47 protein-coding genes, 4 tRNA genes, 8 pseudogenes and 1 riboswitch are annotated in these 54524 nt (G+C 64.5%); of the genes and pseudogenes, 15 read left to right on the forward strand and 44 right to left on the reverse strand.

All coding sequences use genetic code 11. The annotated features are described in order from the left end of the window. The 6 genes and pseudogenes from BAY1663_RS25130 to btuB form a co-directional block, all read right to left on the reverse strand. Nucleotides 1-149, reverse strand: a pseudogene (locus BAY1663_RS25130) (cobalamin biosynthesis protein); the annotation flags it as partial. Next, complete coding sequence (gene bluB / locus BAY1663_RS08890) at nucleotides 146-796, reverse strand: 5,6-dimethylbenzimidazole synthase (RefSeq protein ID WP_037039666.1); 651 nt, start codon at nucleotides 794-796, stop codon at nucleotides 146-148. The pseudogene BAY1663_RS25130 and the gene bluB, both read right to left, overlap by 4 nt. Beyond that, nucleotides 793-2084, reverse strand: a pseudogene (locus BAY1663_RS08895) (cobyrinate a,c-diamide synthase). The gene bluB and the pseudogene BAY1663_RS08895 overlap by 4 nt, the downstream one beginning before the upstream one ends. A gap of 109 nt (nucleotides 2085-2193) precedes the next feature. After that, nucleotides 2194-2796, reverse strand: a complete 603-nt coding sequence (gene cobO, locus BAY1663_RS08900; protein ID WP_037039668.1) for a cob(I)yrinic acid a,c-diamide adenosyltransferase — start codon at nucleotides 2794-2796, stop codon at nucleotides 2194-2196. Further along, on the reverse strand, nucleotides 2796-3371 hold the full coding sequence (locus BAY1663_RS08905; RefSeq protein WP_037039670.1) for a hypothetical protein: 576 nt from the start codon (nucleotides 3369-3371) through the stop codon (nucleotides 2796-2798). The genes cobO and BAY1663_RS08905 overlap by 1 nt, the downstream gene beginning before the upstream one ends. A gap of 27 nt (nucleotides 3372-3398) precedes the next feature. After that, the gene (gene btuB / locus BAY1663_RS08910; RefSeq protein WP_037039673.1) at nucleotides 3399-5261 is read right to left on the reverse strand and encodes a TonB-dependent vitamin B12 receptor; all 1863 of its coding nucleotides are present in this window, start codon (nucleotides 5259-5261) and stop codon (nucleotides 3399-3401) included. Between the two features lie 116 nt (nucleotides 5262-5377). After that, a riboswitch (cobalamin riboswitch) is annotated at nucleotides 5378-5592 on the reverse strand. A gap of 150 nt (nucleotides 5593-5742) precedes the next feature. On the opposite strand from btuB, the pseudogene BAY1663_RS08915 reads away from it, so the two are divergent. Continuing rightward, nucleotides 5743-6548: pseudogene (locus BAY1663_RS08915) on the forward strand (metallophosphoesterase). Nucleotides 6549-6591: 43 nt separating this feature from the next. On the opposite strand, the gene nhaD reads toward BAY1663_RS08915, so the two are convergent. The 13 genes and pseudogenes from nhaD to ttcA all read right to left on the reverse strand — a co-directional run bounded on the left by nhaD (nucleotide 6592) and on the right by ttcA (nucleotide 17548). After that, complete coding sequence (nhaD, locus tag BAY1663_RS08920; RefSeq protein WP_037039675.1) at nucleotides 6592-7854, reverse strand: sodium:proton antiporter NhaD; 1263 nt, start codon at nucleotides 7852-7854, stop codon at nucleotides 6592-6594. Nucleotides 7855-8008: 154 nt separating this feature from the next. After that, entirely contained in the window at nucleotides 8009-8524 is a 516-nt protein-coding gene (locus BAY1663_RS08925; protein WP_037039676.1) for a C40 family peptidase, read from the reverse strand. A gap of 88 nt (nucleotides 8525-8612) precedes the next feature. Beyond that, a complete protein-coding gene (locus tag BAY1663_RS08930; RefSeq protein ID WP_037039678.1) occupies nucleotides 8613-9245 on the reverse strand; it encodes a C40 family peptidase in 633 nt (210 codons plus the stop codon). A 214-nt stretch (nucleotides 9246-9459) separates the two neighbouring features. Further along, complete coding sequence (locus tag BAY1663_RS08935; protein WP_037039680.1) at nucleotides 9460-9744, reverse strand: cyd operon YbgE family protein; 285 nt, start codon at nucleotides 9742-9744, stop codon at nucleotides 9460-9462. Beyond that, nucleotides 9734-9859 (reverse strand): cytochrome bd-I oxidase subunit CydX, encoded by a 126-nt coding sequence (cydX, locus tag BAY1663_RS23550; protein ID WP_037039682.1) that lies wholly within the window; start codon nucleotides 9857-9859, stop codon nucleotides 9734-9736. Before cydX ends, BAY1663_RS08935 begins: the two co-directional genes overlap by 11 nt. 47 nt (nucleotides 9860-9906) lie before the next feature. Next, the gene (gene cydB / locus BAY1663_RS08945) at nucleotides 9907-11049 is read right to left on the reverse strand and encodes a cytochrome d ubiquinol oxidase subunit II (protein ID WP_037039695.1); all 1143 of its coding nucleotides are present in this window, start codon (nucleotides 11047-11049) and stop codon (nucleotides 9907-9909) included. Between the two features lie 10 nt (nucleotides 11050-11059). After that, nucleotides 11060-12642: pseudogene (locus BAY1663_RS08950) on the reverse strand (cytochrome ubiquinol oxidase subunit I). Further along, entirely contained in the window at nucleotides 12639-12818 is a 180-nt protein-coding gene (cydP, locus tag BAY1663_RS08955; protein ID WP_037039697.1) for a cytochrome oxidase putative small subunit CydP, read from the reverse strand. Before cydP ends, BAY1663_RS08950 begins: the two are co-directional and overlap by 4 nt. Nucleotides 12819-13252: 434 nt before the next feature. Beyond that, nucleotides 13253-13807 (reverse strand): putative natural product biosynthesis protein, encoded by a 555-nt coding sequence (locus tag BAY1663_RS08960; protein ID WP_037039699.1) that lies wholly within the window; start codon nucleotides 13805-13807, stop codon nucleotides 13253-13255. Between the two features lie 107 nt (nucleotides 13808-13914). Beyond that, the gene (locus tag BAY1663_RS08965) at nucleotides 13915-14280 is read right to left on the reverse strand and encodes a DUF2946 domain-containing protein (RefSeq protein ID WP_037039701.1); all 366 of its coding nucleotides are present in this window, start codon (nucleotides 14278-14280) and stop codon (nucleotides 13915-13917) included. A gap of 58 nt (nucleotides 14281-14338) precedes the next feature. After that, nucleotides 14339-15010, reverse strand: a complete 672-nt coding sequence (locus tag BAY1663_RS08970; protein WP_037039704.1) for a DNA-3-methyladenine glycosylase I — start codon at nucleotides 15008-15010, stop codon at nucleotides 14339-14341. Between the two features lie 77 nt (nucleotides 15011-15087). Beyond that, nucleotides 15088-16181 (reverse strand): annotated as a pseudogene (locus tag BAY1663_RS08975) (3-deoxy-7-phosphoheptulonate synthase). A 542-nt stretch (nucleotides 16182-16723) separates the two neighbouring features. Then, entirely contained in the window at nucleotides 16724-17548 is an 825-nt protein-coding gene (ttcA, locus tag BAY1663_RS08980; RefSeq protein WP_037039706.1) for a tRNA 2-thiocytidine(32) synthetase TtcA, read from the reverse strand. A 168-nt stretch (nucleotides 17549-17716) separates the two neighbouring features. Between ttcA and BAY1663_RS08985 the strand changes: the two genes are divergently transcribed. From BAY1663_RS08985 to BAY1663_RS09000, 4 genes are all read left to right on the forward strand, one after another. Beyond that, nucleotides 17717-18313: a DNA-J related domain-containing protein gene (locus BAY1663_RS08985; protein WP_037039708.1), complete on the forward strand. Its 597-nt coding sequence runs from the start codon at nucleotides 17717-17719 to the stop codon at nucleotides 18311-18313. Between the two features lie 140 nt (nucleotides 18314-18453). Beyond that, entirely contained in the window at nucleotides 18454-19053 is a 600-nt protein-coding gene (locus tag BAY1663_RS08990) for a Yip1 family protein (RefSeq protein WP_037039710.1), read from the forward strand. A 170-nt stretch (nucleotides 19054-19223) separates the two neighbouring features. Next, the gene (locus BAY1663_RS08995) at nucleotides 19224-19895 is read left to right on the forward strand and encodes a Yip1 family protein (protein ID WP_037039713.1); all 672 of its coding nucleotides are present in this window, start codon (nucleotides 19224-19226) and stop codon (nucleotides 19893-19895) included. Nucleotides 19896-19937: 42 nt separating this feature from the next. Then, nucleotides 19938-20432 (forward strand): SprT family zinc-dependent metalloprotease, encoded by a 495-nt coding sequence (locus BAY1663_RS09000; protein ID WP_037039715.1) that lies wholly within the window; start codon nucleotides 19938-19940, stop codon nucleotides 20430-20432. A 180-nt stretch (nucleotides 20433-20612) separates the two neighbouring features. Here the strand turns inward: BAY1663_RS09000 and BAY1663_RS09005 are convergent, their stop codons facing one another. Then, complete coding sequence (locus BAY1663_RS09005) at nucleotides 20613-21800, reverse strand: MFS transporter (protein ID WP_037039717.1); 1188 nt, start codon at nucleotides 21798-21800, stop codon at nucleotides 20613-20615. A 268-nt stretch (nucleotides 21801-22068) separates the two neighbouring features. Between BAY1663_RS09005 and napE the strand changes: the two genes are divergently transcribed. The 8 genes and pseudogenes from napE to BAY1663_RS09045 all read left to right on the forward strand — a co-directional run bounded on the left by napE (nucleotide 22069) and on the right by BAY1663_RS09045 (nucleotide 28546). Beyond that, the gene (gene napE / locus BAY1663_RS09010; RefSeq protein WP_037039719.1) at nucleotides 22069-22248 is read left to right on the forward strand and encodes a periplasmic nitrate reductase, NapE protein; all 180 of its coding nucleotides are present in this window, start codon (nucleotides 22069-22071) and stop codon (nucleotides 22246-22248) included. A 60-nt stretch (nucleotides 22249-22308) separates the two neighbouring features. Next, nucleotides 22309-22563: a chaperone NapD gene (locus BAY1663_RS09015; RefSeq protein WP_037039722.1), complete on the forward strand. Its 255-nt coding sequence runs from the start codon at nucleotides 22309-22311 to the stop codon at nucleotides 22561-22563. After that, nucleotides 22563-25069 (forward strand): annotated as a pseudogene (gene napA / locus BAY1663_RS09020) (nitrate reductase catalytic subunit NapA). The gene BAY1663_RS09015 and the pseudogene napA overlap by 1 nt, the downstream one beginning before the upstream one ends. A gap of 11 nt (nucleotides 25070-25080) precedes the next feature. Beyond that, nucleotides 25081-25569, forward strand: coding sequence for a nitrate reductase cytochrome c-type subunit (locus tag BAY1663_RS09025; protein WP_037039725.1), 489 nt, complete (start codon nucleotides 25081-25083; stop codon nucleotides 25567-25569). A gap of 10 nt (nucleotides 25570-25579) precedes the next feature. After that, on the forward strand, nucleotides 25580-26176 hold the full coding sequence (locus BAY1663_RS09030) for a cytochrome c3 family protein (protein ID WP_037039729.1): 597 nt from the start codon (nucleotides 25580-25582) through the stop codon (nucleotides 26174-26176). A gap of 564 nt (nucleotides 26177-26740) precedes the next feature. Next, nucleotides 26741-27526, forward strand: a complete 786-nt coding sequence (locus BAY1663_RS09035) for a dienelactone hydrolase family protein (RefSeq protein WP_037039732.1) — start codon at nucleotides 26741-26743, stop codon at nucleotides 27524-27526. A gap of 187 nt (nucleotides 27527-27713) precedes the next feature. Beyond that, on the forward strand, nucleotides 27714-28151 hold the full coding sequence (locus BAY1663_RS09040; protein ID WP_037039734.1) for a hypothetical protein: 438 nt from the start codon (nucleotides 27714-27716) through the stop codon (nucleotides 28149-28151). Then, nucleotides 28148-28546 carry an META domain-containing protein gene (locus BAY1663_RS09045; RefSeq protein WP_037039736.1) on the forward strand — a complete coding sequence of 133 codons (399 nt, stop codon included), beginning with the start codon at nucleotides 28148-28150 and terminating at the stop codon, nucleotides 28544-28546. Before BAY1663_RS09040 ends, BAY1663_RS09045 begins: the two co-directional genes overlap by 4 nt. A 316-nt stretch (nucleotides 28547-28862) precedes the next feature. Here BAY1663_RS09045 and BAY1663_RS23560 read toward each other — a convergent pair whose 3' ends face one another. The 17 genes and pseudogenes from BAY1663_RS23560 to dinB all read right to left on the reverse strand — a co-directional run bounded on the left by BAY1663_RS23560 (nucleotide 28863) and on the right by dinB (nucleotide 47274). Beyond that, nucleotides 28863-32582, reverse strand: coding sequence for a DUF6701 domain-containing protein (locus tag BAY1663_RS23560; protein WP_128576183.1), 3720 nt, complete (start codon nucleotides 32580-32582; stop codon nucleotides 28863-28865). Next, nucleotides 32579-32986: a pilus assembly protein MshP gene (locus tag BAY1663_RS09050; RefSeq protein ID WP_256046150.1), complete on the reverse strand. Its 408-nt coding sequence runs from the start codon at nucleotides 32984-32986 to the stop codon at nucleotides 32579-32581. The genes BAY1663_RS23560 and BAY1663_RS09050 overlap by 4 nt, the downstream gene beginning before the upstream one ends. Before the next feature lie 124 nt (nucleotides 32987-33110). Further along, nucleotides 33111-33938 carry a PilW family protein gene (locus tag BAY1663_RS09055; RefSeq protein WP_037039738.1) on the reverse strand — a complete coding sequence of 276 codons (828 nt, stop codon included), beginning with the start codon at nucleotides 33936-33938 and terminating at the stop codon, nucleotides 33111-33113. Then, the gene (locus BAY1663_RS09060) at nucleotides 33938-34330 is read right to left on the reverse strand and encodes a prepilin-type N-terminal cleavage/methylation domain-containing protein (RefSeq protein ID WP_037039740.1); all 393 of its coding nucleotides are present in this window, start codon (nucleotides 34328-34330) and stop codon (nucleotides 33938-33940) included. Before BAY1663_RS09060 ends, BAY1663_RS09055 begins: the two co-directional genes overlap by 1 nt. A 166-nt stretch (nucleotides 34331-34496) precedes the next feature. Further along, nucleotides 34497-34952, reverse strand: coding sequence for a Tfp pilus assembly protein FimT/FimU (locus BAY1663_RS22965; RefSeq protein ID WP_051497103.1), 456 nt, complete (start codon nucleotides 34950-34952; stop codon nucleotides 34497-34499). Between the two features lie 162 nt (nucleotides 34953-35114). Then, nucleotides 35115-35564 carry a type II secretion system protein gene (locus tag BAY1663_RS23565; protein WP_102893998.1) on the reverse strand — a complete coding sequence of 150 codons (450 nt, stop codon included), beginning with the start codon at nucleotides 35562-35564 and terminating at the stop codon, nucleotides 35115-35117. Nucleotides 35565-35585: 21 nt separating this feature from the next. After that, the gene (locus BAY1663_RS09070) at nucleotides 35586-36110 is read right to left on the reverse strand and encodes a prepilin-type N-terminal cleavage/methylation domain-containing protein (protein WP_037039743.1); all 525 of its coding nucleotides are present in this window, start codon (nucleotides 36108-36110) and stop codon (nucleotides 35586-35588) included. Between the two features lie 44 nt (nucleotides 36111-36154). Further along, complete coding sequence (locus tag BAY1663_RS09075) at nucleotides 36155-37393, reverse strand: type II secretion system F family protein (RefSeq protein ID WP_037039746.1); 1239 nt, start codon at nucleotides 37391-37393, stop codon at nucleotides 36155-36157. Nucleotides 37394-37729: 336 nt separating this feature from the next. Then, a pseudogene (locus BAY1663_RS09080) lies at nucleotides 37730-39456 on the reverse strand (GspE/PulE family protein). Then, on the reverse strand, nucleotides 39453-40826 hold the full coding sequence (locus tag BAY1663_RS09085; protein ID WP_037039748.1) for a lipopolysaccharide assembly protein LapB: 1374 nt from the start codon (nucleotides 40824-40826) through the stop codon (nucleotides 39453-39455). The pseudogene BAY1663_RS09080 and the gene BAY1663_RS09085 overlap by 4 nt, the downstream one beginning before the upstream one ends. Then, entirely contained in the window at nucleotides 40823-41752 is a 930-nt protein-coding gene (locus tag BAY1663_RS09090; RefSeq protein ID WP_037039750.1) for an ExeA family protein, read from the reverse strand. Before BAY1663_RS09090 ends, BAY1663_RS09085 begins: the two co-directional genes overlap by 4 nt. 7 nt (nucleotides 41753-41759) lie before the next feature. Continuing rightward, complete coding sequence (gene mshL / locus BAY1663_RS09095) at nucleotides 41760-43361, reverse strand: pilus (MSHA type) biogenesis protein MshL (RefSeq protein ID WP_037039753.1); 1602 nt, start codon at nucleotides 43359-43361, stop codon at nucleotides 41760-41762. Next, nucleotides 43358-43684: a Type II secretory pathway component gene (locus BAY1663_RS09100; RefSeq protein WP_256046170.1), complete on the reverse strand. Its 327-nt coding sequence runs from the start codon at nucleotides 43682-43684 to the stop codon at nucleotides 43358-43360. Before BAY1663_RS09100 ends, mshL begins: the two co-directional genes overlap by 4 nt. Further along, nucleotides 43677-44342, reverse strand: coding sequence for an MSHA biogenesis protein MshJ (locus tag BAY1663_RS09105; protein ID WP_037039758.1), 666 nt, complete (start codon nucleotides 44340-44342; stop codon nucleotides 43677-43679). Before BAY1663_RS09105 ends, BAY1663_RS09100 begins: the two co-directional genes overlap by 8 nt. Next, the gene (locus tag BAY1663_RS09110; RefSeq protein ID WP_037039761.1) at nucleotides 44335-44940 is read right to left on the reverse strand and encodes a PilN domain-containing protein; all 606 of its coding nucleotides are present in this window, start codon (nucleotides 44938-44940) and stop codon (nucleotides 44335-44337) included. The genes BAY1663_RS09105 and BAY1663_RS09110 overlap by 8 nt, the downstream gene beginning before the upstream one ends. Then, nucleotides 44940-45818, reverse strand: a complete 879-nt coding sequence (locus BAY1663_RS09115) for an MSHA biogenesis protein MshI (RefSeq protein ID WP_256206634.1) — start codon at nucleotides 45816-45818, stop codon at nucleotides 44940-44942. The genes BAY1663_RS09110 and BAY1663_RS09115 overlap by 1 nt, the downstream gene beginning before the upstream one ends. A 406-nt stretch (nucleotides 45819-46224) precedes the next feature. Beyond that, a complete protein-coding gene (gene dinB, locus BAY1663_RS09120; protein WP_164838443.1) occupies nucleotides 46225-47274 on the reverse strand; it encodes a DNA polymerase IV in 1050 nt (349 codons plus the stop codon). 116 nt (nucleotides 47275-47390) lie between these two features. Between dinB and BAY1663_RS09125 the strand changes: the two genes are divergently transcribed. Then, the gene (locus BAY1663_RS09125; protein ID WP_037039766.1) at nucleotides 47391-47651 is read left to right on the forward strand and encodes a hypothetical protein; all 261 of its coding nucleotides are present in this window, start codon (nucleotides 47391-47393) and stop codon (nucleotides 47649-47651) included. Nucleotides 47652-47742: 91 nt separating this feature from the next. Here the strand turns inward: BAY1663_RS09125 and BAY1663_RS09130 are convergent, their stop codons facing one another. The 7 genes from BAY1663_RS09130 to uvrB all read right to left on the reverse strand — a co-directional run bounded on the left by BAY1663_RS09130 (nucleotide 47743) and on the right by uvrB (nucleotide 52980). After that, nucleotides 47743-48192, reverse strand: coding sequence for a thioesterase family protein (locus BAY1663_RS09130; protein ID WP_037039769.1), 450 nt, complete (start codon nucleotides 48190-48192; stop codon nucleotides 47743-47745). Between the two features lie 324 nt (nucleotides 48193-48516). Continuing rightward, nucleotides 48517-48592: transfer RNA gene (locus BAY1663_RS09135), tRNA-Glu, on the reverse strand. A gap of 45 nt (nucleotides 48593-48637) precedes the next feature. Further along, nucleotides 48638-48713 (reverse strand) — tRNA-Ala (locus BAY1663_RS09140). Nucleotides 48714-48762: 49 nt separating this feature from the next. Further along, nucleotides 48763-48838: transfer RNA gene (locus BAY1663_RS09145), tRNA-Glu, on the reverse strand. Between the two features lie 51 nt (nucleotides 48839-48889). Then, a tRNA-Ala gene (locus BAY1663_RS09150) sits at nucleotides 48890-48965 on the reverse strand. A gap of 215 nt (nucleotides 48966-49180) precedes the next feature. Beyond that, complete coding sequence (gene gltX, locus BAY1663_RS09155; protein ID WP_037039772.1) at nucleotides 49181-50680, reverse strand: glutamate--tRNA ligase; 1500 nt, start codon at nucleotides 50678-50680, stop codon at nucleotides 49181-49183. Nucleotides 50681-50964: 284 nt separating this feature from the next. Further along, the gene (uvrB, locus tag BAY1663_RS09160) at nucleotides 50965-52980 is read right to left on the reverse strand and encodes an excinuclease ABC subunit UvrB (RefSeq protein ID WP_037039774.1); all 2016 of its coding nucleotides are present in this window, start codon (nucleotides 52978-52980) and stop codon (nucleotides 50965-50967) included. Nucleotides 52981-53172: 192 nt separating this feature from the next. Here uvrB and BAY1663_RS09165 point away from each other — a divergent pair. Next, a pseudogene (locus tag BAY1663_RS09165) lies at nucleotides 53173-54367 on the forward strand (amino acid aminotransferase). The last annotated feature ends 157 nt before the right edge of the window (nucleotides 54368-54524 follow it).

A 54524-nucleotide genomic window follows, 5' to 3' on the forward strand; every position in this document is an offset into this window, starting at 1 on the left:
CTGCGCCAGCCGCGCGCGGCGGGTCCGTTGAAATGCCGCTCCAGGCGATCGGCCAGCCGCCCGAAGGCGACCAGCGGATGCGCACGCCTCGGCTCGCCGAGCAGAGCATCCAGGCCGACGCCGGCCAGACAGCTCAGCGCCAGGCTCATGGCCGCCGCCCCCACTGGTCTTCATACAGCAGCTCGGCCAGCGGCCGCCCGCGGGTCCAGCCTTCCAGTTCAAGCATCGGCGCCGGATAGAAGTCGTGCACCGGCCCGAGGCAGAGAATCGCCACCGGCTGGGCGCCAGCCGGCATGCCCAGCAGCGTGGCCAGCGCCTGCGGTTCGAACAGCGACACCCAGCCCATGCCCAGCCCTTCGGCGCGGGCGGCGAGCCAGAGGTTCTGGATGGCGCAGGCCAGCGACGCCAGGTCCATTTCCGGCAGGGTACGGCGGCCGAATACGTGCGCCTCTCGTCCCTCCATCAGCGCGGCGACCAGCAGTTCGGCACATTCGCCGATGCCCTCGACCTTGAGCCGCATGAATTCGGCGGAGCGCTCGCCCAGGGCCTCGGCGGTACGCCGACGCTCCTCCTCGACCAGCGCTCCGATGCGCGCGCGCAGGTCCCTGGCCGTGATGCGAATGAAGCGCCAGGGCTGCATCAGGCCGACGCTGGGCGCCTGGTGCGCGGCCGCCAGCAGCCGCGCCAGCAGCTCCGGCGCTACCTCGCCGCCGGCGAAGTGGCGCATGTCGCGACGCTCGCCGATGGCACGGTAGAGCGCCGCGCGCTCCTCGGGGGTGAAGGCGTGCGCGTTCATGGCCGTAGCAGCGCCGCGGCGGCCGCCGGATCGGACGGCAGGTAGAAATGAATATAGGAAGCCGTCATTCGCCCCTGCCGGTAGACCGCCTCGGCGGTGCGCTTGTAGTTCGGGCACTGCCCGCGCGCCAGCGGTTCGAGCGGCGACGCCAGCGATGAATGATGGAAGGTATGCCCACGCAGGCGCCCTTCCGGCAATGCCACCTCCTGCAGCGCCAGGGCGGTCAGGCGGCTCTGCATCCGCGCCTCGCCGGGCAGCAGGCCGAGCATCGCGCCATGCTCGCCCGCCTTATCGACGAGGCCGTCGAGCAGGTAGAGCATGCCACCGCATTCGGCGAGGATCGGCTTGCCGGCGGCGTGATGGGCACGGATCGCCTCGGCCATCGGGCGGTTCCGGCCCAATGCGCGCAGATGGAGTTCGGGATAGCCGCCGGGCAGGTAGAGGCTGTCCACGGCCGGCAAGCGGGCGAAACGCACTGGCGAGAAGAACAGCAGTTCGGCCCCCAGCGCCCGCAGCAGGTCGAGATTGGCCTGGTACAGGAAGGCGAAGGCGGCATCGCGCGCCACGCCGATGCGTACGCCCTGCAACAGCGGTTCGAGCACGCATGGCGCCGGCGCGGCGAAGCTCATCGCCGGCGGCAACGTCACATCGGCGCTGGTCGCCAGGGCATCGGCCGCGGCATCCAGGCGGGCGTCCAGGTCAGCCAGTTCCCCGGCCGGCACCAGCCCCAGGTGCCGGCTCGGCAGTTCGATCCCGGCGCTGTGCGGCAAGGCACCGTACCAGCGGATCGTCTCCGGCAGGCTGTCGCGCAGGATCTGCCCGTGCCGCTCGCTGCCGACCCGGTTGGCCAGCACTCCGGCGAACGGCAGGTCCGGCTGGAAGCTCGCCAGGCCGTGGGCCAGGGCGCCGAAGGTCTGCGCCATGGCCGCGCCGTCGATCACCGCCAGCACCGGCACGCCGAAGCGCCGCGCCAGCTCGGCCGCCGACGGCTGGCCGTCGAACAGCCCCATCACGCCTTCGATGAGGATCAGATCGCTTCGCCGGCGGCCTGCCAGAGCAATCGGCGCGACTCCGCCTCGCCGACCATCCACAGGTCGAGCTGGTAGACCGGCTGGCCGCTGGCGCGGGCGAGGATGGTCGGGTCGAGGAAGTCCGGGCCGCACTTGAATACCCGCACCCGCTTGCCCTGGCGCGCATGCAGCCGGGCCAGGGCGGCGGTGACGGTGGTCTTGCCCTGGCCCGAGGCCGGCGCGGCGATCAGCAATGCCGGGCAGCTTCGGCTATTCATCGCAGCCCCTCATCATCGTAGGGTGGATGACGCTCTACCCATCCACCGACAACTCCGGTGGTGGATGAAAAAGGCGTCATCCACCCTACGCACCCCGTGAGCACCGGCATCAGAATTCCACGCCCTTCTGCGCCTTCACGCCGGCCTTGAACGCGTGCTTGACCAGGCCCATCTCGGTGACGGTATCCGCCGCCTCGATCAGCCCGGGCGGTGCGCCGCGGCCGGTGACCACCACATGCTGCGGCAGCGGCCGCGCCTCGATATCGGCGAGCACCGGCTCCAGCTCCAGGTAGCCGTGCTTGAGGGCGATGTTCAGCTCGTCCAGCACCACCAGGCCGATGCTTTCATCGGACATCAGCTCCAGCGCCACCCCCCAGGCCGCGCGGGCCTTGGCGATGTCGCGCTGGCGGTCCTGGGTCTCCCAGGTGAAACCTTCGCCCATGACGTGGAAACGCACCTCCTCGGGGAAGCGCCGGAAGAATGCCTCCTCGCCGGTGCTGGCCGCTCCCTTGATGAACTGCACCACGCCGACCTTCATGCCGTGGCCCAGCGCGCGGGCGACCATGCCGAAGGCCGAGCTGCTCTTGCCCTTGCCGTTGCCGGTGTGCACCAGCAGCAGGCCGTATTCGTCCTGGGCCTCGGCGATCTTCGCGTCGACCACCGCTTTCTTGCGCTGCATGCGCACCTTGTGTCGTGCGTCGCGCGCGTCCATCAGTGCACCCGCCGCGCCTGGTCCAGGCGCAACGCCGAGACGATGCCGAGGTGCAGCACCAGCGCCGTGCCGACGTAGAACGCCAGGTTGCCCAGGTGGCGCGGCAGGTACTGGGCGATGCGCGGCAGGAAGCCGGCCAGGGTCGGCTCCGGATAGCGTCCGGAGAAGAAGTAGAACGCCCCGCCGGAGATCAGGTAGCCGACGAAGCCCGCCACCAGCAGCGTCGACGCGAGCACGGCCAGGCTGCGCAGATCGTCGCGCTGCCAACCGGCGAACAGCCGCCCGGCCAGCCACAGGCTGCCGTAGGCCGGCAGCAGCGCCCAGTAGGCCGGCGACAGGCACCAGTCGCTGATGCTGCCGCTGGCCAGGGAGCCGAAATCCAGCACCGAGGCCTCGGCGAACAACAGCGCGAACGCCCAGCGCGGACGCAGGTAGAAGCCGGCGAGGAAGAAGATCGACCAACTGGCGCTGGGCAGGTTCTCGACGCTGGCGAAGTGCTGGCCGCGGGTCATGGCCATCAGCAGGATCAGCGCGACGCCGATTGCCGACTGGGCGCGCATGGACAGGACGTGCATGGTGAAACTCCTCGGATGGGTTGCCGGTTACAGGGCCTGGTAGCGCACGGTGAAATACAGTGCGCGGCCAGGCTGTTCGTAGGTCTGGGTGGTTTCGTATTCGCGGTCGAACAGGTTCGCCAGCTTGGCCTGCAGGCGCCAGGCGTCGTCGAGGCGGTACTCGCCGCGCAGGTCCAGCAGGGCATAGCCGGGCATGCGGGTGTCGGGGGCATTGCTGGCCTTGTCGAAGCGCTCGCTCGCGGCGTACAACGAGGCGCCCAGGCCGACGGCGCCGAACTGGCGATCCAGGTCCAGGTTGAACTGGCGCTTGGCGCGGCGTTGCAGCAGGTGGCCGTGGTTGGCCTTGCTGCGGTCCTGCGGGTCCATGAAAGTCAAGTTGGCCGCCAGGTCCCAGCCGGCCAGCACGGTGGCGACGCGGGTCTCGATGCCGCGGATGCGCGCCACGTCGACGTTCTCCGGACGCATGGGGCTGCTGCCCGCCCAGACGATCAGGTCCTCGATCCGGTTCTCGTAGGCGTTGACGCTCCACTCGCCCCAGCCGTGGCTGCCGCGGATGCCCAGCTCGTAGCTTTCCGATTCCTCCGGTTTGACCTCCGGATTGCCGGCGGTATAGGCGCTGGCCGGGTAGTACAGGTCGTTGAAGGTCGGCGCGCGGTAGGCGGTGCCGTAGGCGGCGGTCAGCGTCAGCGCCTCGCTCAGCTCGAAGCTGTAGCCGAGGCTGCCGGTATCGTGCGAGCCGAAGAACTCGTCCTTGTCGCGGCGCAGGCCGGCCTGCACGCCGTGGCGGCCGAAGGCGGCCTGGTACTGGATGAAGTAGCCACGGTTGTAGCGGCTGTCCTCGACATAGCTGTCGCTGCTGTCGATGCGGTCCTGCTGGTAGTCCATGCCGAGCGTCAGCAGCTGCGCCTCGCCGACATGGAAGTCGTTCTGCCAGCTGGCGCTGTCGCGGCGGGTGTCGAAGCGCGAGTAGAAGCGGCCGTCCTGGAAGTTGTCGCCCAGGTCCTCGCTGTGCCCCGCCTGCAGGGTGACGTCCCAGGAAGCCAGCGGCGCGAAGCGCGCGCGACCGCTGAGCGCCTGCAGCGAGCCGTCGCTGTAGGCGTTGCGGCCGCTGGCGCCGCTGCTGGAGCGGCTGTCGAAGTCGCTGTGGTTCTCGCTCTGCAGCCAGCTGCCGTCGAGTTCCAGGCCGTTGTCGAAGCGATAGCCGGCGCGCAGCTGGGCCGACAGCTCGCGGTAACGGTCGGCGTCCGGCTCGAAGGCCCCGGGCGCACTGCTGCGGTAGGCACGGGCATTGATGCCGTCGGTGGACTCGCTGGCCACGCCGAGGTTGAACCAGCCGTTGCCCTGCCCGCCCGCCACGCCGGCCGAGCCGCTGTAGCTCGAGCGCGAGCCGGCGCCCGCCGAGAAATAGGGCTTGAAGCCGTCGCCGCCGCCGCGACGGGTGAAGATCTGGATCACCCCGCCCATGGCCTCCGAACCGTACAGGCTGGAACGCGGCCCGCGGACGACCTCGATACGCTCGATCTGCTCGACCGGGATGCTCTGCAGCGCGGCGCTGCCGGAGGTGGCCGAACCGACCCGGATGCCATCGATCAGCACCAGCACATGCTTGTCGCTGGTGCCGCGGATGGACACCGAGGTGCTCTTGCCGCGCCCGCCGTTGCTGGTGACGCTGACCCCGGCCAGGCGTTGCAGCAATTCCGGCACGCTGCCGGCCTGCTGGCGCTCGATGTCGTCACGAGTGATCAGGCTGCTGGAGGCGATGGATACCGGCGACGTGCCGGTACGGCTGGCGGTGATCAGCTGCTGGCCCAGCAGCAGGGCGCCCTCGTGGGCCAGGACACAGGAAGGCAGGCCCAGCAGCACTGCAGCCAGGGAAAGGGACTTGCGCATTGGTTCGAGATTCTCCGTCGTGCCCACCCGCACGACACAAGGTCGCTGAAGACAGACGGAAGAACCGGAAAGAGAGAGTACCCGCAAGGTACCCGCCCGCTCAGCGCCCGCCGCACTGTCAGTGAAATGCGACAGGCCGGTCTCCGGGCTTGCGAGCGGATGCCGCAGCATCCCGAAACCACGCCTTCCCATGCTTGAGCACAGTGGCCGTTGCGGTTTCTCGACTCGCCTACCGTTGCGGGGGCAGCGCCGGAATCGTCGTTGCGACTGGACCGGCTTCCCTGTTTCACCCTGGCATTGAGCCAGTGGCACCTGAGGCGACGCGGAGGTTAGTCCATGGCCGGGGCACGGTGCAACCGTGGGGTTGTCGCAGCGCTTGCGCGCCCTTGCCCGCCGGCTGCCCCAATCGCCCGGAACGGCGGACGCCGACAGGCTTCGAATGCAACAATGCCCCGATCAGCCAGGACGAACGTAGCCGCCCATGACCAGCATCCTGCAGATTTCCGACACCCATTTCGGCACCGAACAACCGCCCGTGGTCCAGGCGCTGGAGGCTCACGTGCGCGAGCACGGCGCCGATCTGCTGATCTTCTCCGGCGACATCACCCAGCGTGCCCGCCGTGGCCAGTTCGCCGCGGCGCGGGCGTTCGTCGAGCGCCTGCGCGGCCATGGCATCGGCGAAACCCTGGTGATTCCCGGCAACCACGACATCCCGCTATACAACCTCTTCGCCCGCTTCCTCACGCCCTACGGCAACTACCGTCGGCACTTCGGCGAGGAACTGGAGCCGGTCTTCGAGAATGAGCAGATGCTGGTGATCGGCCTCAACACGACCCACCCACGGCGCCACAAGGACGGCCGGGTGACGGCCGAACAGGTCGAGGCCGTGGCGCAGCGGCTGGCGCGCACGGACGGCGACAAGGTGCGCATCGTGGTCGCCCACCAGCCCTTCGGCGCCATGCTGCAGAGCGACCTGAGCAACCTGCAGCACGGCGCCGAAGCCGCCCTGCAGCGCTGGGCCGAACTCGGCCTGGACCTGGTGATGGGCGGGCACATCCACCTGCCTACGTACTGCCGCTGTCCGGGCAGTACCAGGGGCTGGCGCGCGAGATCTGGATGGTGCAGGCCGGCACCACGCTGTCCTCGCGGCTGCGGGGCACTTCGCCGAACTCCTTCAACCGGCTGAAACTCACGCCCGGCGCGCAGAAGAAGGTCTGTGTCGAGCGCTGGGACATGCTCGACGGCCATTTCGCGCTCGGTTCGCACTTCAACCTGGGCTGGCCGTGAACGGCCGCCCCACTCCCCGACTCGCCGGGAGCAGCCGGGCGCCTCAGGCCACGCCGGACATGAGCAAGCCGACCAGGTAGACGCCGGCGAAACCGATGTTGAAGGCCACGAACAGGTAGAGCGCATATTTGAGATAGCTGCCGAATGTCAGCCCCTGCACCTTGCTCATGGCGACGATCCCCGCCGCCGAGCCGATCACCAGCAGCGAGCCGCCCACGCCGACCGCGTAGGTCAGCACCATCCACTCGGCCACGCCCATCTGCAGGCCGGACTTGAGCAGCGCGGCGGTCAGCGGCACGTTGTCGATGGCCGCCGAAAGCACGCCCATCAGGTAGTTGGCCATGATCGGCGGCACCTGGTCGTAGATGCGCACCAGCCCGTCGAGCACGTGGATTTCCTTGAGCATGCCCACCAGCAGCAGGATGCCGAGGAAGAAGAACAGGGTCTCGAATTCCACCTGGCGAACGTACTCGAGGATCGGATCGGTGTCGTTGTCGTCGCTGAAGAAGCGCGCCACCAGGAACATGATCGACAGGCCGGCAAGAAAGGTCAGCACCGGCGGAATCTGGAAGAAGAAGTTGCCGGCGATGGTGAACAGAATGGTGCTGAGGAAGATCAGCGCGATCGCGACATCGACGCCGCGCACGTCCTTGCGATGGGCCTGCACCCGCACCTCGCCGCTCATGCCGATGGAGAGGATCGCCGCCAGCACCATGACGGCGAGGAAGGCAGGCAGCGCCAGGGCCAGCAGCTGCAGGATCTGCACCTTGCCGGCGAGGAAGATCATCAGCGTGGTGACGTCGCCGGTGATCAGTGCAACACCGCCGGAGTTCACCGCAAATACCACCAGGGTGGCGAACTTGATGGTCTTGGCGCGCTCCAGCTGCAGCGACAGGATCAGCGTGATCGATACCAGCGTCGCGGTGATGTTGTCCGCCAGCGAGGAGAACACGAAGCAGAACGCCGCGGTCAGGAACAGCAGCGCCCGCTCGCTGATCCGCTGCGGCAGCACCAGGTAGATCAGGTTCTCGATCATGCCTTTCTTGTTCAGATAGGCGACGAAGGTCATCGCGGCGACGAGGAAGATCCACAGCCCGGCGATCTCGGCGATGTTCTCGTTGAGGCTGGCGAGCACCAGGTCCCGCTCCTCGCCCACGGGCGAGAAGATGAACAGCAGCAGCCAGGCCAGCGTACCGAAGAACAAGGTCACCTTGGCCTTGTTGACGTGGGTTATTTCTTCAAGCACCACACCCAGTAGCGCAGCCACGGCGAGTGCAATGAGCACGAACGGAAGTATTTCAGGCATAAATCACCCAAAGCGAAGGTTAGGAAATCTGGCGTGTGCGCGGGACCGCGCACGTGAGGAAGTGAGGGCGCAGATCTTAACCAAAGCCTCAGGATTGAGGAATCGCGGCATGTCAAATTCATACCATTGCAGGATGTGTATACATCCGGAAGGCTCAGTTGCTGGCGACACGCGACTCGTCGAGCAGGCGCTTGGCGCCGAGGTAGTTCTTCTGCCAGTAGTTGTTCGCCAGGCTGTCCAGCCGCACGGTGCCGCCGCTCGACGGCGCATGGACGAAGCGCCCCTCGCCGACGTAGATCCCGGCATGGCTGACGCGGCGCCCGCCGCTGGTGGCGAAGAACAGCAGGTCACCGGCGCGCAGGGCTCCGCGGCCGACGTCGGTGCCGCGCATCCGGCTCATCTCGCTGGTGGTGCGCGGCAGGCTCATGCCAGCGGCACCGCGGTAGACGTAGCCGATCAGGCCACTGCAATCGAAGCCGCTGTCCGGCGTGTTCCCGCCGTAGCGATAGGGTGTGCCGACCAGGCCCAGGGCACTGAAGAGAACGTCTTCGGCCGCACCGGCAGCCGGCGGTTCGACCGGCGCGATGACCGGTGGTTGCGGTGCGGGGCCGGCGCAGGCGGTGAGCAGAGCGATCAGCAGGATGATCGAGAGACGAGCCGAAAAAGGCATGGCAGAGCGGTCCTGGCGGTCGAGCCATCACTCTGCCGGCAGGCGCGCGAAGACGCAAGCCCGCGGCGTCAGCGAATATGACCGGGAATCAGTGCTGCACCGAGCCCGACGCCAACTGCGGGGCCAGCGCCAGTACGCGCTTGGCTTCCAGGTAGCTGGCCCGCCAGTACTTGTCGTCCAGGCTGTCGACCCGCACTCCGCCGCTGCGGCTGCTGGAGGCGTGAATGAAGCGGTCGTCGCCGATATAGATGCCGGCATGGCTGACCCGGCCACGGCCGCGGTTGTTGAAGAACACCACATCCCCGGGCACGAGTTCGCCGCGCTCGATCACGGGCGCATCGAGGTTGATCAGCTCGCGGGTGGAGCGTGGCAGTTCGAGGCCCGCCTCCTTGCGGAACAGGAAGCCGACGAAGCCGCTGCAATCGAAACCGGTCTTCGTCGAATTGCCGCCATAGCGGTATGGCGTGCCGACCAGGGTGAAACCCCGCTCGAGAATGCTGTCGGCCAGGTGCGGCAACTGGTAGTCGTGCTCGTCGGTGAGCGCGTCCAGCGAGTCTTCGCTCGCCTTGCCGAGGGCAGCGAAATCGAATTCGGCCAGGGGATGATGCTGTGCCAGACGAGGCGATACGAACTGCCGTTCGGTCTGGACGGGCTGGCCGGCACAAGCGGTCAGCAGGGCAATCAGTGCGAGGGGCACGAGGGGTGCGAAGCGTTGGCGCATGGGCACGACCGTGTCGGTGATTTCAAAGTGCCGGCGACTATGCCTGCTCTCGCGCCGATGATCAAATTCAATCGGACGAAATGTGACGATTCGACTGCGGCAAAACGTCTGGCCCACCCACCTCAGCCCGGCGGCCCTTGCATGAGCCGTGGCACGCCGCCCCGGCGGCCTGCCCGGCAGGTCGTGGATTCGGCTGGCACAGCGGCAACGGCCGCTAGCGTTGCGCCTGCCACAGGATCAGATAGCCCAGTGCCGCCAGCGTCCAGCCCGGCAGCGGCCCGAGCAGCCAGCGCCAGAGCCAGAATTGCGGAACGAAGCCGAGGCCGTGCACGAAGCCCGCGGAGATGCCCCACATCACCAGCATCAGCAACGGATGGCTGTAGCCACCCTGGCTGTCGAGCATCGCCGCCGGATGAATCAGCAGCAGCAACGCCAGCGGCGCGACCAGCAGCAGCGACAGTGCGCGGCTGGCCGGCCGGTAGAGCCAGTCAGCGGCCATGCCGATCCCGGCCCGGCTCCGCATCCAGATCCTGCGTGGCTTCGAGCCACAGCGCGTTGATGATGCCGAAGCTGCAGGCGAGCAGCACACCGAGAATCCAGGTGAAGTACCACATAGTCGTTTCTCCTTGGCGAGGCGGGCCCGGACGGCCCGCCTGCGCGATCAGTACAGCCCGTGGGGGTTGGCCTCGATGCTCTTGTCGTTCAGCCGGCCCCACATGCGCACGTAGCTCCACAGCGTGTAGCAGAGGATCAGCGGCACGAAGATGCAGGCCACGACGAACATGATGCCCAGGGTCTTGCGGCTGGATACCGCATCCCACAGGGTCAGGCTCGATGCCGGGTCCAGGCTCGACGGGAAGACGAAGGGGAACAGCGCGAAGCCCGCGGTGCAGATGCTGCCGACGATCATCAGGCTGGTGCCGAGGAAGCTCGCGGCACCGCTGTTGCGGCTGGAGCCGAGCAGGGCCAGCAGCGCGCCGGCGATGGCGATGACCGGCGCAACCAGGGTGAGCGGATACAGGCGGTAGTTGGCCAGCCAGCCGGCATTGTCCTGCGCCACCTGCTTGTGCAGCAGCGGATTGAGCGCCGCCCCCGGGTCGGTGACCGACAGCTGGCTGAAGCCCTGGATACCCAGTACCAGCCACAGCCCGGCCGCCACGAAGCCCAGCAGGAACACCAGCGCGCACAACCGGGTCGCCTGCCGCGAGCGCTCGCCCAGCGCGCCGTCGGTGCGCATCATCAGCCAGGCACCACCATGGGCGCTGAGCATGCTCAGGCTGACGATGCCGCATAGCAGCGCGAAGGGGTTGAGCAGCGCGAAGAAGGAGCCGTGGTAGGTGGAGCGCATCAGCTCGTCGAGCTGGAACGGCAGGCCGAGGAACAGGTTGCCGAAGGCCACGCCGAACACCAGCGCCGGCACCGCGCCACCGACGAACAGCGCCCAGTCCCAGGCGTTGCGCCAGCGCGGGTCCGCCACCTTGCTGCGGTAGTCGAAGCCCACCGGGCGGCAGAACAGTGCGAACAGCACCAGCAGCATCGCCCAGTACAACCCGGAGAAGGCCACCGCGTAGACCATCGGCCAGGCAGCGAACAGCGCGCCACCGGCGGTGATGAACCATACCTGGTTGCCATCCCAGTGCGGCGCGATGGTGTTGATCGCCACCCGCCGCTCGTTGTCGGTCTTGCCGACGAAGGGCATCAGCGCCATGGCGCCCATGTCGAAGCCATCGGTCAGGGCGAAGCCGATCAGCAATACACCGATCAGCACCCACCAGATCAGCTTGAGTACCTCGTAATCGAACATGGTGATTTCCTCAGGCTTGCGACGGGGCATCGGCCACTGCGACCGCGCCCTGCTCGAAGTGATAACGACCGGTGTGCAGGCTGCTCGGGCCGAGCCGCGCGAAGCGGATCATCAGGAACATTTCCACCACCAGCAGCAGGCTGTAGAAGCCCACCAGGGCGATCAGCGATCCCCAGATATCACCCGCGGCGAGCGTCGAGGTGGACAGATGGGTCGGCAACACTTCGGCGATCGACCAGGCTGGCGGCCGTGCTCGGCGACGTACCAGCCGGTCTGCGCGGCGATCCACGGCAGCGGCAGGCTGAACAGCGCGAACTTCAGCAGCCAGGGCTTGTTCTCGGCATTGCGCTTGATCGAGGCCCAGCTCGCCAGGGCGAACAGCAGCAGCATGAGGAAGCCCGCGGCGACCATGGCGCGGAAGGTCCAGAACAGGCTGGGTACGTCGGGGATGGTATCCAGCGCAGCCTGCTTGATCTGCTCCTCGCTGGCGTCCAGCACATCCGCCGTGTACTTCTTGAGCAGCAGCCCGTAGCCCAGGTCCTGCTTGACCTCGTCGAAGGCAGCGATGGCCTCGGGCGACTTGTCGCCGGCGCGCAGCTGCTGCAACCGTTCGTAGGCGAGCATGCCGTTGCGGATGCGCAGCTCATGCTCGGCGACCAGCTGCTTGATGCCCTTGATCTCCTCGTCCACCGAGCGGGTGGCGATCAGCCCCAGCGCATAGGGGATCTTCACCTCGAAGTCGGTGCGCATCTGCTCCTGGTCGGGCAGGCCGAACAGCGTGAAGCCGGCCGGCGCCGGATGGGTCTCCCACTCGGCCTCGATGGCGGCGAGCTTGACCTTCTGCACCTCGCCGATCTCGTAACCGGACTCGTCGCCGAGGATGATCACCGAGAGCGTCGAGGCCAGGCCGAACACTGCGGCGATGGCGAACGAACGGCGGGCGAAGCCCAGATCGCGCTGCTTCAGCAGGTAGTAGCTGGAGATGGCCAGGACGAAGATCGCCCCGGTGACGTAGCCGGCCGACACGGTATGCACGAACTTCACCTGTGCCACCGGGTTGAACAGCAGCGCGGCGAAGTCGACCAGCTCCATGCGCATGGTTTCGAAGTTGAACTCCGAACCCACCGGGTGCTGCATCCAGCCGTTGGCGATGAGAATCCACAGCGCCGAGAGGTTCGAGCCCAGCGCCACCAGCCAGGTGATGGACAGGTGCTGCACCTTGCTCAAGCGATCCCAGCCGAAGAAGAACAGGCCGATGAAGGTGGACTCGAGGAAGAAGGCCATCAGCCCCTCGATAGCCAGCGGCGCCCCGAAGATGTCACCGACGTAGTGGCTGTAATAGGCCCAGTTGGTACCGAACTGGAACTCCATGGTCAGCCCGGTGGTGACGCCGAGGGCGAAGTTGATGCCGAACAGCTTGCCCCAGAATTGGGTCATGTCCTTGTAGACCTGCTTGCCGGTCATGACGTAGACCGACTCCATGATGGCAAGCAGGAAGGACAGCCCCAACGTCAGCGGCACGAACAGAAAGTGATACATCGCCGTCATGGCGAATTGCAGGCGTGATAGATCGACAACGCTTTCCGAGATCATCTCGGCCCTCCCTCGGGGATCGAACCCCGCGAATCAAGCAAATATCCGGCAACCCGCGCCGAACCGTTCTCGGGAATGCTGGGAGCATCGAACCAGATGTTTTTTATGATTATGAGGATCGCGACCTTGACCAGCAGTACCAGCACGACATCCCGTCTGAGCGACGACTTGAACATGCCTACCTCCTCTTGCTCGCCAGCCCGAGCGCTTCCCGCTCCGGCGGCATGCTGCGATTGAAGGCCCCCGTTGGGGCGGGGGCCGGAACCCGGGCATTGCGGCCCGGGCTCAATCGCTCCACCTCGAATCCACCCGTGGAAGCGCTGCTCGGATTCGAGGCCTGCAAAGTGTCCCGCCCGCCTCCAGCGGCGACAACTGCGACAGCCTGCCCCACCCCGCCTCCGCTGGCGCTTGCAGCCCTGTCGCTTCGCTTGAAGAGCATAGCGGCTGGCCGGGCCGCTGCTGCGAAACGCCGGCACGCCCCCTGCAGTCGGGCAGAACATCCCGCCTGGGCCTGTCCTGCTCCGGTTCCGGGCGAACGCGGCCATTGCTGCCGGCCTTGTGTCATGCTCCACCAAGGATGGCAGTACGACACTGTGGCGGGCTGTCGCACTCAGGGCACCCTGAGCCAGCGGCGAAAGCCGTTGCCAGCGGTGCTCGAAAGCGGGCTCCAGGCGAAATCCCAGGGCGCCGGCGGCAGCTCCTCGTCCTCGGCCGCGAACGGGCGCCCGCCCTGGCGTACCCGCGGCTTCCAGTCGAAGACGTGATCACCACCGCCCTGCCAGCCGAGCACGATGCCAAGCGCCGGGCTGTCGTCGCTGGCGACCCAGCGCGCCGCCGCGGCGATCATCATGGCTTCGATATGATCCGGCTCGACCCGCTCGCGGTAGCCCGAGACCAGTAACCAGCGACAGACGCTGAGGTGGAAGGTCCAGTCGAGCGCCAGTTGGCAGCCGTAGGCCCAGGTCATGAACTGGCGGAAGATCTTCAGGCCGTCCGGCGGGTCCAGCTTGAGCAACTGCGGGCAGACATCGAACAAGGCGTGCCAGTACGGCAGCAGCTTGGCATCCAGGTGCACGAAGCTGCGGGCGTTGCTGGGGTAATCCGGGAAGGGCAGCCGATAGCGGGTGCGGCTCTCGGCGCGGGTGAAGCGCTCCATCATGGTCATGCTTGAATCCCCTGTTTGAGCGTGCCGTCGGAAGGCTCCGACAGTTGCCGTCCAGCGCGCAGCTCAGGGCCGCGGCGCATGGACACCGTGGTCTGCGGTCAGGGGATTCAGGGTGCGCGCGGGTTCAGCGCCGGCCAGTGGTGGCGCGGACCGAGCCGCTCCGGTTGCCGCAGCCGCGGCGCGACCGTCGCCCCGCGACCCAGCCAGGCCAGGGCGAGCAGTACGACGATGCCGAGGAACACCGAGCTGCACAGCGGGCAGTCGAGCGCTTGCTCGGACAAGCCGTGAACGTCCGCGGGAAGTGTGCTAGCGCTGGAGGAGGAGTCGTCGCCGAGGCAGAAGGCGTCCTGCCCCATGGCCAAGCCGAAGCCCACGTGGGTGGCATGGTTCAGGCTGCAAACGAAGGCATTGATCAGGATGCAGGTGAGCAGCACCCATACGATCCGCGCACGTTTGTCTTTGACGATGGTCATGATTTGACTTTACACCGCAGGCGCAACGCCGGCGCTGCGCCAAACCGTCGCAGCAGCGTCAGTGGTTGACGGTGAAAGCCAGCATCGCCGAGAGCTGGCACAGCGGTCGGCCGCTTTCGGCCTGCCACTGGTTGAAGACGGTCTGCATCGCAGCCTGGTCGCGCTGGCTGCTGGGCGTCTTGTCGATGACTTCCTGCGCCTTCAGGGCGGCGACCACGTCGTTGCTGGGGACGAAGGTATCCTTGCCGGCCATGCGCAGCAGGCGCGGCGCCGACACCCCGCCGAGCTGGTTGCCGTGCTTGGCCAGGTAGCGCCACAAGCCGACGATGTCGCTGCTCGGCCAGTCGGCGAGCAGGTTGCCGAAACCGCCCTTCTCTCTCGCCACGTCGAGTACGAACTGGGCGTTGCGCGGCACGCTCTTGAGCTTGCCGAGGTGGCGGATCAGCTGTGTGTTGTGCATCAGCCGCTCGATGTGCTCGCCGCCCATGAGCACCACCTTCTGCGGGTCGAAGCCGAAGAAGGCCTGCTCGAAGGCCGGCCACTTGGCATCCACCAGGCTGTGCTTGAGCCCGGCGCGAAAGATGCGCAGGGCGATCAGCGACAAGTAGCGGTCATCGGGCATCGCCCGCAGCTGTTCGGCGCTGGACGGCTGCGGCAGGCGCGCCTCCAGCGCGGCCGCCGAGCCGAAGCGGTTGAGGCAGTACTCGTGCAGCCATTTGTAGTCACGCATGGTCGGTCCATCCGATCGGGAAGGCAGCGGCACAGGGTGCCGCCGAGCGGGCGGCCCCGCAAGCCCGTCCACTGCCTTCAGCCGCGCAGGCGCCGGGCAGCGTCGCGCAGCAGCTGCTCGGTGCTGCTCCAACCCAGGCAGCCATCGGTGATCGACACGCCGTAGCGCAGCTCGCCCCCCAGCGGCTGGCAGCCGTCGAACAGATGGCTCTCCAGCATCACGCCGCGCAGGCTGCTATCGCCGGCCAGGCGCTGTGCGAGCACGCTGCCGAGCACTTCCGGCTGGCGCAGCGGGTCCTTGCCGCTGTTGGCGTGGCTGCAATCGACCATGATCCGCGGGGCGATGCCCTGCTTCTCCAGCGCGGCGCGCGCGGCAGCGACGCTGGCGGCATCGTAGTTGGGCGCGCCATGCCGCCCCGCAGCACCAGGTGGGTATCCGGGTTGCCGTGGGTTTCCAGCAGGGCCGGATGGCCCAGCGCGTCCATGCCGAAATGCCGGTGCGGATGCGCCGCCGAGCGCATGGCGTCGCAGGCGATGCCCAGGCTGCCGTCGGTGCCGTTCTTGAAGCCCACCGGCAGGTCCAGCCCGCTGACCATCTCGCGGTGGATCTGCGACTCGCTGGTGCGTGCGCCGATGGCGGCCCAGCCGAGCAGGTCGTCGAAGTAGCCGGCGGCCAGCGGTTGCAACAGCTCGCTGGCGAGCGGCAGGCCGGTGGCGAGGATGTCCAGCATCAGCCGGCGCGACAGGCGCAGGCCTTCGGCCATGTCGCCGCTACCGTCCAGCTGCGGATCGTAGACCAGGCCCTTCCAGCCGACGGTGGTGCGCGGTTTCTCCACGTAGGCGCGCATCACCAGCAGCAGCTGGTCGTCGACTTCAGGCGCGAGATCGGCCAGACGCTCGGCGTATTCCAGCGCGGCGACCGGATCGTGCAGCGAACAGGGGCCGACGACCACCAGCAGGCGCGGATCGCGACCGTCGAGCACGGCGCGGATGGCATTGCGGTCGTTGTGGATGCGTTCGGCCAGCGCGGCGTCGAGCGGCAGGCGCTGGCGCAATACGGCGGGGCTGGGCAGCGGCTGGGCGGTGCGGCGGGCGGGAAGCGAATCGAGCGGAGCGGATTCGCTGATGGCGAGCTGGAGAGCGGTGTGCTGGGCGGTGGCGGATGCATTCATGATCTGGCGGTTCCTTCTGCCGGCGCGGGTAGTCCCGCGACGGCGCTAGTCGAGTGTTCGTTCGCGTGGTGTCAGGGCGGCGTCGAAGCGGCTAAATCGCCAGTCGTAGCGGTAATAACGGTCGGTGCGGTAAGTGCTCATGCGTATTCTCCTCGTTGCGTTCGGCCGCAGGCGGCCGGAAAAAACAAAACCCCCGGTCGGGTGGCCGACCGGGGGTTCGAAAACTGCTCTGGTGGCGACCCTGCTTGCTAGGGGCGCCTGTGGGGTATCAGGCGCGCCCGTGGCTAAACCAGTACCCGAAGTAATAACCGCCAGCCGCGACCACCCGGCCACGCAGCCGCGCGGCGCATGCGGCACCGGCGTGGGCGAGGGACAGGGAAGCGAGGCTGAGGGACATGCTGTTCTCCGAAAGATGTCCGAACCATACTCCAGCGCACCGCCGGGTTTCAACCGCAATATCCGGCGGAGTGGTGTCAGTTGGGTTGGGCACAGGTGTGACGTTGGGCTTCGGCGCTACGCGCCCCAACGGAGCGCCGCCCGCCCTACAGGCTCATCACGTCGACGAAGCGTGGCGTGGCGTCGGTGTCGATGCGCAGGCTCTTGAAGTCGAACAGGTTGCGGTCGGCCAGTTGCGACGGCACCACGTTCTGCAGCGCGCGGAACATGATCTCGGTACGCCCCGGCGACTTGCGCTCCCATTCCTGCAGCATTTCCTTGACCACCTGGCGCTGCAGGTTCTCCTGCGAGCCGCAGAGGTTGCAGGGGATGATCGGGAATTCCTTCATCTTCGCGTAGGCCTCGATGTCGGCCTCGCTGCAGTAGGCCAGCGGGCGGATCACCACGTTGCGGCCGTCGTCGGAGAGCAGCTTGGGCGGCATCGCCTTGAGCGTGCCGCCGTAGAACATGTTGAGGAAGAAGGTCTCGAGGATGTCGTCGCGATGGTGCCCGAGCGCCATCTTGGTCGCGCCGATCTCGTCGGCGAAGGTGTACAGCGTGCCACGGCGCAGGCGCGAGCACAGCGAACAGGTGGTCTTGCCTTCCGGGATCTTCTCCTTGACCACCGAATAGGTGTCCTTCTCGACGATGTGGTACTCGACGCCGATGGACTGCAGGTAGTCAGGCAGCACGTGCTCGGGGAAGCCCGGCTGCTTCTGGTCCATGTTCACCGCCACGATCTCGAACTGGATCGGCGCAACCTTCTGCAGGTACAGCAGCACGTCGAGCATGGTGTAGCTGTCCTTGCCGCCGGACAGGCAGACCATCACCTTGTCGCCATCCTCGATCATGTTGAAGTCGGTGACGGCCTCGCCGGCCAGGCGGCGCAGGCGCTTCTGCAGTTTGTTCTGGTTGACCGAAAGGGTACCCATGGCGAAAGTCCGGAAGTGATGCGAAAGCCGGGCATTTTACGCGCAAAGCGCGGCCGGCCCCAGCCCGTTCGCCGCCCGCGCGTGAATGTAAAAAAACGGGCTCAAGCGGACACTCTGTAATGTGATACGCAGCCGGGTCGCATGCTGGCGCTGTGGTAGGGTCTGGCGATGACCGAAGACCTCTCCCCGGCCCTGGATCTGCCCGAGCAGCTGCTGGCTCTGTTGCGCGAGCACCCCGCAGGCTGCAGCGAATATCAGCTGATCCAGCTACTCAAGGGACGCCACAGCACGCATATCCCGAACCTGCCGCTGACCGACAAGCTGGTGCTGTTCCGCACCCATTTCCTGGTGTTCAACGCGCTCTACCTGCTACGCGACCGCCTCTGGGAACAGGCCAGCGGCCATCTGCAGATCAATCCGCTGTGCATCCGCCTGCAACCCTACGTGGCGGGCGAGCGGGCACTCAGCGAGCAGGACGCCCTGCGTGACTACTACCTGGACCTCGACAACCTCAAGGATACCGACGAGGACGACGTCGAGCGGCTGTTGGCCAGCTTCTGGACGCGCATGCAGGGCAGCGACGAGAAGCGCGCCGCGCTGGAGCTGTTCGAGCTGGACCATCACGCGCAACCGCTCACCCTGGAGGTGATCAAGCGCCGCTACCGGCAGTTGGTCGGCCTGCATCATCCCGACCGTGGCGGCAGTACCCAGCGCCTGCAATCGATCAACCTGGCCATGGAAATTCTTCAGCGCTATTACCGTTGATTGCCTAGCTTCGAATTACTCTAAACCGGTAGATGTAAGCCGACGGCCTATCCCTATACTGCGACATAAGGTCGCACGCGCCGTCCTCGATGACGACCCGCCAGGCGAAGCGACCCTCCATAAGCAGAGGAGACGCTGGCATGATCAATCACGTTTGGGGCCTGTTCACTCATCCCGGTCAGGAATGGAGAGAAATCCGCGGCGAAGAAGAAACCGTCAGCCACATGTACCTGACGCATGTCCTGCTGTTGGCGGCGATTCCAGCCATATCCGCCTACATCGGCGCCACCCAGGTCGGCTGGAGCATCAACGGCGGCGAGCCGGTCAGGCTGACCCAGGCCAGTTGCATGCAACTGGCGATCCTCTCGTACTTCGCCATGCTCGCCGGAGTCGCCGTGATGGGCGGTTTCATCCACTGGATGGCACGCACCTACGACGCCAGCCCGACCCTCACCCAGTGCATCGTGTTCGCCGCGTATACCGCGACGCCGTTGTTCATCGGCGGCTTGGCCGGACTCTATCCGCACCTGTGGCTGGGCATGCTGGTGGGCACCGCGGCGGTCTGCTACACGGCCTACCTGCTCTATGTCGGCCTGCCGAAGTTCATGAACATTCCCGAAGAAGAAGGCTTCATGTTCTCCAGTTCGGTGCTGGCAGTGGGGCTGGTGGTACTGGTGGCGATCATCGCGCTGTCGGTGATCACCTGGGGCATGGGCATCGGCCCGGTCTACGTACGCTGACCTCTTGCCCGCCACCCGAGGCCGCCTTGCAAGGCGGCCTTTTCATTTCCCGCCGTGGCCAAACGCCTACGGTCGCAGGCGAAACCCTCGTCGCATCTGCCGCTCTAAAACCATGACGCCACTTGTTTTGCAGCCATGGCCAGCCCTCGAAAGGCAGATGGAGACTCGTTATGACCTCGCACCTTGTCACCCTGTTGACCCGCCCCGACCAGGCATGGGCCGACATCCGCCGCGAAGAAGAAAGAAACAGCTCCAACTACCTCGTCCACCTGCTGCTCTGGGCCCTGCTGCCTGCCGTATGCATGTTCATCGGCACCCGCTACGTGGGCTGGAGCCTGGTGGAAGACGAGCGGATCCGGCTCGATACCCGCAGTGCCGTGCAACTCTGCGTGCTGATCTATTTCACCATCATCCTCGGCACCTTCATCATGGGCTTCTTCCTGCGCTGGATGTCGCGCACCTTCGAGGCCCGCCCCACGTTCAACCAGTGCGTGGGGTTCGTCGCCTATATGATCACGCCGTTCTTCATCGCCGGCCTCGGCGCGCTCTACCCGACCCGCTTCATCGCCATCGCGGTCCTGGTGGCGGCGGGCATCTACACGACCTACCTGCTATTCGTCGGCCTGCCCACCTTCATGCGCATCGACAGCCGCAATACCTTCCTCTATGGCGCCAGCACCTGGGCCGTGGGGCTGCTGGTGCTGGTCAACCTCAAGGTGCCGATGATCCTGTTCTGGATGCTCGTGCTGAACCCCACCTACGAGCGCGACATCCTCCAGGACCAGAGCTACGGTACCCAGCAGGAGCGTCCGCAGGAGGAGCCAGGCGGTCTGCAGCGCTGAGCGCGCCTTTGGCATAATGCGGCGCTCTTTCTGGAGTGCCCCATGCCCGAGCGACTCAATGCCCGCGTCGAAGCCTGCTACCAACTGGCCGAAGCGTTCTTCCAGCAACGCTTCGAACGACCGCGGGTGAGCTTCAAGCTTCGCGGCCAGAAGGCCGGTGTGGCACACCTGAACGACAACCTGCTGCGCTTCAACCCGCAGCTGTATCGGGAAAACCGCGAGCACTTCCTGCAGCAGACCGTGGCCCACGAAGTGGCGCACCTGATCGCCCATCGCCTGTTCGGCCCACGCATCCAGCCCCATGGCGAGGAATGGCAATTGATCATGCGCGGCGTCTACGAGCTGACGCCGGAGCGCTGCCACAGCTACGCGATCGAGCGCCGGCCGAGCACCCGTTATGTCTATCGCTGCCGCTGCGACGAGCAGGACTTCGCCTTCACCGCCCAGCGCCACGCCCTGGTCGGCAAGGGCCGCCGCTACTTCTGCCGCCGCTGCAAGGGCACGCTGGTCTTCACCGGCGAGCAACGCATCGAATAGCGCCCCCTGGCAATCGCCGCGCAGGTATGCACCGGACCTGCAGGAGCGGCGTTCGCGAGCATGGCTCGCGCCTACGCTATCGAAAGCCGCCCGCCGTGTAAGAGCCCGCTTGCGGGCGATGCCTCTGCTGCGGACCACCCCGCACCGGAACGCGTGGAAAACGCTTCGCGGTTTTCCACCCTACAGGCTCCGCGCACGCCAGCCGGCGATGACGAACAACCCCGCCAGCACCACCATCAGCGGCAGCCAGCCGGCATGCTGCCAGACATAGCCCGCCACGTAGCCCACCAGGCTGGAGCCAAGATAGTAGGCGCACAGGTAAAGCGCGGAGGCCTGGGCCTTGGCACCCTTGGCGTGGTGGCCGACCTGCCCGCTGGCCACCGCATGGGCAGCGAAGAACCCCAGGGTGAAGAGTGCGAGCCCACAGATGATGACCGCCAGCCAGGGACTGGCACATAGCGCTACCCCCAGCAGCATCAGCGCCACCCCGCCCTGCAGCACCTGGCGCGCACCGAAGCGCGGCACCAGTCGCCCCGCCCAGCCGGCACTGAAGATGCCGGCCAGGTAGACGATGAAGAGCATGCCGATCACCGTCGCGGACAGCCCGAACGGCGCGCCGGCCAGGCGGAAGCCGATGTAGTTGAACAGCGCGACGAAGCCCCCCATCAGCAGGAACGCCTGCAGGAACAGCCCGCGCAGCACCGGATTGCCCAGATGCCGGCGGAAGTTGCCGAGCAGCACGCCCGGCGACAGCGGCTGGGCCTTGAAGTGGCGCGACGGCGGCAGCAACCAGAGGAACAGCAGCAGCGCCAGCAACCCCATCGACGCGATGCCACCCAGCGCCAGCTCCCAGCCCCCCAGGTCGCTCAGCAGGCCGGACAGCAGCCGCCCGAGCAGCCCGCCCAGCGCAGTCCCGCCGATATACAGCCCCATCGCCGCCGGCAGCGACTCGGGTTCGAACTCCTCGCCGACATAGGCCATGGCCAGTGCCGGCAGACCGCTCAGGGCCAGGCCGAGCGAGGCGCGCAGCGCCAGCAACAGGTTCCATGACTCGGCCAGCACGCAGGCCAGGCCCAGCAGGCTGGCCAGGCCAAGCGCTGCCGCCATGACCGGCTTGCGCCCCCAGCTCTCGGCCAGCGCGCCGGAAAGCAGCAGGCACAACGCCAGGCTCAGGGTGGTCAGCGACAACGCCAGGCTGCTGCTGGCGGCGGATACCGAGAAATGCGCCGCCAGCATCGGCAGCAACGGTTGCACGCAATACAGCAGTGCGAAGGTGGCGAAACCCGCGCAGAACAGTGCCAGCGTGGCCCGCCGATAAGCCGGGGTGCCGCGGCACAGATGAGTGAAAGCGTGCTCTGGAGTGCTCATATCGCCGTTCCGGATCGGCCCACGGCCGCAAAAAGCGGCGAAGGCTAGCACAACCTGCCGGCCGCCATGCGGCTCTTCCCGCAACGAGCCGGCGGTCGATAAAAACCTGCCTCGCGGTGATTTCCTTACGAATCGCGTTGGTTATTGCGAAGTTCCCTGTCTAGGCTCTCTATGGACGTTACATTGCGTGCCGGCGTTGCAACGGCAGGAAGGGATCACAGCCGCGCCGAGCCTGAGCGACGCCTCATATGCCAGTCGGAGTAGAAGAATGAAAGTAGCGCCGAATGACATCGACCCCAGCGGAAGTTCGAGCAAACGGGACGAAACCCGTCTTTTCGTCTTTCTCATCGTCTTCCTGTTTCCCATCCTCAGCGTCCTCCTGGTCTCGGGCTACGGCTTCGCCGTCTGGATCGTGCAGATGATCTTCGGCCCGCCGGGACCGTCCTGATCGTTCCAGCGAACCGAAAAGCACACCATCGCCCCCCTGTCCCGAGACGGAACCCTATCGATGGACACAACCCTGCATATCGCCAGCCTGCTGGTGCATTGCCGCCCGGAACTGCTGGCCGCGGTGAAGGCCAACCTGATCCTGCTGCCCGGCCTGGAACTGCACCAGCAAAGCTCCAGCGGCAAGCTGGTGGTGGTCCTGGAAGCCGAACATGAAAGCCGCATCCTCGATGCGATCGAGCACATCCAGCAGTTGCCCGGCGTACTCAATGCCGCATTGATCTACCACGAAGAACTCCTCGAAGGAGACGTCTGATGAGCCTGACCCGACGCCAATTCGCCAAGGCCAATGCCGCCGCCATCGCCGCGACCGTGGCCGGCCTGCCGATCGCCAGCAACGCCGCCAGCAACCTGATCACCGAAGCCGATGCCACCAACCTCAAGTGGGACAAGGCGCCCTGCCGCTTCTGCGGCACCGGCTGCAGCGTCATGGTGGCGACCCGCGAGAACCGCGTCGTGGCGACCCACGGCGACGTCAAGGCCGAGGTCAACCGCGGCATCAACTGCGTCAAGGGCTACTTCCTGTCGAAGATCATGTATGGCTCGGATCGCCTGACCCGGCCGCTGCTACGCATGAAGGACGGCCAGTACGACAAGCAGGGCGAGTTCCAGCCGGTCAGCTGGGACCAGGCCTTCGACATCATGGCCGAGAAGTACAAGGCCGCACTCAAGGAAGGCGGCCCGGAAGCGGTGGGCATGTTCGGCTCCGGGCAATGGACCATCTGGGAAGGCTACGCGGCCAACAAGCTGATGAAGGGCGGCTTCCGCTCCAACAACATCGACCCCAACGCCCGCCACTGCATGGCCTCGGCAGCCTTCGGCTTCATGCGCACCTTCGGCATGGACGAGCCGATGGGCTGCTACGACGACATCGAGGCCGCCGATGCCTTCGTGCTCTGGGGCTCGAACATGGCCGAGATGCACCCGGTACTCTGGACCCGGGTCACCGACCGCCGCCTCAGCGCGCCGCACGTGAAGGTCGCGGTGATGTCCACCTTTGAGCACCGCAGCTTCGAGCTGGCCGATATCCCGATGGTCTTCAATCCGCAGACCGACCTGGTGATCCTCAACTACATCGCCAACCACATCATCCAGAGCGGCGCGGTGAACAGGGATTTCGTCGACAAGCACACCCGCTTCGCCCAGGGCGCGGCCAATATCGGCTACGGCCTGCGCCCGACCGACCCGCTGGAGTTCAAGGCGGAAAACCGTGGGGTGGCCAACACCTGGACCGATATCGCTTCGACGACTACGCCAAATTCCTCGAGCCCTACACCCTCGAACACGCCGCGCAGGAAAGCGGCGTGCCGGCCGAACGCCTCAAGGCACTGGCCGAACTCTATGCCGACCCGAAGACCAAGGTCATGTCGTTCTGGACCATGGGGTTCAACCAGCACACCCGTGGTGTCTGGGCCAACAACATGATCTACAACATCCACCTGCTCACCGGGAAGATCAGCGAGCCGGGCAACAGCCCGTTCTCCCTCACCGGCCAGCCCTCGGCCTGCGGCACCGCGCGGGAAGTCGGCACCTTCTCCCACCGCCTGCCGGCGGACATGGCGGTCACCAATCCCAAGCACCGCGCCACCACCGAGAAGATCTGGAAGCTGCCGCCCGGCACCATCCAGGAGAAACCCGGCTTCCATGCCGTCGAGCAGAGCCGCATGCTCAAGGACGGCGTGCTCAAGGTCTACTGGACCCAGGTCACCAACAACATGCAGGCCGGCCCCAACGTCATGCAGGAAATCCTCCCCGGCTGGCGCAACCCGGACGCCTTCGTCATCGTTTCGGACGTGTACCCCACGGTATCCGCCCAGGCCGCCGACCTGATCCTCCCCGCCGCCATGTGGGTGGAGAAGGAAGGCGCCTACGGCAACGCCGAGCGGCGCACGCACTTCTGGCACCAGCTGGTAAGCGCGCCGGGCGAGGCACGCTCCGACCTCTGGCAACTGGTCGAGTTTTCCAAGCGCTTCACCACCGACGAGGTCTGGCCGGCGGAGCTGCTGGGCAAGGCCCCGGAACTCAAGGGCAAGACCCTGTTCGAGGTGCTGTTCAGGAACGGCCAGGTCGACCGCTTCCCCAACAGCGACATCACCCAGGGCTACACCAACCAGGAGGCCGAGGCCTTCGGCTTCTACCTGCAGAAGGGGCTGTTCGAGGAATACGCCGAATTCGGCCGCGGCCATGGCCACGACCTTGCCGACTTCGATCGCTACCACCAGGAACGCGGCCTGCGCTGGCCGGTGGTGGATGGCAAGGAAACCCGCTGGCGCTACCGCGAAGGCTATGACCCCTACGTGGAAAAAGGCAGCGGGGTGCAGTTCTACGGCTACCCGGACAAGAAGGCGATCATCTTCGCCCTGCCCTACGAAGTCCCGGCGGAGGTCCCGGACCAGGACTATCCGTTCTGGCTCAGCACCGGGCGCGTGCTGGAGCACTGGCACACCGGCAGCATGACCCAGCGCGTCGACGAGCTGCATCGCGCCATTCCCGATGCCCTCGTCTACATGCATCCCGAGGATGCCCGCAAGCTCAACGCCCGGCGTGGCAGCGTGGTCAAGGTGATCAGCCGGCGCGGCGAGATGCAGGCGCGGGTGGAGACCCGCGGGCGCAACAGGCCGCCGATGGGGCTGGTCTTCGTGCCCTTCTTCGACGCCAACAAGCTGATCAACAAAGTCACCCTCGACGCCACCGACCCGATCTCCAAGCAGACCGATTACAAGAAATGCGCCGTGAAGATCGAAGTGGTCAGCATCGCCTGAGGAGAGCCGCCATGACATTCCGCTTACTGCCGCTGGTCCTGCTCGCGGTGTTCGGCCTGGCCATCGCCGCCGAAACCGACTATCCGCTGGACGCCCCCGCCCCCGATGGCCGCCGCCCGGGCGGCACCATCAGCCGTGAATTCACCCCACCGCCACTGCACGACGAGGAAAACAAGGACATCCGGCGCGAACGCAACTACCCCGAGCAACCGCCGACCATCCCCCACACCATCCGTGGCTACCAGGTCGACAAGAACGGCAACCGCTGCCTCACCTGTCACAGCCGCGCCAACAGCGCCCGGGCCCAGGCACCGATGATCAGCATCACCCACTACACCGACCGCGACAGCCAGACCCTGGCCGCCGTCGCGCCCCGGCGCTACTTCTGCACCCAGTGCCATGTGCCGCAGCAGGATGTGAAACCACTGGTGGAAAACCAGTTCAAGAACATCGACGAGCTGCTGTACCGGGAAACCTCGCCATCCACCGACGGAAATTGAGGGGGCCCGGATGAAGTCGCTACTGTCGTTCCTCAAACGCTACTGGGACGTACTGCGCCGGCCCAGCGTGCACTACAGCCTGGGCGCGCTCGCCCTCGGCGGATTCATCGCCGGCATCGTCTTCTGGGGCGGTTTCAACACCGCCCTGGAGGCGACCAATACCGAAACCTTCTGCATCTCCTGCCACGAGATGGAAGACAACGTGTTCATGGAACTCAAGGAGACCATCCACTACAGCAACCGCTCCGGCGTGCGCGCCACCTGCCCGGACTGCCACGTGCCGCACCAGTGGACCGACAAGATCGCGCGCAAGATGCAGGCCTCCAAGGAGGTCTGGGGCAAGATCTTCGGCACCATCAGCACCCGCGAGAAATTCCTCGGCAAGCGCCGCGAGCTGGCCGAACACGAGTGGGCGCGGCTGAAGGCCAACGACTCGCTGGAATGCCGCAACTGCCATGCCTTCGACTTCATGGACTTCACCCGCCAGAGCAAGCGCGCCGCGCAGTTCCACTCCACCGCCCTGGCCAGCGGCGAGGCCACCTGCATCGACTGTCACAAAGGCATCGCCCACAAGCTACCGGACATGCGTGGCGTGCCGGGCTGGTAACCCGGAGCCCGGCCACGCGGCAATGCCGTTCGTAGGGTGGAAAACCGCGAAGCGTTTTCCACCAGGTCCCGGCCGCCAGATGCTTGATCCGGCGAGCCGTGGACAGCAGCGAGCCGACGCGTGGATGAGGCTGCGCCGTCATCCACCCTACACGCCGAAAAGCACCGCCCCGGCCAGCAACAACGCCAAACCCGGTGGGCGCGCCCCGCGGCGATTGCAGGCCGCAGGCCTGCCAAAAGATCAAAAGCATCGGCCCCGAGGTCGGGGCTCCCACAAAAGCAGCAAGCCCCGCACAGCCCCCTGTGGGAGGCGCGCCCTCGCGGCGATTGCAGACCGCAGGGCTGCCAAAAGATCAAAAGCATCGGCCCCGAGGTCGGGGCTCCCACAAAAGCAGCAAGCCCCGCACAGCCCCCTGTGGGCGCGCCTCGCGGCGATTGCAGGTCGCAGGCCTGCCCTGACCGATCGATACCCAGAACCGTTCTCCTGCCGGCGGGTCGAAGAACCGCTATCCTTCTGTGACCTATTACTCATTCGCCCGCCGTATTGCCCGTCAAGGAGACCCCGATGCGCCACTGCCTGTTCGGCCTGCTCATGGCTGCCAGCGTCGCTGCCAACGCCGAAATCCAGACCCAGGAAATCCCCTACACCGCCGCCGACGGCACCCAGATGGTGGGTTACTACGCCTACGACGATGCCATCGAGGGCAAGCGCCCCGGCATCGTCGTGGTCCACGAATGGTGGGGCCTGAACGACTATGCCAAGCAACGCGCCCGCGACCTCGCCGGGCTGGGCTACAGCGCCCTGGCCATTGACATGTACGGCGAAGGCAAGCACACCGAGCACCCCAAGGACGCCATGGGCTTCATGCAGGCCGCGCTGAAGGACGCCGATGCCGCCAAGGGCCGCTTCAACGCCGGCCTGGACCTGCTCAAGGCGCAGGCGCAGACCGACAGCGACAAACTGGGCGCAGTCGGCTACTGCTTCGGCGGCAAGGTGGTGCTGGACATGGCCCGCCAGGGCGTACCGCTGGAAGGCGTGGTCAGCTTCCACGGTGCCCTGGCCACCGAGACCCGCGCCGCGCCGGGCAGCGTCAAGGCGCGCGTGCTGGTCGAGCACGGCAGCGAAGACAGCATGATCAGCACCGACGACATCGCCGCGCTGAACGTCGAGATGGTCAAGGCCGGCGCCGACTACCAGTTCGTCAGCCTGCCCGGCGCCAAGCACGGCTTCACCAACCCCGGGGCCGACAAATTCCAGGAACAGGGCATGGACCTAGCCTACCAGAAGCGAGCCGACGAACGCTCCTGGCGCGACATGCAACGCTTCTTCAAGGAAACGTTCGACCGATAGGCAGACGCCGGGCTTCGGCACCACGCGCCTCGACCACAACCGGCGGTCACCACACGGTAGGTTGCAGTTGAGCGCAGCGAAGCCCAACGAGCGCCCATGCCCTCATGCACCTCGACACGCGCCCCGACCGCAACCGCCCCCTTCATCGTGCTAGCATGCGCACATTTTCCAGCCGTCGAATCCAGACATGGCCGAACACGATTTTCGCTACACCCTGCTCAACCCCGCCCACACCCTCACGGAATGCCGCGCACTGGCACCGGGCCGCTACCAGGTCACCGGCAATGGCGGCTCGATCCGCACCGGCGACGTCCTGATCGTCACCCTCAAAGGCAGCCGCGACCTGTCCCAGCGCCTGACCGTCGAGAAGGTTCGTCACCTGATCAACCCGCCCGGGCAATGGATGGCGGTAGCCAGCGGCCCGGTATTCCGCAAACTGGCGATCCTCAACTGGCAGGTCGACTGCGACGGTTGCGGCAAGCAGCTGGACTTCGAATTCGCCGTCGATGCCAAGCTGGGCGAGCCCGCTCGTGCACCGGCGGCCGAGGCGCGCATCGCCGAACTCGGCTGGGCCAGCCAGAACGGCCGCCACCTCTGCCCGAGCTGCCAGGAGAATCACGCATGACCCCTCGCCTCCTGCCCGCGGTCATGGTCCTCGGCCTCGCCGGCTGCACGACCGAGCCCATGCTGCTGCAGCACGACGTCACCTACATCGCCGAGTGGATCGGCGACGATCCGGTGATCGGCCGCAACCCGGTTTCCCTGACCCTCAGCACGGACCGCGTCTACGGCAATGCTGGCTGCAACCACTGGTTCGGCAGCTACGAGCTCGACGGCCAGCAGATCCGCTTCAGCAACCTCGGCAGCACCCGCAAGTTGTGCGCCGAGCAGATCATGGACCAGGAACACCACTTCCTCGACCTCCTCACCCGGGTCGAGCGCTGGGACGTTTCCAAGATCGACCAGCTGCGGCTATGGTCAAGCGAAGGCGCGCCCATCCGCCTCTGGCCCGAACAGTAACCATCCGCGCCAAATGTGCGCATGCCACCCGGCGTGCGCACTGCTATCAGGCGTCATGTACTTGCGCGAGCCTCGTCCCGGGCCACCGGACAATATCCCTTTCTCGGGATCCAAGTTGGATTGGGCATCGCAACACCCCCATTTACAGGGCCTGCAGCGCAATTCTTGCTCGCCAACGCCTGCCATACCGAAACTGGCACATGCAGTGCATAGACTGCCTTAAACCAGTTTCGGGGACCTCGGTACAGGCAGGCCGGGAATCCCCTCTTTTATTCGCGAAGCAAAAGGGCCGCTCGGTGAGCGGCCCTTTTGCTTTCTATCGATAGACTTCGCGGCGGAAGATCAGGGGCTTGGGGCCTTGGTAAATGCCGAAGGTGGCTGTGGCATCTGCTCGCGCCTCACTACCGCGCTCGAAGGTGCATACACCACCTTTCACCGGAGAGCCCTCCTGACAAAGCCAAGTTGCTGCAATCCCCTTGGAAGCCAATAAGCTCTTGACCTGCACACTACCCCAAAGCGGAACGGGGCTTTTTCCTTTTACCATAACAAGTTTTTCATTCGGCCACTTATCTTCCACTTCTGCACTAGAAAGACCACCTGGTTTTGTTTTATCAGGATAATCGGATATTTCAGACAAGACATCTGTACACTCATCTACAGCCGAAACCCATGCAAGACCATTCCAATGGTCCAGACGAAGAGGTATTTGCCCGTTTTGCCCAGTTGCAATGATGACATTTTCATTACGTAGACGCCCCAAACGAATCTCACTATTTTCTATATTCATTTCATAAGGAAGACATGTCAACCCGCCATCCCCACTATAGCAAACCCTATCTTTATCTCGTAATTCATTGACGGTATATCGCTGTTGAAGCGAGAACAATAAATCATCAGCAGTTGGCGGGAAGCGCCGCTCGTAGGTCAACTCGCCACTCCAGATATATGTACGCGCCCCATCACCAGAAATCTCTTGATCATTGGTTATAATAAAATCCGCATTCAACCGATCTTTAATTTCCATATTGCGCTCTTGTGCATACCACGCCTCTTGTGGCCGGCCATCGAATCTCCAGAAACCGGGGAAGTCATAATTTCGGGTGACATATTCGCCCACACCTAATGATTGACCATAACCTGTTATTGTCAATTTTGGCGGATTGGAACCCGCAACGCTGATCGGCTGACCCTGATAACTGAATACCTTGCAAGCGGGATCAAGTGCGCCAGTACCCTCGACTTTTAAATGGGTCGGGTAAAAACGGCCGATCGGGCCCGAGGCACTGGAAGACACAGTCACCCCGAAATACGCATCAGAGGGCGGTACAACTTGCAGACGAAACACGCCAACTTCCGAAAACGCCACGCTCTGGCTGACCTCGCCATTCCAACCGGCGGCAGCACCAGAAGGCATGTGATTATAGCTACGAGAAGCCGGCGTAAGTACTTTTCCACTATGCCCCCCAACCGGCGCCACCAATACCGGCTCAAGCGTCAGACTGTCCTGTCGGTAATTACGAGTAGTCGTTCCCGTACAGATGTTGCTGTCAGAGCTCCATGCAACTGGCCTAATGGTCGCATCAAAAGAATTCCCTACTCGGCGGAAAGCCGGACAGTCACTGTCTCCGGAAGGACAGCTTTCCTCCGGAGTAATGCAAAAGCCTGCCGGTGAAGAGACAAAATCATCACTGCCAATCATCAGGCCGCTATCGCCCTCAATGCCACTGCCAGCGTAGTGAGCATTCAGCTGCATCTTCCCGGCTTCACGATATTTCACGTCAATGTGAGAAATTCCATCACCATTGAAATACAGCGACAGTGGCTCAGCTGCAGCAAAGCTCTGCGCCACCGCCTCACCATTCACCCAAACCCTCTCGGAACTGACTGCCAACTCGCTCCCGGCCGGGCTAATGAACTCGCTCCAGAACTTTATGTTGCGCGGCACGTCTTCATCAGTGAATGCCGGTTCGCACTTAGGGCTACCTGGATTCCCTCTGTCGATTACTGCCCTGATAGGAACTTTTTGAACGCCCTGAGAAGCCACCATGTTCGGCACATCGAAAATGAAGCCACTCTGCGAAAAATTCAAAATACATGCGGATGACGGCGGCGCATCGCCAATCAGGCAGAGTGTCTGACTAGCGGATGGAGGATTCGAAGAAGAGAGTCCGAGCGGCATCTGAAGTTGCAGCCCTTGAAGTTTGAAACTACCGATACCATTAATCAAAGACTTGCTGCTACCACCAACCCAGCCGTTGCCCGTCAAGGTCACCGATACGGTACCAGGATAGAGTTGGCATGCAGCCGAAGCGGCATTGGTGCAAGCCTTGAGCGTAACCGTGTGCGGACTGCAGGTATGCGCACCTTCGCCGGTGACGAACTCGAAATGATCAATCGCCGAAGAGCTGCCACACCAATGCCTCGCTCTGGCCTGTCGGCTGAATTCGATTGCCCCCCAGAGCGCTCTGTCAAGACGAACTTCATCCATCAAGCCCCGCAAACCCTTGCTGCCATTGCCCCCAATACTCAGGGCCGTGCTATTGGTCGAAAGTCCCCAACCTGCTAGAAGAGTCTCCGAATCACTGGCTTTCAATTCGCCATTGACATAAAGCTTTGCATTGATAGTAGGGAAGAGCACTAATAAAGATTGATACTCAAGAGTGAAACCCACATGATTCCATCCTCCACCGATCTCAGTGGTTATCACCAGATCCCTACTTAAAAGAAGACCGAACATGCGGGTTGTCAAAACCAGACGCCCCGCTGCATTAAGTTCGAGACGGTAATTATCTCCCTTACCAAGCAGGATGACCGAACCACTTGCCGGTAGCTCGCTCACATTCAACCAGAAACTTACACTGAGCTTATCGTTGAAGTTCAACGTACTATGATGAGGCACGCTGATCCGGCCACTGCCAGCAAACTCCCCATAACGACAGGTTCCCCACGTACCGGGCAACGCAGGGTTCAGACCAGCCGTTACCGCCGCGCCACTGGCGGTAACGGTCACACCAAGTGTTCCGCCATTATGCACGATTGAGTTGAGCCAGCTCGCCTCATCGAAGCGCAGATATAATGGCAGTATTTCGTTTATATCCGTGGAGTCGCTGCATAAGCTCGTTGGGGACAAACCACTATAGGCACATTGACCGTATATTCGACTGAGGCCAGTACCTTGTATTGTCACCTGACTCCCCCAGCCAGTCGCAGCCAATACATCGCCATATACAACCGAATCATTCAGATAAATCCGGTTCGTATTGCTGACCGTCCCCACAACATCGGAATCATTCAGCTCGATAGGATTCCCCGGCGCAGAAATATTTCCTACTATCGAGGATGAATTCACAGTTATCTTGCAGCAGTTACTCGCCACATTACCCGTGATACTTGCGCTTGAGATCAATATCGTATTGGCCGAGGAAATATTTCCTTCCACCGCCGTGCCATCAATGAAAACCCCTCTACCGCCGGAGCTGGTTATGTCCCCACCTATGCGACCTCCAGTCAGAGTTATCTCTCGATTTGCGCTACTGACAAAACCATTTACCGTCGTATCGACCAGAGTTATTTCATTGCTGAACTCGACATTTCCCTCAATCGAGCTACGCACCATCATTGCATTACCAGAACCGGAAACGCCTCCCTTCACCGTCGTATCACCGAGGTCTACATTTGCGCCTATGACGGAACCGTAAACCACACTTTTGGCATTGCTTGACCCCGATATCTGGATATCTCCATAAGAAGCACGCAGTACCATGCCATTCCCTACAGAGCCAATAGTGCTTGCATGGATAGTGAATCCACTTTCCGCCCAGAGAATAGCTTGTGTGCTGGCAATAACCGTATCGCCCGCCTTCAGCGTGATTCTTCCGTAATTACAAGTGTAGGTTGTACCGCTTACCGTCCAGTTGTTGCTCGAACAGGGTGGGTATTGGCCATTGCTCAGATTATATGTTGCAGCTTGGACAGAAGTGCTGAGCACAAACGCGGCGAGAGCCAAACAACGCATGATGGCGGTGGTTGCTTTCATTCCTCCTCCCCAGGGGCAACGGTTATTTCCCCAGACTTTTCCACCACTGCCGAAAGCTGCCGATATGCATAATCAGAACTTCCGGCATTCGAATATTCTGCCGTAGCGAGGATGTTCTGAATTTCGATATTCCGTGGCCCTTCCTCAAGCAGATCATCGCGTTCCACCCACTGACTGGAGGGGCACTCGACCTTAACCACGAAGCCATCGAACCCTGGCACGGCAAAAGGCGACGCGGTACAAACTTCATCGTTCAGAAAACGGGAAATTCCCCACTCCAATCCCGCCCGCGCAACCTGATAAGCACGAGCTTGTTGCAAGGAAAGACTGCTGGTAGCGGTTTGAGTGACCGATATACGCCACATGGCAGCGATGACACCGGCAATCACGATGATCAGGAACATCGCCGCGACAAGGCCGAAACCACACTGCTTGCGGCCTTGTAGGAGCGGGCCATGCCCGCGATGTTTCTGCGCAGCCTGGACTCGCGGGCATGGCCCGCTCCTACGAAGTGCGTCGTGGTGGGATTCAGGGCACATTGTCGACGTGGACCTGTTGCAGCAGGGTAATGGTTTCCCCACCTTTGGTGAGTAACAACTTCAGAGTGACGAGACCATTACGAGTGTTGTTGGCGGGTTCGTAGATGAAGCTACTCTGATCGCAATCGACATTGTTCACCGACATAGATGCGTTTGAATAATCGCTTTCATCAAGAGCGGAGAACTCTTTACGTAGAAGTTTGCCACCACTACAGCGATACCCAACAACCTTATTGGCTAGAAAAAACCGATGTTGGGGAGATGCATACTTGAATCTAAAGTCGGAAAGACTAGCGCTAAGAACCCCATCTGCCCAAGTGAAAACTTTGGGTGAGATGGCGGAAACATCTCCATCTGTAGGCTCAGTCCGATCTATAAGCGCTTCGGTGTTGTAAATGATCAACCAGTGTTCAAGTGTGCTGCTCACCGGCACGATGGGACTGAGGATATCAATCGTGCACGAGCCGACTGATTGCGTGCAGGCAGGTGGATCTTGGCGCGGCCCGTCAGGATCTGGTTGGTTGGCGCGATATCGTCCGGCTGCAGCAATGGAGACGAATCGGATTTCATCCCCGCTATCGGCGACCGCCACTGAATTCGGTACCGCCAGCTGGATATCCCGTGCCATGCGGTTGAGCGCGCTGGCGGCGAGGTCGGTCAGTTCGGCGCGGCGGCTCTGGTCGACGAAGCCTTGCAAAGGCCGGGACATGACGGTTGAGATCATCACTGCAACGATGCCAGCCAGGGCAACGACCATAATCAGTTCGACCAGGGTGAAGCCGGATTGTCGAGATTTTCTACAGGAAAGAACTTTCATCAGTAGTCCGTCCTGTATCCGGTCAGGGTAAGGGTTTGTCCTGCCGGGTCTGTCACGGAAACATCGATGCGCACGGCATCCACCTGATTTCCTGCTGGCCCAAGCTCGGCATCGCCCACTACCGCTGTCACCCTATAAGCAGAAAGCTCCTTATCGATACCCTTGGGTTCCTCATCGCTCGGGATCAGATCGGGATAACTAGCGAGATCGGCAACCAGCAGCGCCTCCAGATAACTCTCCGCGATCATCAAACTCTGCTGTCGTAGCATCGGATCGGAGGAGCGAGCGGTAATGGAGGCGATGGCGGAAAACAGCGCTGCGGCTGCGATGCCGATGATGACTATGGATATGACCAACTCGACCAAGGTCATGCCGCGTTGAGAGCGGATCATGACAGGCCCCTCGGTGCCGTGACAGCCTCCCGTAGGTTGCGGCTGAGGCGCATCGCGCCGAAGCCCAACGTGCATCGAGGCGACGCCCCAGGCGTACCAATGTGGTGATCGACACACCGCTCGTTGGGCTTCGCGGGCTCAACCCAACCTACGATTCGGGTCCGGGTCATTGGCCCACCTCGATAAAGCCGGTGGCGGCGTGGACGGTAAAGACATGGCCGCCCACGTCTGCCGTATCCGTGCCACTGGTTGAACATATGGAAGGCGTTGCAATATCTACCACAAGGCAGCCGAGGGAATTGAAAGTGATATCAAGACCATTGTTAAGCGTTATGCCCGACGGGATCTTTTTTGGGTAATCCTCAGCAATCACAGAAGTACAATCGCTCCCACGATAGCTCAGTGCATAGCCGTTACCATCGAGTACAAATCGGACCGGGCAACCACTCGCCACCGCCAACTTCTGCGCATAGCGAACAGCCGAAAGAATCTCTTCGAAATAAAAGCGCTCATCGAAGACTTTACGATCGAAAAAGCGCGGGACGGCCACGGCGGAAATAATGCCGAGGATCACGATCACCATGATCAACTCGACGATTGTAAAACCGCGCTGTTTAATCATTGGCCGATCCTTTTTTAAGCTGGCCGAAGCTGAAGTCAGCCCAAGCCCCCGACACCCAAACTGGACGCAAGCAATTGCGGTATTACATGTAGAAATGGGTGAAACTCGCCGAACCATGATGATCGCGAATTAGCACCCACCTCACATGATCACATCATCTAATCAACAACCTTCCGAATCAACACTAACTTCGGCATACCCACTGGAAAGAGTGTATTCGGCATAGCACTTAGCCGAATTACTGGCGGAGCTATCCGTCACTTTCCCTGCCGCAATAGTAAAGTTATCGCCATCAATCTGCGCCGCCGCAATAATTCCATCAGCATCCGCAGTAGCATATCCGTTTGAGTTCACAGTAATCTTCTTACCTTCCAGCTCTACATAATCCGGATCACCAGAGCCACCATCATTATTTTTTTTACCTGCAAGGTATGCAGAATGAACAATTGCTGACGCAGACTTCATTGATCCGGCTACAGCTTCGATCGAGGCTTTTCTAGCATCAGCCCCAAAATCCGCAAACCGTGGCAACGCAAACGCCGCCAAAATCCCCAAAATCACAATCACCATGATCAATTCGATCAAGGTAAAACCGCTTTGTTGTTTCTTCATGGTGTCGCTCCTTGTTGATACTCAGTTGAAGTTGACGAAGATTTCGCCAGTGTTGGCGTTGTACTCGATGACGTCGTCGCCGCCGTCGAGGTTGTAGGTGTACAGGCAGCGGGTGCCGTTGGCCGTGGCGGTGAAGGCCGGGTTGGTGCCGGTGAGGCTCTGGGCCGAGGCCTGTAGCAGGTTGCTCCAGAGGTTGCGGCATTCGTCGGCGGTCATGCTGGTGTTGGCCAGGGGATTGCCGCTGCGCTCGGTGCCGATGGGCCAGCCATCGGCGTTGACGTCGATGGCGCCGTTGCCGTAGCCCTGCACGTTGATCTGGCAGTTGCCGGCCAGGCAGGCGTTGCTGCCGCCGCCGCGGTTGAGCTCGTACTGGCCGCGCACCAGCGACACCGCCGAGGTCAGCGCGCCGCCGGCGCTGCGCACGCTGGCGCGGTGGGCGTCCTTGGTCGAGTCGATGAAGTGCGGCAGCGCCACTGCGGCGAGGATGCCGAGGATGGCGATGACCACCACCAGTTCGATCATGGTGAAACCCTGGTTTCGTTGCATGTCGGCTACACGCCTCCCATTGAATGTCGCGTTTCGAATAGTCATCAGCCGCGCCCCTGCGCCGCGCTGCCCAGTTCCCACATGGGCAGGAACACACCCAGCGCCAGCACCAGCACCATGGCGCCCATGGCGACGATGAGGATCGGCTCGATGGCGTCGGCCAGTTGCTTGAGGTCGTAGTCGACTTCCTGCTCGTAGAAGTCGGCGACCTCGACGAACAGGTCGTCCAGCGCGCCGGTTTCCTCGCCGACGGCCATCATCTGCAGCACCAGGGGGGTGAACAGGCCGGAGTTGTGCGCCGAGCGGGTCAGCGCTTCGCCGCGCTCGACGCTTTCGCGGATCGCCAGGATCGCCTCGCCGATATGCCGGTTGCCGACGCTGGCGCTGTTGATCGAGAGGGTCTGCAGCAGCGGCACGCCGGCGCGGTACATCATCGCGAAGGTGCGGGTGAAGCGCGCCAGGGCGATGCGCTCGAAGATGCCGCCGACGATGGGCAAGCGCAGCTTGATGCGGTCCCATTTCAAGGCACCGGCATCGGTCTCGATCCATTTGAAGAAGCCGTAGAGCCCGCCGACGATGCCGAGCAGCAACAGCCACCACCATTCGCGCATGAAGCTGGAGGTGCCGATAAGCACGCGCGTGGGCAGCGGCAGCTGGGCATGGAACTGGGCGAAGACCTTGGCGAAGGCCGGGATCACCAGCAGGTTGATCACCGCCAATGCCACGCCCATGGCGACCAGCACGAAGATCGGGTAGCGGGTGGCCTGCTTGATGCGCTTGCGGGTCTCGCGCTCCAGCTCCAGGTAGGCGGACAGCTGCTTGAAGGCCTGGTCCAGCTGGCCGGTGTTCTCGCCGACGCTGACCATGCTGACGAACAGGTTGTTGAACACCTTGGGATGCGCATTGAGCGCCACGGCCATGGACTGCCCGCTTTCCAGGCTGGCGCGCACGTCCTGCAGGATCCCCCGGAAATACAGATTGCGATTGGACTCGGCCAGGCCACCGATGGCGCGGATGATCGGCACGCCGGCCTTGTTCAGGCTGTACATCTGCCGGCTGAAGATGATCAGCTCGTCCAGGTCGACACGCTTGCGCCGCAGTTTGTCGCGCAGCACGGCGAACGCATCGGCGCCACTGTCCTGGGCGCTTTCGGCCTCGATGGTCAGCGGGGTGATCTGGCGCGACAGCAGTTCGCTAGCCACGGTGTCGGCGCTGATACCTTCGACGGCACCATTGACGCGTGCGCCGTGCAGGTCGCGGCCGGTGTAGCGGAAGCTAGGCATTGGCGCGGGCCTCCCTGTCGCCACGAGCCATCGCGAGTCTGCCTACGTGCAATGGCCGCGCGGGTTTCATCCACCCTGCAATGCCAAAAGCATCGCCCCGAGGGCGGGCCTCCCACAAAAGCAGGCTGTGCACACCGAACCCTGTGGGAGGCGCGCCCTCGCGGCGATTGCAGGCGTTGGATCGTGTGTGAGAGGCCGGGTAGCGGGCGTCAAAAGCATTGCCCCGGGGGCGGGCCTCCCACAAAAGCAGGCTGTGCACACCGAACCCTGTAGGAGGCGCGCCCTCGCGGCGATTACAGGCGCAGGATTGTATGAGAGAGGCCGGATGCCGGGCGTTCACGCGCTCACCTCGTCGTCGGCCAGGGTGGCGCAGACTTTCAGCACTTCGTCGACGCTGGTGATGCCGGCGATGGCGTAGTCCAGGGCGCAGGCCGCCAGCGGGCGGTAGTGCGGTTGCTGGCGCGCGGCTTCGGCGAAGCCTGCGGGTCGCCGCGGCGCAGGGCAGCGATCATCGGTTCGTCCAGTTCCAGCAGTTCGTAGACGCCGACGCGGCCGGCATAGCCGGTGTTGTGGCAATGGTGGCAACCGCTGCCACGCTTGAAGCCGCGGCCTTCCAGCGAGCCGCCGTGCAACGCTTCCAGCCAGGCCAGCTGGCGCGGATCGGGCTGGTGGTCTTCCAGGCAGTTCTCGCAGACCCGGCGCACCAGGCGCTGGGCCAGCACGGCATTGAGCGCGGTGGCCACCAGGAAGGGTTCGACGCCCATGTCGATCAGGCGCATGGCCGAGGTCAGGGCGTCGTTGGTGTGCAGGGTCGAGAGCACCAGGTGGCCGGTGAGCGCGGCGCGCAGGCCGATCTCGGCGGTTTCCTGGTCGCGGATCTCGCCGACCAGGACGATGTCCGGGTCCTGGCGCAGCGCAGCGCGCAGCACGCGGGCGAAGGTCAGTTCGATCCTGGCGTTGACCTGCACCTGGTTGATCCGCGGCAGCCGGTATTCCACCGGGTCTTCCACGGTGATGATCTTCTTCTCCGGGCTGTTCAGCTCGGACAGCCCGGCGTAAAGCGTGGTGGTCTTGCCCGAGCCGGTGGGGCCGGTGACCAGCACCATGCCGTGCGGGCGCTGCAGCAGGCGGCGGAAGCGTTCGAGCATGACCGCCGGCATGCCGGTGCCGTCGAGCTGGAACATCGCCCCGCTCTGGTCGAGCAGGCGCATCACCACCGATTCGCCGAACTGCACCGGCATGGTCGAGACGCGCACGTCGAGGTTGCGGTTCTTCACCCGGATGTTGAAGCGGCCGTCCTGCGGCAGGCGCTTCTCGGAGATGTCCAGGCCGGACATGATCTTCAGCCGCATAACCAGCGCCGAGGCGACCCGGTGCTCCTTCATCACCTGTTCGTTGAGCACGCCGTCGATGCGCTGGCGGATGCGCACCACGCCCTCGTCCGGCTCGATGTGGATGTCCGAAGCCTTCATCTGCACCGCGTCCTCGAACAGCGTCTGCAGCAGGCGCACCACCGGTGCATCGCTGTTGCTCTCGGCGCCCAGGCGCGACAGGTCGAAGTCGCTGTCCTGCAACTCGCCTTCGAGCTCGCCGGCCAGCGAGGCGATCTCGCTGGTGCGCCGGTAGAGCTGGTCGAGCGCGCCGAGCAGTTCGCTTTCGCGCACCACCGCGGGGTGCACGCGCTTGCCCAGCAGGCGCTCCATCTCATCCTGGGCGAACAGGTCGAGCGGGTCGGTCATGCCCACCAGCAGGCCGTCGCCCTGGCGCGACAGCACGATCACCCGGAAGCGCCGGGCCACGGCTTCGGGCAGGCTCTGGGTCAGCTGGTTGTCGAACTTGTAGTGCTTGAGTTCGACGAAGGGGATCTGCAGCTGCTCGGACAGCGCGCGCAGCAGTCGCCCTTCGTCGATGAAGCCGAGGTCGAGCACCGTGCGCCCGAGCTTGGAGCCGGTGCGCTTCTGGTCCTGCAGCGCCTGCTGCAGTTGGGCCTCGCTGATCAGGCCGGCCTGGACCAGCAGATCGCCGAGACGGATCTTGCGCTGGCGCATGTCCTGCGGCGTCATCGTTTACCTCCCAGGGCGCCGGCCCGTTCTTCGGCGAAGCGCCGGGCGCTGCCGTCCAGCCCCTGCCCCTGCAGCGCCAGGCGATAATGCCGGGCCGCCTGCAGCGGCTGGTCGAGTTGTTCGTAGGCGATGGCCAGTCCCAGCTGCCAGGCCGCCTGCTGCCCATGGACATTGACCAGTTGCCGGTAAACCACGGCGCTACCCGCCCAGTCGCCGACCTGCTGGTACAGCGCGGCGAGCAAGGCGTGATAGGCCGGATCGCTCGCCAGCGCTGGCGGATTCTGTTTCAGCGTGGCGAGCGCGCCGGCGTTGTCGCCGCCGAGCAACTGGCCGCGGGCCAGCAGCATGCGCAGTTCGGCATCGAATGGTCGCGCCTGCAGCTGGGCCGGCAGCCAGCCGAGCAGCGTCGTGCTGTCGCCGGCGGCGAGATAGGCGCGGGCCAGCCAGCGGGTCGTCTCGGGATTGTCCGGCTGCGCCTTGTGCAGCCCCTGCAACTGCTCGATGGCGCGCGGGAAGTCACCCTGGCGCAGTGCCTCGCGTGCCTGGTCCAGGGCATCCGGGCGATGGCTGCCAATCTGCATGGACGGCCTGGCCGAGGCAGGCGATTGCACGGCTTGCGGCGCTGCCGGCACGGCTTGGCGTTCGGCGTCACGCACGGTCGGGGGCGACGGAGCCTGCTCGGCGGGCGCCGTGCGGGTCACCCACTCGGGCAATGCCGCTTCGTCCAGCGCCGGCTCGGCGAGCGGCAGGTCCTGCAGGTCGACGGCCTCGTCGGTCGAGGCCGCACCCAGCGCGGTTTCCAGCCATAGCTGCCAATGGCCGCCGGCCGGCTCGAGTCGATCGCGGATGTCGAGGCGCTCGGTCATGCCGATCAGCAGCACCTGGACCTGTTCGCCCTGCTGCTCCACACGCCAGGAGAGGCTCAGGCCGTCGCGCTCGATACGGCCGCTACGCACCTCGCCGGCCAGTTCCACGCCCGGCAGGCGCAGGCTGACCGCACCGCCTTCGTCGGTGCGCTGGTAGCTGACCGAACGGTCCAGCAGCAGTTGCAGCACGAAGCGCTTGCCGTCCTGCTGCGGCAGCACGTCGAGCAAGCGGGTCGCGGCAGGGGCCACGGGCGCCGGAACGCCGACCGGGGTCTCGACCACTTCGGCGCCGGCACCCAGTTGTCGCTCGACGAACACGCCCAGCGGAATCGCCATCAGCACACCCGCCACCGCCACCAGCAGCCAACGACGCATGCGCTCGAAGCGTTCGCGGCGCGCGGCGGCGGCCTCGTCCACCGCGTACATGCCTGCAAGCCGCTCGCGCTCGACCGGCGTGGCGCGGCGCATTTCGAGGTCGCGCAGCATGTCGTTGACCAGGCTCATGGCAGCACCTCGGAGAGCCGGCCAAGCCAGGGCCAGGCGCCCAGCAGCAGGCTCAGCGACAAGGCCCCCGCCCAGACGGCCCAGCGCAGCGGCGAAGCGCCGCGCAGGAACGGACGCGCGCCCTCGGTATCGCTCAACGCCCGGCGCACATGACGCCCTTCGACCCGGCGCCGGCCCTCGCCGAAGGCGGCCATCAGGCATTTGTTGGCGAGGATGTTGAGCAAGCGAGGGATGCCGCCGCTGCCCTTGACCAGCAGGCGCACCGCGGCCGGCTTGAACAGCGGCTCGCCCTGGTAGCCGGCCGCGGCCATGCGCTCCTGCAGGTAGCGGCGGGTGTCGGCGACGTCCAGCGGGCGCAGCCGATAGGAAAAGGTGATGCGCTGGCGCAGCTGGCGGAAATCCTCGCGGGCCAGGGTGGCATCCAGTTCCGGCTGACCGAACAGCACCACCTGCAGCAGCTTGCGCTGCTCGGTTTCGAGGTTGGTCAACAGGCGCAGGGCTTCCAGCGTTGCCGGCGGCAGGGCCTGCGCCTCGTCGATCAGCAGCACGGTGCTCTTGCCCATGCCGGCCAGCTCGATCAAGCGCCGGTGCAGTGCGGCGAGCAGGCCATGGTTGTCCAGCTGCTCGACGTCCGCCACGTGCAGCTCGTGCGCCAGCGCCTGGCGCAGCACCATCGGCCCGAGCGCCGGGTTCGGCAGCCAGGCGAGCTGGTAGTGCTCGGTATCCAGCTGCTTGAGCAGTGCCCGACAAAGCAGGGTCTTGCCGGTGCCCACCTCGCCGGTCACCTTGATGAACCCCTCCCCCTCGGCCAGCGCCACGCGCAGCAGGTTCAGGCAGGCCTGATAAGGCGGCAGCTGCACCATGAACCCGGTGTTGGGCGTCAGCGCGAAAGGCTTCTCGCGCAGGCCGAAGAATGCTTCGTACATCTGCCGACTACCTCACCTGCCGGAACGACTCGGCGCTGCGGCGCAGTTCGTCGAGCCAGACCTGGTCATCGATCACCTGCGGGCGCATGAGGATGACCAGCTCGGTCTGCTGGAGCGCCTTGCGCTGCTGCTGGAACAGCCCACCGACGATCGGCAGCTTGGAAGCCCAGGGGATGTTGGCGTCGTTGTTGGTGTTGCGGTTCTCCAGCAGGCCGCCGATGACCACCACCTGGCCGCTGCGCGCACGCACGATGGAGTCCGACTGGCGCGTGGTGGACAGCGCCAGCGGCAGGTTGAAGACGTTGTCGGCGCCGCCCAGCTGGATGCTCTTGTTCTGGTCCTGCACGCGGCTGACGGTGGGCCGCACGTGCAGGGTGACCTGGTCGTTCTCGTCGATCTGCGGCGTCACGTCCAGCGAGATGCCGGAGAAGAATGGCGTCAGGGTGATATCCAGATCCGGCGCGGTGGTGCCGCCGGCCAGCGAGGTGGTGGTGGTGGAAACATCGGTGACGAAGAATTCGTCGGTGCCGACCTTGATCACCGCCTTCTGGTTGTTCAGCGTGGAGATACGCGGGCTGGAGAGCACGCGCACATCGCCCTGGGTTTCCAGCAGCTGGAGCATGCCGGCGAAGTCGCCGACAGTGACCGTCGCGCTGAACACACCGCCAACATTGTCCACTCCGGTCAGCGCGTCGCCTTGCACACCCAGGGAGAAGTCGGCATTGCCCATGCTGCCGAGCTGCGCCCAGTTGATCCCCGCCTGGAAACCATCGGACAGGTTCACTTCGAGAATCTTGGTCTCCAGGATGACCTGGCGCTGCAGGTTGCGCTGGGCCTGCTGCAGGAAGTGCTCGACGTTCTGCTGGTCGGCGCTCGATGCACGGACCACCAGCAGGCCGGCCTGCGGGTTGACCACCACGCTGTTGCCTTGCTCGTTGCCGATCATCATTGCCACCACGTCGCGCACTTCGCTCCAGAAGTCCATGTTGCTGCTGGTCAGCAGCTGGCTGGCGTTGACCGTGCTGGACGTCGTGCTGGTGGTGGTGCCGCTCGCCGCCGTGCCGGTGTTGTCGCTGGTGGTAACCTGCCCGGAACTGACCCGGGTATCGCTCATGCCCTGGCGCTGGACGTTCAGGTAGTTCAGGTCGTAGGTGCGGGTCACCGCCAGGTTCGGCTGGATCTGGTAGCCGTAGCTGGTGCGGCGGTAGTCGTAGCCGTAGCTGTCGCGCACCGCCGCGAGCACTTCCTCCAGCGTCACGTTGCGCAGGCTGAAGGTGATGTTGCCGGTCACGCCGGGGTGCACCAGCAGGTTCTGCCCGGCGCTGTCCATCAGGCTGAGGAAGAACTCGCGGGCCGGCATGTCGCTGACCGCCACGTCGAAGCGCGGCCCGCTGGCGCCCGGCGCGGCATCGAGGCTCATCGGCGGAATCAGCGCCGCCTGCACCGAGGGCGGCGGCACGGCCTTGGCCTGGCTCTGCTCGAGGCTTTCCTCGAACAGCCGGTTGCTCTGCTCGTACAGGCGCTTGTCGCCATCTTCGAAGGTCTGGCAGGCGGCCAGCAGACAGAACAGGCTCAGCAAGCCGAGGCGCGGCAAAAGGATCGGCATCATGGTGTGGTTCGGCTCGAAGTGATAACCGGCGCGGCCAGACGCAACAGCTGTCGCTGCCCATCGCGCTCGATCAGGACGGAATTCGGATTGATCGCCAGCACGCGGGCGCCGGCCAGGCCATCGCCGACCCGCAGCGACGCGCCATTGACCACGGCACGCGCGACCTTGCCGGTGCGGATGATGGCCTGCAGGTGCAAGGCCACCGACGCCTGCCGTTCGGCGGGCGCGGGAGTGAGGGCGGCGGGCGGCCGGGTCGGGTCGATGGCGAACGCCGAAGCCGGCAGAAGCAACGCAAGCCAGGCGGCACGGAACGATCTAGACACCCACCCACCCCGCTTCGCGACTCAAGGTATGCAGCTCGAGGGTAATCCGTGCCGCGTCCGGCCCGGCCTCCTCGATCTGGTAGTCGAGGTTGTCCCAGTGCAGGCGCCAGCCGCTGTTCTGAACCGAATGCAGGTAGTCGAGCAGTTCGAAATAGCCGCCCTGCAGCGTCAGCCGCAGGCCGTGACGATAGAAGCCCGGCGCCGCTGGCTTGGCCTCCTCCGCCGCGGCGGGCAATTCCAGCGGTGTGCTGAAGCTTTCCAGCTGCACCAGCTGCAGGCGCGGCTGGGTGCGCAGCAGGTCCTGCAACAGCGCTTTCATCCGGGCCGGCGAAACCAGCGCGCTGGTCTCCTCGTCGATGCGCCGGAGAATCCGCTCCCGCTCGTTTTGCGCGGCCTGCAGGGCCTCCCGATAGCTGCGATTGGGATCGGCGGCAAGCCGTGCCTGCAGCTCGAGCAGCGTATTGTGCGCCTCCGAGCGGCGGACCTCGGCGAGCTGACGCTGGTTCTCCTGCGCGACAATACGCTGGCCGAGCGGATCGGCGACCAGCAGCACGTAGAGCATGGCCAGCAGGGCCAGGCCGACCAGATAGCCCAGCCACTGCTCGCGGGGCGCCAGCGTTCCCCAGCGTTGCACGACCGCCTTCACGGCACTATTCATCGGCGGTTTCCTTGTCGAGGCGCGACGACAGACGGAAACGCAGCAGGCCGTCGTCGTCGCGCTGCAGATCGAAACTGGCGAACTCGCGCCCACGCAATGCCTCGCTGCGCCCCAGGCTTTCCAGGTAAAGCGGCAGCAGCTCCTGGTCCTGGCTGAAACCGCGCAACAGCAGGTCGCTGCCACCTGCCTGCAGGCGGATGCGCGTCAACCACAACCCACTCGGCGGATGCCGATCGGCCAGCGCGGCGAGCACTGGCGCGAAGCCGCCACGCAGCTGGTTGTCGAGGCGCTGCAAGTGACTGGCCAGGCGCTGCAGCTGGCGGTTCTCCGCCTCGCGCTCGGCCAGTTGGACCGGCAATTGCGCATCCAGCTGTGGCTCGCGGTAATCGGCCTTGAAGGCAGCAAGTCGTGCCTCGTTCGCCGCCGCCTGGGCCTCGGCCTGGTGCCGGGCTTCGGCCGCTTGACGCAGCTGCCAGCCCTGCGCGACTCCATGCAACAGCATCAGCAGCGCCAGCGCACCCACGCCGAGCAGCATCTGCCGCGGCCGCGGGCCGCCCGTGCGACGACGTTCGTGCTGGTAGAGATTGATGTTCTGCATCAGCAGGCTTCCTGACGCAGTGCGGCACCGACCGCGCCAAAACAGAAGGCCTGCCGCGCCTCGGGCAGCTCGGCGACCGGTTGGCCGGGAAACAGCTCGCGCAGGTCGAGCCGCTGCAGGTTCACCGCCAGGCCGGAGGCCAGGGCCTGATGGGTTCGCTCGCTGTCCTGCTTCATCGGCAGCAGCATCAACCGGTTGATGTAGCCCTTGCCAAGCTGGCTCTCGAAGTAGTCCAGCGAACGCTGGATTTCCAGGGTCATGCTGCCCAGGTCCTGGGCGGCGCGGGCCAGGCCATGTTCGATATGCCGCGCCATGTAGATGTCGGCGCCATTCTGGATGCAGATCAGGCCTTCGCTGGTGCGCAGCCGCAGCAAGGCGAGGTTCACGCCCTCGGCACCGGCGAGCAGGCCGAGGTTGCGAAAGGCCATTTCGGTGATGTCGATACTCGCCAGGCGCAGACCGGCGCGCTGCATGAGCCGGGCATAATGCTGCATCCGGCTTTTCTCGAGGACTGCGCAATAGACCATGCGGGTGCGCCCGCGGTAGGCGTCCTCCGGCAGTGCGAAGCAGTCGAGCACCACGTTATCGAGTGGCTGGCTGATCATGTCCTTGACGCGCCAGCGCATGGCGTCGCGCAACTCCTCGGATGGCACATCGGGCGCTTCGAGCAGGAAGATCTGGTATTCGGAGGGATGCAGCAGCACGTTCACCGGCAGGCCCTGCAGGTCGCGCTCGGCCACGAGCCTTTCGAGCAGTTGCGCATGCGCCTCGACCGGCGCCTCGTGATATTCGCAGCACAGCAAGGCCGGCTGCTGCCCGGGCACACGCGTCACCTGCGCCAGGGCGATGCCATGCGGATCGACTTCGATTCCAAGCACACCGGCCGCTCTGGATTTCTTGGTTCTGGAAAACAGACCCACTACTGGCTCCCTCGCCAAGAATGTTCGTGCTAAAGCTGTGCAACGAGGCTCGACATTGCGGTCACGGACAGATAGCAAATTGCCATCTAGCCGAGGACTCTAACAATATTGGTTTTACGTGTCCAAATATTGTCGGAGATCAATTCATGCGCCATTAAAGCGTCAAATTAACAACGTCAAATATGTTGCGCGGATTCTCAAGTAAATACATCGCCACGCGCTACGGATCCTTGCGACCACTCGTCGCTCGAACAGGTCACAAAAACAGACATCGGACGAACGGCTCGTCGGAGACGGGAGGAAAGGCTCTATCCAGGGGCAGACAGCGCGATCGTGTTCCGGCAGACGCGCCGGCCCACGCCGCTCAGAACAGACTCAGTTGCTCGAAACCGCCACGCAGATCGATCAGACGCACCCCCACACCGATCAGGCGGACCGGCTTGCCGCCGCGAGAGAAGGCATTGCCGAGCAGCTCGGCATAGTCGGCCAGCTCAAGGCCCGCACCGGCCTGCTCGAGAGTCGTCTGGGTGAAGTCATGGAACTTGAGTTTCACGAAGGGCTTTGCAGGACGGTAGCCGCCATCCAGCCTCGCCATGCGCACGCCAAGCTGCTGCAGCAACTCCGGTAGCCGCTCCAGGCAGGCCGCCAGATCAGGCAGGTCGCGGTCGTAGGTCTGTTCGACACTGACCGACTGGCGCCGGCTCTCCACCTGCACCGACCGCTCGTCGATGCCCCGCGCCAAGCCCCAGAGGCGCTCACCAAAGGCACCGAACTCGCGGACCAGCTCCAGCTTGCCCCACTCGCGAAGGTCACCACAGGTGCGAATGCCCAGGCGCGCCAGCTTCTCGGCCGTGACCCGGCCGACACCATGCAGCCGCTTGACCTCGAGGGCCTCGACGAAGCCATCCACCTGCGCCGGCGTGATGACGCACAGGCCGTCGGGCTTGTTCCAGTCGCTGGCGATCTTGGCGAGAAACTTGTTGGGCGCCACGCCGGCCGAGACCGTGATGCGCAGCTGCTGCCAGACCCGCCGACGAATGTCCTCGGCGATGCGGGTGGCACTACCGGCGAAATGCTCGCAGGCGGAAACGTCGAGATAGGCCTCGTCCAGCGACAGCGGCTCGATCTGCTCGGTGTAGGTACGGAAGATGTTGTGAATCTCCCGCGATGCCTCTTTGTAGGCATCCATCCGTGGGCGCAGGATCAGCAGGTCCGGACACAGCTTGAGCGCATGCGCCGAGGCCATGGCCGAACGCACACCATAAGCCCGCGCCTCGTAATTGCAGGTGGCGATCACCCCACGTCGATCCGCGGCACCGCCGACGGCGATCGGGCGGCGCGCCAGGCTCGGGTCGTCGCGCATCTCGATCGCCGCGTAGAAGCAGTCGCAATCGATATGGATGATCTTGCGCAGGCGCACACTCGTCACCGCCGCCACGCCCCACAAGGAACGAAGCACGAGCGCCGGGAGTCATCAATACTGACGACGAGCGGGCCACTCGCCCGCAGGCAGAACAACCGGAGGTTCACATGAAATTCCTGAACATTGGAGCAGCGGCGCTTGCCGTATTTTTCTGCACCGCCGTCACGGCGGACCAGGACATGATGAATACACAGCCCCAGGGCATGCAGACCCAACCCAGCCAGGACAAGGCCAGCAACCCCCATATCGAAGCCCGCGAAGAAGCCAAGCGCAAGCACATGAAGAAGCAGAACGAGGAACAGTGGCGCAAGGACGCCGAGCAGCGCAAGGAAAGCGAGATGAAACGCCCCGAACAGTCCGGCAACTAAGAGCTTTCGCGGCGCGAGCGAGGACGCCGAGCCCGCGCCGCGATGCCCTGCACGAGCAGTTCGCGCACCGGGGCTCAGCGGATAGCGCGCCCTACAACTCCAAGGGATAGGGCTGCACCAGCGCCCGGCCATAACCCTCGACGAACTCCGTCGGCATCCGCTTGGGCTTGCCGCTGGAGAGTTCGATACAGACGAAAGTCGTCTGCGCCCGCAGCAGGGTCGCGCCATCGGCCGGCCTGATCAGCTGGAAACTGCGCTTCATCTTCAAACGCTGATCGGACTCGGAAATCCAGGTGCCCAACTGCAGCAGATCGCCTTCGTAGGCCGCCGCGAGGTAGTCGATCTCGTGCCGCAGCACCGCCATGGCGCGATCCAGGCGACGATAATCGCCCACCCCGAGCCCCAGGCTTTGGGAATGCTGCCAGGCGCACTGCTCCAGCCACGTCACGTAGACCGCGTTGTTGGCGTGACCGAGTTCGTCGATGTGCCCGGGCAGCACCTGAAGATCGATGATGAATGCTTGCGCTTGATCCCAGCTCATTGCTCGTAGCTCCCGACCGATTGTTTGCGACGCCCTATGAGACCGCAGACAGCCCAGCGAGTCACGCCCGTTGTTGCGCGCGATGGCGAAGCATTCAGCAACCCGGGGGCGAGACCTCGATCCTTCGGCAGACCTGCAGCCTGCAATCGCCGCGAGCGCGCGCCCACTGGCTCCGGTGTGCACCGATTGCTTTCGTGGGAGACCCGACCTCGGGGCGATGTTTTTGGATATTCCAGCCAGCTCTAGCCGGCTTTCCATACAGGCAAAACAAAAAGGGCCATCTCATGAGAGATGACCCCTTGATGCCCAAGACGGGCAATAAAATGGCGTCCCCTAGGGGACTCGAACCCCTGTTACCGCCGTGAAAGGGCGGTGTCCTAGGCCACTAGACGAAGGGGACGAAACCTTCGTACGAACCGCAATGCTTCTGCAGATCGCTGGAAATTGGTGGAGCTAGACGGGATCGAACCGTCGACCTCTTGCATGCCATGCAAGCGCTCTCCCAGCTGAGCTATAGCCCCGGATTTAGCGTCTCGCGACGTGCAATGCGCAGTACGCATCGCGCAATAGTGGCGTCCCCTAGGGGACTCGAACCCCTGTTACCGCCGTGAAAGGGCGGTGTCCTAGGCCACTAGACGAAGGGGACGCAAGCCCTTCAAAGGCGACCGATCGAAGCGACCGGTGTGGCGATCGAGATTGGTGGAGCTAGACGGGATCGAACCGTCGACCTCTTGCATGCCATGCAAGCGCTCTCCCAGCTGAGCTATAGCCCCATCTCGAGGACGGGGCGCATATTAGGGGCGCCCCTGGGCAGTGTCAACAATATTTTCGACCGCAGCCGAAGTTTTTTGGCATTAGGAACAACTACTTACCGCCGACGAATGGCGCCTGTAAAACCCGCGCGCGCCCTGCTCCAGTCGTCGGCCGGCTCAGATTAGGGTCTGTTCCCGTTCGTTCGCGGCCGCGCCGGAGCCTGCTTTTGCGCGGCTCACGACGAAATGGGAACAGACCCTAGGGTCGCCAGCAGCTTTTCCCACTCCTTGGTTTCCTTCTTCGACGCGCCACCCAGCAGTTCCAGCGCGTTGCGCAGGCGGAAGCGAGTCAGGTCCGGCCCGAGGATTTCCATGGCGTCGAGCACCGACACCGAGCTGACCTGGCCAGTGATGGCGGCGAACATCAGCGGCATCGCGTCACGCAGCTTGAGGCCCAGATGCTCCGCCACCTGGGTGATGCAGGCGGTGATGCGCTCCTTCTCCCACTGACGCAGGGCTTCGAGCTTCCAGAGGATCAGCTGCAGCACCTGGCGCACCTGGGTTGCATCCAGCTTCTTGTGGGCGAACAGGGCCGGATCGAGGTTCAGCGCACCGGAGAAGAAGAAGCCGGCCAGCGGCGCGATCTGGCTGAAGGTTTCCACCCGCTGCTGCACGTGCGGCGCGATCTTCATCAGGTATTCGGGGTTCAGCGCCCAGCGCTGCACTTCGGCAGCGAACTGCTCCAGCGACAGCTCGCGCAGCCACTGGCCGTTGAGCCAGGAAAGCTTCTCCAGGTCGAAGATCGGCCCGCCGAGGGAAACACGATTGATGTCGAAGTGCTCGATCATTTCCGCCAGGGTGAACTTCTCGCGCTCGTCCGGCATCGACCAGCCCATGCGACCGAGGTAGTTGAGCATCGCCTGCGGCAGGAAGCCCATGCGCTCGTAGAAGGTCACCGAGGTGGGGTTCTTGCGCTTGGACAGCTTGCTCTTGTCCGGATTGCGCAGCAGCGGCATGTAGCACAGCTGCGGCTGCTCCCAACCGAAGTACTCGTAGAGCTTGATCAGCTTCGGCGCCGACGGCAGCCATTCCTCGCCGCGCAGCACGTGGGTGATGCCCATCAGGTGGTCGTCGACGACGTTGGCAAGGAAATAGGTCGGCAGGCCGTCGGCCTTCATCAGCACCTGCATGTCCATGCGGTCCCAGCCGATCTCGACGGTGCCGCGCAGCATGTCCGGTACCTGGCAGATGCCCTCGCTCGGCACCTTCATGCGAACCACGTGGGACTCGCCACTGGCGATGCGCCGCTGCGCCTCCTCCGCCGCGATGTGCATGCAGTGGCCGTCGTAGCGCGGGGTTTCCTTGTTGGCCATCTGCTCGGCGCGCACCTGGTCGAGGCGTTCGGCGCTGCAGAAGCAGGGGAAGGCATGGCCCTTGGCGACCAGTTCGTCCGAGTACTTCCTGTAGATCGCGCCACGCTCGCTCTGCCGGTACGGGCCGTGCGGGCCGCCGACGTCGGGGCCCTCGTCCCATTCGATGCCCAGCCAGCGTAGCGCGTCGTAGATCTGTTGTTCCGATTCGCGGGTCGAGCGCAACTGGTCGGTGTCCTCGATGCGCAGGATGAACTGGCCGCCGTGCTGCCGGGCGAAGCACAGGTTGAACAGCGCGATATAGGCGGTGCCGACGTGGGGATCGCCGGTAGGAGATGGCGCGATGCGGGTGCGAACCGTGGTCATGAATGCTCTCGGACGGAAAAGGACATGCGGAAAACGAAAGAGCGAATGTTAGCAGGCGCGCCGCGATGGGCTCCAGCCGAACGCCGGTGCGGGCATCCGCCTTGAAAGCATCCCTGCGGGCAATTCGGTGCGCGGAGCGCACCCTACGACAAGCCCCACACACCGTAGGGTGCGCTCCGCGCACCAGCCGGCTCATGCGTGGGCATCGGTGCGTGGAACGCACCCTACGAAGGCTCCACGGCCTTCAGACCGCTTTTCGTGGGCGGCGATGCCGGCCTGCCACCTCAGACCTGCAACAGCCGCTCGCGCAGCTTGTGGATTTCGTCGCGCGCCTCGGCGGCGGCTTCGAATTCCAGGTCGCGCGCCAGCAGCAGCATCTTCTCTTCCAGCTGGCGGATGCGCTTGGTGATCTCGCTCGGCGAGCGCAGCTCGTTCTCGTAGCGGGCGCTCTCCTCCGCGGCCTTGGCCTCGCTGCGCCGCTTGCGGCTGCGTGAGCCGGGCACGGTGGCGCCTTCGAGGATGTCCTGGACATCCTTCTTCACGCCCTTGGGCACGATGCCGTGCGCCTCGTTGAAGGCGATCTGCTTGGCGCGCCGGCGTTCGGTCTCGTCGATGGCGCGCTGCATGGAACCGGTGATGTTGTCGGCGTAGAGGATCGCCCGGCCGTTGAGGTTGCGTGCGGCGCGGCCGATGGTCTGGATCAGCGAGCGCTCGGAGCGCAGGAAGCCTTCCTTGTCGGCATCGAGCACGGCCACCAGCGACACTTCCGGCATATCCAGGCCCTCGCGCAGCAGGTTGATGCCCACCAGCACGTCGAAGGTGCCCAGGCGCAGGTCGCGGATGATCTCGACCCGTTCCACCGTATCGATGTCCGAGTGCAGGTAGCGCACCCGCACGTCGTGGTCGCCGAGGTAGTCGGTGAGGTCCTCGGCCATGCGCTTGGTCAGGGTGGTGACCAGTACGCGCTCTTCCTTGGCCACGCACTTGCGGATTTCCGACAGCAGGTCGTCGACCTGGGTCAGCGCCGGGCGCACCTCGATCTGCGGGTCGACCAGGCCGGTCGGGCGCACCACCTGCTCGACCACCCGCCCGGCATGCTCGGCCTCGTACGGCCCCGGCGTGGCGGAAACGAAGATGGTCTGCGGGCAGATCGCCTCCCATTCGTCGAAGCGCATCGGCCGGTTGTCCAGCGCCGACGGCAGGCGGAAGCCGTATTCGACCAGGGTTTCCTTGCGCGAACGGTCGCCCTTGTACATGGCCCCGACCTGCGGCACCGAGACGTGGGACTCGTCGATCACCAGCAGCGCATCGGCCGGCAGGTAGTCGAACAGCGTCGGCGGCGGCTCGCCCTCCTCGCGCCCGGACAGGTAGCGCGAGTAGTTCTCGATGCCATTGCAGTAGCCCAGTTCCATGATCATTTCCAGATCGAAACGGGTGCGCTGCTCCAGCCGCTGCGCCTCCACCAGCTTGTTCTGGCTGCGCAGGTAGTCGAGGCGCTGGCGCAGCTCGTCCTTGATCTTTTCGATGGCCTCGAGCAGCGTCTCGCGCGGCGTCACGTAGTGGCTCTTGGGGTAGAAGGTGAAGCGCGGCAACTTGCGGATCACCTCGCCGGTCAGCGGGTCGAAGGCGGACAGGCTTTCCACCTCGTCGTCGAACAGCTCGATGCGCACCGCCTCCAGGTCCGATTCGGCCGGGAACACGTCGATCACGTCGCCGCGCACGCGGAAGGTGGCGCGGGCGAAATCCATGTCGTTGCGGGTGTACTGCAGGCCGGTCAGGCGGCGCAGCAGCTCGCGCTGATCGAGCCGGTCGCCGCGGTCGATGTGCAGCACCATCTTCAGGTAGGACTGCGGATCGCCCAGGCCGTAGATGCACGACACCGTGGTGACGATGATCGCGTCCGGGCGCTCCAGCAGCGCCTTGGTCGCCGACAGGCGCATCTGCTCGATGTGGTCGTTGATCGAGGCATCCTTCTCGATGAAGGTGTCCGACGACGGCACGTAGGCTTCCGGCTGGTAGTAGTCGTAGTAGGAGACGAAATACTCCACCGCGTTGTGCGGGAAGAACGCCTTGAACTCGCCGTAGAGCTGCGCCGCCAGGGTCTTGTTCGGCGCCAGCACCAGCGTCGGGCGCTGCACGTGGGCGATGACGTTGGCGATGCTGAAGGTCTTGCCCGAGCCGGTCACGCCCAGCAGCGTCTGGTGCGACAGCCCGGCCTCGATGCCCTCGATCATCTGCCGGATGGCCTCCGGCTGGTCGCCGGCCGGCTTGAAACGCGTGACCAGTTCGAACTGAGACATATCGGTCCTCTGAAAGGCGCGAAACCCCGGATTTTCGCCCGCGGCGAAGTCGACGAAGCCCGCGATAAATCCGCACTAGCATATCGCAGGCGACAGGCATGACCGCTATACTACCGCCCCGTTTGCGCATCACCCTGCGCGCCGACGCGAGGGGTGATGAATCTGTCACTCTTCCCTTCGAGCCCCCTCACCATGAGTTTGTTCTCCGCTGTCGAAATGGCGCCGCGCGACCCCATCCTCGGCCTCACTGAAGCCTTCAACGCCGACACGCGGCCGAACAAGGTCAACCTCGGGGTCGGTGTCTACTACAACGAAGAAGGTCGCATTCCCCTGCTGCGCGCCGTCGCCGAGGCCGAACAGGCCCGCCTCGCCGCCCATGCGCCCCGCGGCTACCTGCCGATCGAAGGTATTGCCGCCTACGACGCCGCCGTGCAGAAGCTGCTGTTCGGCGACGACTCTGCCTGATCGCCGAGGGCCGCGTCGTCACCGCCCAGGCGCTCGGCGGTACCGGCGCGCTCAAGGTCGGCGCGGATTTCCTCAAGCGCCTGCTGCCCGATGCGGTGGTCGCCATCAGCAACCCGAGTTGGGAAAACCACCGCGCGCTGTTCGAGTCCGCCGGCTTCCCGGTGCGCCACTACGGCTACTACGACGCGGCCAGCCACGGCATCGACCGCGCCGGCATGCTCGCCGACCTGCGCAACCTGCCGGCGCGCTCCATCGTCGTGCTGCACGCCTGCTGCCACAACCCCACCGGCGTCGACCTGGCCCTGGACGACTGGAAGCAGATCCTCGACGTGCTCAGGGAGCGCGACCACGTTCCGTTCATCGACATCGCCTACCAGGGTTTCGGCGACGGCATCGAGCAAGACGCCGCCGCGGTGCGCCTGTTCGCCGAATCGGGCATGACCTTCTTCGTCTCCAGCTCGTTCTCCAAGTCCTTCTCGCTGTACGGCGAGCGGGTCGGCGCGCTGTCGATGGTCACCCAGAACCGCGACGAGTCGGCGCGCGTGCTGTCGCAGGTCAAGCGCGTGATTCGCACCAACTACTCCAACCCGCCGACCCATGGCGCCATCATCGTCTCCAGCGTGCTCAACAGCCCGGAACTACGCGCCTGTGGGAAGCCGAGCTGGGCGAGATGCGCGATCGCATCCGCGAGATGCGCCTGAGCATGGTCGAGCAACTGGCGGCCAAGGGCGCCAAGCAGGACTTCGGCTTCGTCGCCGCCCAGCGTGGCATGTTCTCCTACTCCGGCCTCAGCGCCGAACAGGTCGAGCGCCTGCGCGCCGAGTTCGGCGTCTACGCCATCGCCACCGGCCGCATCTGCGCCGCCGCGCTGAACCACAACAACATCGGCCACGTGACCGACGCCATCGTCCAGGTCCTCTGATCGCCGCCGCCAACGGGGCCTCGGCCCCGCCTGGCGGACCTGCTGCCGGAAAGGCTCGAAGGGGTTGACTTCTCCTTTCCAAACAGTAGGATACGCACCGTTGTTCCGCGATAGCTCAGTCGGTAGAGCAAATGACTGTTAATCATTGGGTCCCTGG

Source organism: Pseudomonas sp. BAY1663, from assembly GCF_000582595.1.
Classification (GTDB): domain Bacteria; phylum Pseudomonadota; class Gammaproteobacteria; order Pseudomonadales; family Pseudomonadaceae; genus Stutzerimonas; species Stutzerimonas stutzeri_AF.

Coding starts and splice junctions, on each gene's coding strand:
- BAY1663_RS08935 (WP_037039680.1), bottom strand. CDS start 9,744: ATGGCCGCTGACTGGCTCTACCGGCCGGCCAGCCGCGCACTGTCGCTG.
- BAY1663_RS08970 (WP_037039704.1), bottom strand. CDS start 15,010: ATGCGTGACTACAAATGGCTGCACGAGTACTGCCTCAACCGCTTCGGC.
- BAY1663_RS08905 (WP_037039670.1), bottom strand. CDS start 3,371: ATGCACGTCCTGTCCATGCGCGCCCAGTCGGCAATCGGCGTCGCGCTG.
- BAY1663_RS09105 (WP_037039758.1), bottom strand. CDS start 44,342: ATGAATAGTGCCGTGAAGGCGGTCGTGCAACGCTGGGGAACGCTGGCG.
- BAY1663_RS09050 (WP_256046150.1), bottom strand. CDS start 32,986: ATGTTCCTGATCATCGTGATTGCCGGTGTCATCGCTGCCATGTGGCGT.
- BAY1663_RS09015 (WP_037039722.1), top strand. CDS start 22,309: ATGGACACAACCCTGCATATCGCCAGCCTGCTGGTGCATTGCCGCCCG.
- BAY1663_RS09005 (WP_037039717.1), bottom strand. CDS start 21,800: ATGAGCACTCCAGAGCACGCTTTCACTCATCTGTGCCGCGGCACCCCG.
- BAY1663_RS23565 (WP_102893998.1), bottom strand. CDS start 35,564: ATGAAGAAACAACAAAGCGGTTTTACCTTGATCGAATTGATCATGGTG.
- ttcA (WP_037039706.1), bottom strand. CDS start 17,548: ATGGGTACCCTTTCGGTCAACCAGAACAAACTGCAGAAGCGCCTGCGC.
- BAY1663_RS08990 (WP_037039710.1), top strand. CDS start 18,454: ATGATCAATCACGTTTGGGGCCTGTTCACTCATCCCGGTCAGGAATGG.
- BAY1663_RS09110 (WP_037039761.1), bottom strand. CDS start 44,940: ATGCAGAACATCAATCTCTACCAGCACGAACGTCGTCGCACGGGCGGC.
- BAY1663_RS09025 (WP_037039725.1), top strand. CDS start 25,081: ATGACATTCCGCTTACTGCCGCTGGTCCTGCTCGCGGTGTTCGGCCTG.
- cydP (WP_037039697.1), bottom strand. CDS start 12,818: ATGTTCAAGTCGTCGCTCAGACGGGATGTCGTGCTGGTACTGCTGGTC.
- BAY1663_RS08965 (WP_037039701.1), bottom strand. CDS start 14,280: ATGACCATCGTCAAAGACAAACGTGCGCGGATCGTATGGGTGCTGCTC.
- BAY1663_RS09130 (WP_037039769.1), bottom strand. CDS start 48,192: ATGAGCTGGGATCAAGCGCAAGCATTCATCATCGATCTTCAGGTGCTG.
- mshL (WP_037039753.1), bottom strand. CDS start 43,361: ATGATGCCGATCCTTTTGCCGCGCCTCGGCTTGCTGAGCCTGTTCTGT.
- bluB (WP_037039666.1), bottom strand. CDS start 796: ATGAACGCGCACGCCTTCACCCCCGAGGAGCGCGCGGCGCTCTACCGT.
- btuB (WP_037039673.1), bottom strand. CDS start 5,261: ATGCGCAAGTCCCTTTCCCTGGCTGCAGTGCTGCTGGGCCTGCCTTCC.
- BAY1663_RS09060 (WP_037039740.1), bottom strand. CDS start 34,330: ATGATCCGCTCTCAACGCGGCATGACCTTGGTCGAGTTGGTCATATCC.
- BAY1663_RS09125 (WP_037039766.1), top strand. CDS start 47,391: ATGAAATTCCTGAACATTGGAGCAGCGGCGCTTGCCGTATTTTTCTGC.
- BAY1663_RS09040 (WP_037039734.1), top strand. CDS start 27,714: ATGGCCGAACACGATTTTCGCTACACCCTGCTCAACCCCGCCCACACC.
- BAY1663_RS09030 (WP_037039729.1), top strand. CDS start 25,580: ATGAAGTCGCTACTGTCGTTCCTCAAACGCTACTGGGACGTACTGCGC.
- BAY1663_RS09000 (WP_037039715.1), top strand. CDS start 19,938: ATGCCCGAGCGACTCAATGCCCGCGTCGAAGCCTGCTACCAACTGGCC.
- BAY1663_RS09070 (WP_037039743.1), bottom strand. CDS start 36,110: ATGCAACGAAACCAGGGTTTCACCATGATCGAACTGGTGGTGGTCATC.
- uvrB (WP_037039774.1), bottom strand. CDS start 52,980: ATGTCTCAGTTCGAACTGGTCACGCGTTTCAAGCCGGCCGGCGACCAG.
- BAY1663_RS08995 (WP_037039713.1), top strand. CDS start 19,224: ATGACCTCGCACCTTGTCACCCTGTTGACCCGCCCCGACCAGGCATGG.
- BAY1663_RS08930 (WP_037039678.1), bottom strand. CDS start 9,245: ATGCGCCAACGCTTCGCACCCCTCGTGCCCCTCGCACTGATTGCCCTG.
- BAY1663_RS23560 (WP_128576183.1), bottom strand. CDS start 32,582: ATGAAAGCAACCACCGCCATCATGCGTTGTTTGGCTCTCGCCGCGTTT.
- BAY1663_RS09045 (WP_037039736.1), top strand. CDS start 28,148: ATGACCCCTCGCCTCCTGCCCGCGGTCATGGTCCTCGGCCTCGCCGGC.
- BAY1663_RS22965 (WP_051497103.1), bottom strand. CDS start 34,952: ATGATTAAACAGCGCGGTTTTACAATCGTCGAGTTGATCATGGTGATC.
- BAY1663_RS09035 (WP_037039732.1), top strand. CDS start 26,741: ATGCGCCACTGCCTGTTCGGCCTGCTCATGGCTGCCAGCGTCGCTGCC.
- BAY1663_RS09090 (WP_037039750.1), bottom strand. CDS start 41,752: ATGTACGAAGCATTCTTCGGCCTGCGCGAGAAGCCTTTCGCGCTGACG.
- napE (WP_037039719.1), top strand. CDS start 22,069: ATGAAAGTAGCGCCGAATGACATCGACCCCAGCGGAAGTTCGAGCAAA.
- BAY1663_RS08925 (WP_037039676.1), bottom strand. CDS start 8,524: ATGCCTTTTTCGGCTCGTCTCTCGATCATCCTGCTGATCGCTCTGCTC.
- cydX (WP_037039682.1), bottom strand. CDS start 9,859: ATGTGGTACTTCACCTGGATTCTCGGTGTGCTGCTCGCCTGCAGCTTC.
- cydB (WP_037039695.1), bottom strand. CDS start 11,049: ATGTTCGATTACGAGGTACTCAAGCTGATCTGGTGGGTGCTGATCGGT.
- cobO (WP_037039668.1), bottom strand. CDS start 2,796: ATGGACGCGCGCGACGCACGACACAAGGTGCGCATGCAGCGCAAGAAA.
- nhaD (WP_037039675.1), bottom strand. CDS start 7,854: ATGCCTGAAATACTTCCGTTCGTGCTCATTGCACTCGCCGTGGCTGCG.
- BAY1663_RS08985 (WP_037039708.1), top strand. CDS start 17,717: ATGACCGAAGACCTCTCCCCGGCCCTGGATCTGCCCGAGCAGCTGCTG.
- BAY1663_RS09085 (WP_037039748.1), bottom strand. CDS start 40,826: ATGAGCCTGGTCAACGACATGCTGCGCGACCTCGAAATGCGCCGCGCC.
- BAY1663_RS08960 (WP_037039699.1), bottom strand. CDS start 13,807: ATGACCATGATGGAGCGCTTCACCCGCGCCGAGAGCCGCACCCGCTAT.
- BAY1663_RS09075 (WP_037039746.1), bottom strand. CDS start 37,393: ATGCCTAGCTTCCGCTACACCGGCCGCGACCTGCACGGCGCACGCGTC.
- BAY1663_RS09055 (WP_037039738.1), bottom strand. CDS start 33,938: ATGAAAGTTCTTTCCTGTAGAAAATCTCGACAATCCGGCTTCACCCTG.
- gltX (WP_037039772.1), bottom strand. CDS start 50,680: ATGACCACGGTTCGCACCCGCATCGCGCCATCTCCTACCGGCGATCCC.